Origin of the sequence: Aerosakkonema sp. BLCC-F183 (assembly GCF_041929145.1) — a bacterium.
In the GTDB taxonomy this organism is placed as follows: domain Bacteria; phylum Cyanobacteriota; class Cyanobacteriia; order Cyanobacteriales; family Aerosakkonemataceae; genus Aerosakkonema.
Genome location: NZ_JBHFNU010000068.1, coordinates 57672 through 115342, shown reverse-complemented (window position 1 = coordinate 115342; position 57671 = coordinate 57672). Strand labels below are relative to the sequence as shown.

The 57671-nt window shown below is 41.6% G+C and carries 52 protein-coding genes (2 of these 52 cut by a window edge); 20 read left to right on the top strand and 32 right to left on the bottom strand.

Annotated elements, in window-relative coordinates; genetic code table 11:
• Positions 1–1238 carry the 3' portion of a TniB family NTP-binding protein gene (locus ACE1CD_RS20555; protein ID WP_374794746.1) on the top strand. The gene continues 205 nt to the left of window position 1, outside the view, so only the last 1238 of its 1443 coding nucleotides appear in the window; its start codon lies beyond the left edge, outside the window; its stop codon occupies positions 1236–1238.
• On the opposite strand, the gene ACE1CD_RS20550 is transcribed toward ACE1CD_RS20555, so the two are convergent.
• The 6 genes from ACE1CD_RS20550 to ACE1CD_RS20525 all read right to left on the bottom strand — a co-directional run bounded on the left by ACE1CD_RS20550 (position 1195) and on the right by ACE1CD_RS20525 (position 9090).
• Positions 1195–1782 carry a hypothetical protein gene (locus ACE1CD_RS20550; protein WP_374826089.1) on the bottom strand — a complete coding sequence of 196 codons (588 nt, stop codon included), beginning with the start codon at positions 1780–1782 and terminating at the stop codon, positions 1195–1197. The two genes, ACE1CD_RS20555 and ACE1CD_RS20550, sit on opposite strands and share 44 nt — an antisense overlap.
• Positions 1782–6617, bottom strand: coding sequence for a CHAT domain-containing protein (locus ACE1CD_RS20545; RefSeq protein ID WP_374794744.1), 4836 nt, complete (start codon positions 6615–6617; stop codon positions 1782–1784). The genes ACE1CD_RS20550 and ACE1CD_RS20545 overlap by 1 nt, the downstream gene beginning before the upstream one ends.
• Positions 6618–6671: 54 nt before the next feature.
• Positions 6672–7433 carry a DUF1822 family protein gene (locus ACE1CD_RS20540; protein ID WP_374794743.1) on the bottom strand — a complete coding sequence of 254 codons (762 nt, stop codon included), beginning with the start codon at positions 7431–7433 and terminating at the stop codon, positions 6672–6674.
• Positions 7433–8125 carry a hypothetical protein gene (locus ACE1CD_RS20535; protein ID WP_374826088.1) on the bottom strand — a complete coding sequence of 231 codons (693 nt, stop codon included), beginning with the start codon at positions 8123–8125 and terminating at the stop codon, positions 7433–7435. The genes ACE1CD_RS20540 and ACE1CD_RS20535 overlap by 1 nt, the downstream gene beginning before the upstream one ends.
• Before the next feature lie 135 nt (positions 8126–8260).
• Positions 8261–8506 (bottom strand): HNH endonuclease, encoded by a 246-nt coding sequence (locus ACE1CD_RS20530; protein WP_374794762.1) that lies wholly within the window; start codon positions 8504–8506, stop codon positions 8261–8263.
• A 266-nt stretch (positions 8507–8772) separates the two neighbouring features.
• Positions 8773–9090, bottom strand: coding sequence for a hypothetical protein (locus ACE1CD_RS20525; RefSeq protein WP_374794740.1), 318 nt, complete (start codon positions 9088–9090; stop codon positions 8773–8775).
• 287 nt (positions 9091–9377) lie between these two features.
• Here ACE1CD_RS20525 and ACE1CD_RS20520 point away from each other — a divergent pair, with 287 nt between their 5' ends.
• The 3 genes from ACE1CD_RS20520 (at position 9378) to ACE1CD_RS20510 (ending at position 10684) form a co-directional block, all read left to right on the top strand.
• Positions 9378–9605, top strand: coding sequence for a hypothetical protein (locus tag ACE1CD_RS20520; protein ID WP_374794739.1), 228 nt, complete (start codon positions 9378–9380; stop codon positions 9603–9605).
• Between the two features lie 100 nt (positions 9606–9705).
• On the top strand, positions 9706–10479 hold the full coding sequence (locus ACE1CD_RS20515) for an NADAR family protein (protein WP_374794738.1): 774 nt from the start codon (positions 9706–9708) through the stop codon (positions 10477–10479).
• Entirely contained in the window at positions 10448–10684 is a 237-nt protein-coding gene (locus ACE1CD_RS20510) for a hypothetical protein (protein WP_374794737.1), read from the top strand. Before ACE1CD_RS20515 ends, ACE1CD_RS20510 begins: the two co-directional genes overlap by 32 nt.
• Positions 10685–10738: 54 nt before the next feature.
• On the opposite strand, the gene ACE1CD_RS20505 is transcribed toward ACE1CD_RS20510, so the two are convergent.
• Positions 10739–15517 carry a hypothetical protein gene (locus ACE1CD_RS20505; RefSeq protein WP_374794736.1) on the bottom strand — a complete coding sequence of 1593 codons (4779 nt, stop codon included), beginning with the start codon at positions 15515–15517 and terminating at the stop codon, positions 10739–10741.
• A gap of 16 nt (positions 15518–15533) precedes the next feature.
• Here ACE1CD_RS20505 and ACE1CD_RS20500 point away from each other — a divergent pair, with 16 nt between their 5' ends.
• The 5 genes from ACE1CD_RS20500 (at position 15534) to ACE1CD_RS20480 (ending at position 22176) form a co-directional block, all read left to right on the top strand.
• On the top strand, positions 15534–15860 hold the full coding sequence (locus ACE1CD_RS20500; RefSeq protein ID WP_374794735.1) for a hypothetical protein: 327 nt from the start codon (positions 15534–15536) through the stop codon (positions 15858–15860).
• Between the two features lie 637 nt (positions 15861–16497).
• On the top strand, positions 16498–17202 hold the full coding sequence (locus ACE1CD_RS20495; protein WP_374794734.1) for a hypothetical protein: 705 nt from the start codon (positions 16498–16500) through the stop codon (positions 17200–17202).
• Positions 17203–17469: 267 nt separating this feature from the next.
• Entirely contained in the window at positions 17470–19179 is a 1710-nt protein-coding gene (locus tag ACE1CD_RS20490; protein WP_374794733.1) for a DEAD/DEAH box helicase, read from the top strand.
• A gap of 32 nt (positions 19180–19211) precedes the next feature.
• Positions 19212–20255: a hypothetical protein gene (locus ACE1CD_RS20485; protein ID WP_374794732.1), complete on the top strand. Its 1044-nt coding sequence runs from the start codon at positions 19212–19214 to the stop codon at positions 20253–20255.
• A 145-nt stretch (positions 20256–20400) separates the two neighbouring features.
• The gene (locus ACE1CD_RS20480; protein WP_374794731.1) at positions 20401–22176 is read left to right on the top strand and encodes a Rieske (2Fe-2S) protein; all 1776 of its coding nucleotides are present in this window, start codon (positions 20401–20403) and stop codon (positions 22174–22176) included.
• 227 nt (positions 22177–22403) lie between these two features.
• On the opposite strand, the gene ACE1CD_RS20475 is transcribed toward ACE1CD_RS20480, so the two are convergent.
• Positions 22404–22535 (bottom strand): hypothetical protein, encoded by a 132-nt coding sequence (locus ACE1CD_RS20475; protein WP_374794730.1) that lies wholly within the window; start codon positions 22533–22535, stop codon positions 22404–22406.
• A gap of 168 nt (positions 22536–22703) precedes the next feature.
• Between ACE1CD_RS20475 and ACE1CD_RS20470 the strand changes: the two genes are divergently transcribed.
• Positions 22704–23342, top strand: a complete 639-nt coding sequence (locus ACE1CD_RS20470; protein ID WP_374794729.1) for a hypothetical protein — start codon at positions 22704–22706, stop codon at positions 23340–23342.
• A 413-nt stretch (positions 23343–23755) separates the two neighbouring features.
• Here ACE1CD_RS20470 and ACE1CD_RS20465 read toward each other — a convergent pair whose 3' ends face one another.
• Together ACE1CD_RS20465 and ACE1CD_RS20460 are read right to left on the bottom strand one after the other, a co-directional pair.
• Positions 23756–24976: a hypothetical protein gene (locus tag ACE1CD_RS20465; RefSeq protein WP_374794727.1), complete on the bottom strand. Its 1221-nt coding sequence runs from the start codon at positions 24974–24976 to the stop codon at positions 23756–23758.
• Between the two features lie 113 nt (positions 24977–25089).
• Complete coding sequence (locus tag ACE1CD_RS20460; RefSeq protein WP_374794726.1) at positions 25090–25518, bottom strand: hypothetical protein; 429 nt, start codon at positions 25516–25518, stop codon at positions 25090–25092.
• Between the two features lie 293 nt (positions 25519–25811).
• On the opposite strand from ACE1CD_RS20460, the gene mobV reads away from it, so the two are divergent.
• Genes mobV through ACE1CD_RS20440 form a run of 4 tightly spaced genes read left to right on the top strand, consistent with a single transcriptional unit; the run spans position 25812 to position 29754 of the window.
• A complete protein-coding gene (gene mobV, locus ACE1CD_RS20455; protein ID WP_374794725.1) occupies positions 25812–27566 on the top strand; it encodes a MobV family relaxase in 1755 nt (584 codons plus the stop codon).
• A 6-nt stretch (positions 27567–27572) separates the two neighbouring features.
• Complete coding sequence (locus ACE1CD_RS20450; protein ID WP_374794724.1) at positions 27573–28058, top strand: hypothetical protein; 486 nt, start codon at positions 27573–27575, stop codon at positions 28056–28058.
• Positions 28059–28063: 5 nt separating this feature from the next.
• Positions 28064–28930 carry a hypothetical protein gene (locus tag ACE1CD_RS20445; RefSeq protein ID WP_374794723.1) on the top strand — a complete coding sequence of 289 codons (867 nt, stop codon included), beginning with the start codon at positions 28064–28066 and terminating at the stop codon, positions 28928–28930.
• The gene (locus ACE1CD_RS20440; protein WP_374794722.1) at positions 28927–29754 is read left to right on the top strand and encodes a glycosyltransferase family 2 protein; all 828 of its coding nucleotides are present in this window, start codon (positions 28927–28929) and stop codon (positions 29752–29754) included. The genes ACE1CD_RS20445 and ACE1CD_RS20440 overlap by 4 nt, the downstream gene beginning before the upstream one ends.
• Before the next feature lie 113 nt (positions 29755–29867).
• Here ACE1CD_RS20440 and ACE1CD_RS20435 read toward each other — a convergent pair whose 3' ends face one another.
• The 17 genes from ACE1CD_RS20435 to ACE1CD_RS20355 form a co-directional block, all read right to left on the bottom strand.
• Positions 29868–30599, bottom strand: coding sequence for a nuclease-related domain-containing protein (locus ACE1CD_RS20435; RefSeq protein WP_374794721.1), 732 nt, complete (start codon positions 30597–30599; stop codon positions 29868–29870).
• A gap of 63 nt (positions 30600–30662) precedes the next feature.
• Positions 30663–31568 carry a ParB/RepB/Spo0J family partition protein gene (locus ACE1CD_RS20430; protein ID WP_374794720.1) on the bottom strand — a complete coding sequence of 302 codons (906 nt, stop codon included), beginning with the start codon at positions 31566–31568 and terminating at the stop codon, positions 30663–30665.
• Complete coding sequence (locus ACE1CD_RS20425; RefSeq protein WP_374794719.1) at positions 31565–32335, bottom strand: ParA family protein; 771 nt, start codon at positions 32333–32335, stop codon at positions 31565–31567. Before ACE1CD_RS20425 ends, ACE1CD_RS20430 begins: the two co-directional genes overlap by 4 nt.
• Positions 32336–32659: 324 nt before the next feature.
• A complete protein-coding gene (gene iscB, locus ACE1CD_RS20420) occupies positions 32660–33946 on the bottom strand; it encodes an RNA-guided endonuclease IscB (RefSeq protein ID WP_374794718.1) in 1287 nt (428 codons plus the stop codon).
• Positions 33947–34451: 505 nt separating this feature from the next.
• Positions 34452–37601 (bottom strand): type I restriction endonuclease subunit R, encoded by a 3150-nt coding sequence (locus ACE1CD_RS20415; protein WP_374794717.1) that lies wholly within the window; start codon positions 37599–37601, stop codon positions 34452–34454.
• A 40-nt stretch (positions 37602–37641) separates the two neighbouring features.
• Entirely contained in the window at positions 37642–38142 is a 501-nt protein-coding gene (locus ACE1CD_RS20410; protein WP_374794716.1) for a DUF3368 domain-containing protein, read from the bottom strand.
• Complete coding sequence (locus ACE1CD_RS20405; RefSeq protein WP_374794715.1) at positions 38135–38389, bottom strand: UPF0175 family protein; 255 nt, start codon at positions 38387–38389, stop codon at positions 38135–38137. The genes ACE1CD_RS20410 and ACE1CD_RS20405 overlap by 8 nt, the downstream gene beginning before the upstream one ends.
• Before the next feature lie 72 nt (positions 38390–38461).
• Entirely contained in the window at positions 38462–39109 is a 648-nt protein-coding gene (locus ACE1CD_RS20400; RefSeq protein WP_374794714.1) for a restriction endonuclease subunit R, read from the bottom strand.
• A gap of 66 nt (positions 39110–39175) precedes the next feature.
• Positions 39176–40474, bottom strand: coding sequence for a restriction endonuclease subunit S (locus tag ACE1CD_RS20395; RefSeq protein WP_374794713.1), 1299 nt, complete (start codon positions 40472–40474; stop codon positions 39176–39178).
• A gap of 79 nt (positions 40475–40553) precedes the next feature.
• Complete coding sequence (locus tag ACE1CD_RS20390; RefSeq protein ID WP_374794712.1) at positions 40554–40844, bottom strand: type II toxin-antitoxin system ParD family antitoxin; 291 nt, start codon at positions 40842–40844, stop codon at positions 40554–40556.
• A 10-nt stretch (positions 40845–40854) separates the two neighbouring features.
• Entirely contained in the window at positions 40855–41088 is a 234-nt protein-coding gene (locus ACE1CD_RS20385; RefSeq protein ID WP_374794711.1) for a DUF4926 domain-containing protein, read from the bottom strand.
• A 17-nt stretch (positions 41089–41105) separates the two neighbouring features.
• Positions 41106–41438 (bottom strand): DUF6883 domain-containing protein, encoded by a 333-nt coding sequence (locus tag ACE1CD_RS20380; protein ID WP_374794710.1) that lies wholly within the window; start codon positions 41436–41438, stop codon positions 41106–41108.
• 19 nt (positions 41439–41457) lie between these two features.
• A complete protein-coding gene (locus ACE1CD_RS20375; RefSeq protein ID WP_374794709.1) occupies positions 41458–43017 on the bottom strand; it encodes an N-6 DNA methylase in 1560 nt (519 codons plus the stop codon).
• A gap of 190 nt (positions 43018–43207) precedes the next feature.
• Positions 43208–45046 carry a hypothetical protein gene (locus ACE1CD_RS20370; RefSeq protein WP_374794708.1) on the bottom strand — a complete coding sequence of 613 codons (1839 nt, stop codon included), beginning with the start codon at positions 45044–45046 and terminating at the stop codon, positions 43208–43210.
• Positions 45037–45273, bottom strand: coding sequence for a hypothetical protein (locus ACE1CD_RS20365; protein ID WP_374794707.1), 237 nt, complete (start codon positions 45271–45273; stop codon positions 45037–45039). Before ACE1CD_RS20365 ends, ACE1CD_RS20370 begins: the two co-directional genes overlap by 10 nt.
• A 6-nt stretch (positions 45274–45279) precedes the next feature.
• Positions 45280–45693: a hypothetical protein gene (locus ACE1CD_RS20360; RefSeq protein WP_374794706.1), complete on the bottom strand. Its 414-nt coding sequence runs from the start codon at positions 45691–45693 to the stop codon at positions 45280–45282.
• A 44-nt stretch (positions 45694–45737) separates the two neighbouring features.
• Entirely contained in the window at positions 45738–45965 is a 228-nt protein-coding gene (locus ACE1CD_RS20355) for a hypothetical protein (RefSeq protein WP_374794705.1), read from the bottom strand.
• 27 nt (positions 45966–45992) lie between these two features.
• On the opposite strand from ACE1CD_RS20355, the gene ACE1CD_RS20350 reads away from it, so the two are divergent.
• On the top strand, positions 45993–46193 hold the full coding sequence (locus ACE1CD_RS20350; RefSeq protein WP_374794704.1) for a hypothetical protein: 201 nt from the start codon (positions 45993–45995) through the stop codon (positions 46191–46193).
• A gap of 13 nt (positions 46194–46206) precedes the next feature.
• On the opposite strand, the gene ACE1CD_RS20345 is transcribed toward ACE1CD_RS20350, so the two are convergent.
• Positions 46207–46683, bottom strand: coding sequence for a hypothetical protein (locus ACE1CD_RS20345; RefSeq protein ID WP_374794703.1), 477 nt, complete (start codon positions 46681–46683; stop codon positions 46207–46209).
• Between the two features lies 1 nt (position 46684).
• Positions 46685–46933, bottom strand: coding sequence for a hypothetical protein (locus tag ACE1CD_RS20340; RefSeq protein WP_374794702.1), 249 nt, complete (start codon positions 46931–46933; stop codon positions 46685–46687).
• A 181-nt stretch (positions 46934–47114) separates the two neighbouring features.
• Between ACE1CD_RS20340 and ACE1CD_RS20335 the strand changes: the two genes are divergently transcribed.
• Positions 47115–47336 (top strand): hypothetical protein, encoded by a 222-nt coding sequence (locus tag ACE1CD_RS20335; RefSeq protein ID WP_374794701.1) that lies wholly within the window; start codon positions 47115–47117, stop codon positions 47334–47336.
• Positions 47337–47348: 12 nt separating this feature from the next.
• Entirely contained in the window at positions 47349–47504 is a 156-nt protein-coding gene (locus ACE1CD_RS20330; RefSeq protein WP_374794700.1) for a hypothetical protein, read from the top strand.
• Positions 47505–47657: 153 nt separating this feature from the next.
• Here the strand turns inward: ACE1CD_RS20330 and ACE1CD_RS20325 are convergent, their stop codons facing one another.
• Positions 47658–48074 (bottom strand): hypothetical protein, encoded by a 417-nt coding sequence (locus tag ACE1CD_RS20325; protein ID WP_374794699.1) that lies wholly within the window; start codon positions 48072–48074, stop codon positions 47658–47660.
• A 297-nt stretch (positions 48075–48371) separates the two neighbouring features.
• Between ACE1CD_RS20325 and ACE1CD_RS20320 the strand changes: the two genes are divergently transcribed.
• The 3 genes from ACE1CD_RS20320 to ACE1CD_RS20310 all read left to right on the top strand — a co-directional run bounded on the left by ACE1CD_RS20320 (position 48372) and on the right by ACE1CD_RS20310 (position 55512).
• Positions 48372–49970, top strand: a complete 1599-nt coding sequence (locus ACE1CD_RS20320) for a helix-turn-helix domain-containing protein (RefSeq protein WP_374794698.1) — start codon at positions 48372–48374, stop codon at positions 49968–49970.
• A 421-nt stretch (positions 49971–50391) separates the two neighbouring features.
• Positions 50392–54912 (top strand): plasmid replication protein, CyRepA1 family, encoded by a 4521-nt coding sequence (locus tag ACE1CD_RS20315; protein ID WP_374794697.1) that lies wholly within the window; start codon positions 50392–50394, stop codon positions 54910–54912.
• A gap of 114 nt (positions 54913–55026) precedes the next feature.
• Complete coding sequence (locus ACE1CD_RS20310; RefSeq protein ID WP_374794696.1) at positions 55027–55512, top strand: hypothetical protein; 486 nt, start codon at positions 55027–55029, stop codon at positions 55510–55512.
• Positions 55513–55639: 127 nt separating this feature from the next.
• Here the strand turns inward: ACE1CD_RS20310 and ACE1CD_RS20305 are convergent, their stop codons facing one another.
• Together ACE1CD_RS20305 and ACE1CD_RS20300 are read right to left on the bottom strand one after the other, a co-directional pair.
• A complete protein-coding gene (locus tag ACE1CD_RS20305; protein ID WP_374794695.1) occupies positions 55640–56998 on the bottom strand; it encodes a PAS domain-containing protein in 1359 nt (452 codons plus the stop codon).
• Between the two features lie 326 nt (positions 56999–57324).
• Positions 57325–57671, bottom strand: the 3' portion of a protein-coding gene (locus ACE1CD_RS20300; protein ID WP_374794694.1) for a DUF6753 family protein. 337 nt of this gene lie beyond the right edge of the window; 347 of the gene's 684 nt are visible here — the last part of the coding sequence; its start codon lies beyond the right edge, outside the window; the stop codon is at positions 57325–57327.

Here is a 57671-nt window from a genome sequence, read left to right as displayed (position 1 = left end):
AAAGAAAGGCGATGCAGGCTGTTCCAGTGATTTACCACCACCCGTGGCCAGCAGGAACTTACAAGTTCAGCTTGCAACAGATGGCTTTTGATATCTTTCCGTGGGTTAATAATGTAGGTTCGATCTGTAAGCGCTTCAACGGCAATACGACCTATTGGGAAAAGAAGCTCGTAGAATTGCTATTAGCTGCCTCTACTCGTTTAATCGTGATAGATGAGGTGAGCCATTACTCACAAAAAGTAATGGAAAGGCTGTTGGGATTTTTAACAGAAACAGTTCCCCATATCGGGATTGTGATTATCGATTACATACCAAAAATTCAATGGCGGATGTCGCGGGAACCGCTTTTGACGCGATGGTGCGATCGCTTCCTATTTCCTAAGCTAGAATTAATAGAAGCAGTGCAAGTTTGTCAACAATGGGAAGAAGAAGAATTGGGTTCTAATTACCTAGATTGGGACAGTGAATGGGGACAGCAAGTAGCGGCTGCTTGTGAAGGACATATTGGTACTTTGCTTCACATATTAAATAGTGCTTACCGAGATTTTCTTTTCCAAAAAGCTGAAACCAGAGTAGAAATCGAGCAAGGTAATAGTGAAGAAGAGGAACGCAATACTTTAATGAGTTGGGATGAATATGAAACCCAACGAGAAAAAGTATACGAGGCGCGTGGTAGTGTAACTTTTAATGGGGAAATCGATATTCCATCTCTTTCAAAAGCATTATTATCAAAGGCTTCTGAAACTTTAGCGCGTTTCCGAGAACCAGTATTTGCACCTCATGTTTCTCAAGAATTAGTATCAGAACTCGACGGAGATACTGAGGCAGCAATTATCGTTCATACGATTCGATCAATGGATTTAGACGTAATTCTAAGCGTCCCCAAAGAATATCAACCAAACGATGAATATGCTTTAGCAGAGCAGCTTCCCATTTTACTATTTGATGTTGACAATTATATTCATCCAGTTTATTATCACGAAACTGTAGCCAAGCTGGGAATTACTGCTAAGGAGATCGCTTCTTTAATGAACTGGTTTGTGGCTGACAAGTATACGCGGGATGGGCGGCGCTATCTCGATACTGCTAGAGCTAAAAAGAAACTGCGAAAATTGGAATCTATGGGCTATATAGCAGTTAAGCCTGGTTCATCTCCGGCTGCTTACATTAGTTCTGAAGTTTTTCAGGCTATTGTTAAACGAACCAGGCTAGATTTAGATTCAACAATTGGAAATTAATTAGAATTCTTTCTTCTTGGGAAAGACCTGGATAACCAAACTCGGCTGTCTGTGAGGTACTAACATTTTGATTTCCTGCATTCAAAATATTTTGACACGGTGCCCAGATTACGAGCGGAAACCAAGCTTCTTCCCAAGCATCATCTCTGGTTAGCCAGGGGGATTTTGGTTCTCCTAATTTAGCTTTTTCTAGAGCATCTAAAAACAGTTGTTCAGTTCTATATTTTTTGATTTCTTTGCTGGCTTCATAGAAAATAAAATACTCGTTTTTAGTTTCGCCAATAACGTACCCATTATAAAAGCGCCAGCGCTTAAGATCGGTCACAAAAACCAGTCTTTCTGAGTTCAAATCAGAGGTATCCCCTCTCAAGCAATCCCCATCGCCACACAAGTCCTGCCAAGCATCTGAATGGCTGATAACGTTACCACCGGGAGTATAAACTTCCCATTCAGCCAAGCCGATCGTAGCTACTCCTTGGTTTGGCACTAAGCAAAAACCAATAATCAAAGTTATAGGTAGAGAAAATTTATGTAGGATTTTCATTAGCCCCGACCAGTACAAATAAAAGCTGCCCAGAAAAAAGGATGTGAAAAAGGATTTAATTGCTGGCAAAAATATTTCAAGTTTGTCAGGGATTCGTAAATCACTTTACCAAGGCGATCGCATCGCTTATACTCTTCATCCCATTGTTGATATAATTCAGAGCTAGGTAAATAGCCATCCCGTTGTTTTTTAATCTCTTTACGCTGGATTTCAGATATTTTTAATTTCTGCCTTAAAAGTAATTCTAACTGTAGTTTGTAAACATTATTCAGTTGTTCACCAGTAAGATTACGCAGACTAACTTGAGCTTGCCTGAGAGCTTCAATTCGATTTAAACCTTGTTGTCGATACTGATAGTAAAATATAGAAAACAGTGCCGTTGCTAAATCATCAACTGACCAGAGTGTACTAATAACACTTCTAGCGCCAGCAGACAAAAATCCTGTTGAGAAAGTCAAGATATCGTCAGTTATTTCAGTTATACCTAAACCAGTTTCGCAGCAAGATAAAAATACATCTGATAACTGAGGCAACCGCCACCCAGGAGTCATTAACTGACCCAAAGTAATACAGCCATCTCCTAAAATCAACATAGATTCTAACGGATTATCGAGACGCGAACTAGCATGATGGCTAGAGTGAAGAACTTCAACCCTTTGCGCCAGTTTTTGATACTTACTCACCGTAGCTTCTTGACGACCTTTTAAGCGTCGATTATCTGGTATATTGTACAAAGCCGCTAGTTTTTCACCTTCAAAACTAGCATAAGGTAAATCTCCTGTAGCATCTTCCACAAGCCCGTATTTTAAATTATTTCCTAAAGAAGGACGCTGCTGACAAAATTCCAAAACTTGGCAGCTTGGAGTATAGCGAATCAGGAACTTATCTCCTAAATATTCACCGTCTGCAATGGGTAAGGCAGCGAAAGGAATCTGGTGAAGTCCCAAATGAGGAACAATAATTAGTTCGGAAATCTCATCTAAATGCTGCGCTATCAAGTCTTTAAACTTTAGAAATTCGGCTAATTCAGCTAACATAGAGCTAAATTTTTCTTTCCAAATCTCTTTATTTTCAATATATGGTATCAACCAGTCTGCTAAAACTTTTCTCCCCAAAGCATTGAAGGTTAATTCCTTGCAACCATGCAAACTAATCTGGTTTTGTTTGATAACGAAGATATGAGTAGCGTTGATAGTAGTATAAAAGCTCAGAATTGCAGTATTAGGCTGGTCAATGAGTTGCTGTATAGATGATAAGTTCAGGGAGTTAACTTGGATTTGACCAGCCAGCACTGGATCGAGGCGGCGAATCTGTTCCCATACCAACTGTTTTTCAGCTTCTAGAGAAGCTATAGTTTCGTTATAAGCTTGTATTGCCGCACGTTTTTGTTGATTATAGCCGATTTGATTTCCCTCAAAATTGCTGCTAACATAATGACGCTCTCTTTGGTTGTCAATCTGCTGTTGTAGTGCTTCAAACTTTTGCAAGTATTGTTGGATTTCAATAGGAATTTCTCCAGATGAGTAAAGATCATTACTAGCTATCAAATCAACAAGTCGTTTAGAGCGAGAACGCTCTACATATTCAATGGCTTTATCTAATTGTTTATTATTAATACAGGCTTGGACTATGTTTTGGTAAATGTCGATCGCATCTGTCAAAATCTCTTGACGACGAAATTCGGAAGTAGCCCAAGTACGGCTGGTTTCTACAGCTTCAATAGCGATACTGTATCCTTCGATCGCTTCTGTCCATTTCCTCAATGAAAATGCCAAGCTGCCCAGATTTCGTCCCGTGATGAGACATTGTTCGGGAAAAGCAGTGGGTGTAAAAACTTTTAAAGCTGACTGATAACAAGCGATCGCCTTTTCCTCTTGCCCTTGAAAACGATAAGTATTTCCTAAATTCATCTGGGTAGTAGCCCATTCTTGGGGAAATTCATCGAAGGTAAGGATTTCTAAAGCAGCTTGGTGGGCAAGTAGAGAGTTTTTTAGATTCTCAACTGCATTTCCTTTCTTCCGATGAAGATAAGCATTGCCCAAATTCATTTGAACGCCAGCCCAATCTCTGGGAAAAGCTTCTTTAGTGTAAACTTGTAAGGCGGCGAAGTTGGCAGCGATCGCTAGTTCCAAATTTTCTACCTCATCGCCTTTTAGCCGCTGTCGATAGGCAGATCCCAAATTCATGTGAGTTTGTGCCCATAGTTCGGGAAAATCTTCACGAGTACGGATTAACAAAGCATTTTGATAACAAGCGATCGCTAATTCCAAGTTTTCCGCCTTATCGCCATCAAGTCGATCGCGATAAACAATACCCAAATTGTTTTGAATTTTTCCCCATCCTTCCGGGAATGCTTCACGGGTGTACACTTCCATTGCTGCCATACCAGCAGCAATTGCCAATTCTGCATTTTCTAATCGATCGCCACGAATCCGATAGCCATAAGCAATTACCAGATTACTTTGAATCTCTGCCCAAAGTTCTGGAAATGCTTCGCGGGTACGACTCTGTAAGGCGTTCTGCAAATGCGCGATCGCTTTTTCTAAGTTTTCTGCTGTATCGCCTTTAACTCGACGGTGGTAAGCATTACCTAGAAAAATTTGGCATACAGCCCATTGTTCTGGAAATACTTCATGAGTTAACACCGTAGAGGCTACCTCGTATCCTGTAATGGCAATCTCTAAATTATTTGCCTCTTTACCTTGGGTTAATTCCTGAATAATAGCACTTAAAGCTACAAGAATTGCAGCAAAACCTTTTGCATCCTCTGGTGGCATCTCAGACAGCATATCTGTTGTCTTCAATCGCAATATAGTAGCAAAGCGTTCATCTAGCTTGTGTTTGTTTTCTTCTAGTAAAGGGTATAAACCTTCAGGATTTTTTTGATTTTCTAATATTGCTTCAAATAGCTGCATTTGAAATATTCCTCGCAGCGCATTCTGAACGTTTTCCCATTGTTCGGGAAAAGCTTCTTTAGTAAAAACAGTAGCAGCTATTTCATAACCTGTAATAGCAATTCTAAAATTAATTGCCCGTTTGCCTTGTGGAAAATGCCAAATCAGATTACTAAAATTAAAAATATTTGCAGCAACGTTAATAGCTTGGAATGATGCCATCCCTCCTAAATTTTTTTCAAAGTTCCGCAATTCCTGAACGAATTCATCGTTTAATTTATTGATGTTACTTTCTAAAATTTGATAGAGTACTTCTGGTTTTGAGTCATTTTCAGCAGTTGCTTGCAATATCTGTCCGATAAATTCTAACTTTGAGTAAATCTGTTGAATTTCATCAGTATCTAAAAGTTTTAAAAGTTGTGGAGAAGCAGAGCGTTCAGCATATTCTCTGGCTTTATCTCTCTCTCCATTGAGAATACAAAAAACTACCATGTTTGTGTAGACAAACACCTCTTCGGGAATTTCTTGCTTGTGGACAACAGTACCAGCCCAACGGCGGCTTTGTTCAACAGCTTCAATTGCAATTGCATAACCTTCAAAAGCTTCTGCTTTCATGTCAGCAGCCAAGGCTACTTTGCCTAAATTCAATCCAGTTTTTATGCAATCTCTGGGAAAATTGGTGGGAGTAAAGACTTGCAAAGCAGAGCGGAGACAGTCAACTGGCTCAGTAATTTGACCTGTTTCATAATAGGCATTTCCCAGACTGCTTTTTGTGCCTGCCCATCGTTCAGGATAATCAGAAATGGTATAAACTTCTAAGGCGTTAATATATGCTGAAATCGCTTTTTCTAGATTCTGTTGTTTATTACCTAAAATCCTTTGAGTGTAGGCACTACCAAGGTTAAACTGGCTGCTAGCCCAATAATAGGGAGATGCAGATCGAGTACGCACTTGTAGGGCAACTTGATAGCAAGCGATCGCCTTCTCTATATTCTCTGTTTTATTACCCTGAATTCTGGAAAGATAGGCATTCCCCAGATTATTTTGAAGCATACCCCAAAGTTCAGGAAGTTGAGAGCGGTTAACAACTTGTAATGCTGTTTCATAGCAAGCGATCGCCTTTTCTACATTATCCCTTTTTTCTCCAACAATCCTGTCATTATAAATTAGACCTAAATTGTTTTGTATTCTCGCCCATTCTTCCGGGAAACTATTACGGGTATATACTTGCAAAGCTTGCTCACAAGCCGATTTTGCTTTTTCCAAATTATCAGCACGATTTCCTCGAATCCTATGGCGGTAAATAGGGGCTTGATTTAATTGGTTTTTTGCCCATTCTTCGGGAAATTCATCCGGGCTAAAAACCAATTCAAAAAACTCGCATCCTATAAGAGCAACTTCTAAGTTGAGCGTTCTATTCCCAAAAGGACACTGCCAAAGGTGATTGCTAAAGTCGCCTATTAGTATTGCTAGGTTATGTAAAACTTCAGAGGATTGAGAATGTTTTATAGAAAATATCCAGTGACGAAACTGCTCAACAAAATTATCATCCAGTTTATCTAAATAGGGAGATAATAGTTTGTAAAGTCTTTGCGTATCCCCCCTGTTTTCCGCGAAAATTTGAAATATTTCTCCTAAATAAGATGGGATTTCTATGGGGTTTGCTTTTAGGGATGGTTCCTTAATAGTATTTTCTTGGTTAGTAACACTTCTCTCAAAAAAAGGTTCTAAAGGCAGGCGATCGGCAACGTAGTTTAAATAATCAGCGTATTGTTGATTACCTTGCTGTGCCATCATAGTAGCTATTTCTTTCAGAGCTTGCACTAACCCATCATCGATTAAATTTAGGTTAGCCATCATAATTTTTGACGGTTCTCCATTCCGACAGGTTAATAGCTGGTAAATCAACTGGTGATAATCTTCGCGTCGTTTTGAATTCATTGTTGTGTTTTTTTTGAGAGAGCGTTATATATAAGTCAGCGTACCGAGGAAAAATTACGCAGAATTACCCCAAATCTCTGCTAATTTTTCTAGTAGCATCTCGGCTAAATCTTGTAATTCGCTATCATCTTGTTGCATTGTTTCGCGAGTAGCATCAACAGCGATCGCATCTCCAGCTAATATTTCTCCCCCGGCGTACCGCCATTCATACTCGTCGCGAGTTCGATAAATGCGTTCTAACTGAGTAACAATATCACTCCAAGATTGCGTTTCTATCTGAGAACGCACCTGCACTGCTACTGGATCGTCTGTTTCTAGAAAAGCGATCGCATTTTCCAAGCGAGTAATTTGTTCGCTCAGAGCATCGATAGGCATAAGTTCTGCTACTGCTAATAACTGGGGAAGATTTAACGGATCTTGACTTGGCGCAAATCCCAATAGTTGTACGGAGTCTAAACTCTCTGTAAATTGCACGGCGACATAGCCTATAGGATTTTCTATTACATCTGATGATAAAGAGATAGTTGTTTCGCCTGGTAAAACTGGACAACACTCTAATTTACCTATCTCAGGAATCACTAAATCAGCTACATTTGATAAAGCAGTTTTTACTGGATTCCAGCTATCTGAACTATTCAGATCGGTTTCAATTTGCAACCATTTTAAGTAGGTATAAACTGCGTAAACAGATAAAGTATTCAAATAAACTCGCTTTCCTTTATTAACTGTTGTTTGTACAGCCGCCAATTGTCGTGCTATTTCGTGTACTTCAGGTTCTAGCATCACCCTTAGCAAAGGTGTTTCTGTACTGTTCATTATTGTTGCTCCTGTTGGTATCCCAAATTTTTAGCAATTTCTTGTAGCAGCGGTTGGCATTTTCTCTGCCAATGAGAATTAACTGTAGTGTATTTAATATTGAGTTCTCTGGCGACATCTGCAAATTTATCTGGAGGTTCTTTTAGTACTCGTCTCTGGCTGAGAAATTGACAGTTACATTCAGGGTAAGAGCGAGGATAGCTATTTTTAAGTTTTCCTTCTGGATCTTGCTCGATGTATAACTCTAATTCTAACCCTATACGTTGAGTCGTTTCTTTTTGGGCATTTTCAATTAAACTATCCAAACCGCTGAGTGTAAAAGCAGGTATTTGATCGAGTAGAGTTTTTTCACCAGTGTCTTCTTGAATCGGAGCATCTAAGCTAATTTCAGCATCTTTATCTGGAGAATACAAATCTTTTATTCGCCAACGGAGGTAGCCGTTAATCCAGTTTTCTAAACTCTTTGAAACTGAAGAAGAACGTGGCTGAAAATTAGCAATATCACGGCTGACCCACTCTAAGGTAAGGTTTAGTGCAGCCGGATAGTTTGGGTGAGAAGATCTGACTAATCCAGGGAGTTGCTGAATTTCCCGCAGTAAATGATTCATAGCCGATCGCCATTCCCTCGTTCGTGGTGGAGATTGCTGTAACTGAGTAATTAAATCAGTCAGCCGTTTATCCAAGTCACTCATACCATTGTTCTATTGTTTTAAGACATTTGGAGACTATTTAATTTTTCATTTTATCATCATGGTATAGAAAATTGACAAACATCCCCCAGCCCACATCAGAAATTGCTTTCGCTAGGAAGTGGTGAGCTATTGAACTTAGCTCAACTTCCTGTTGCATAAGTTTTTTCTAGGTGGAGGTAGAAGGCTGTTGCCTCGCAAGTTATTACAACTAAAACAGGCCAAACGTAGGTTCGATAGTGCATTGGAACCTCCCAAGCTTTTGGGAATTAGATGTTCGATGGTTCTTTCAGATATTGTCATCTGCTTACCGCACCAGCAACAATAGTTTCCATAGAGGGAAAGTAGCTGCCGTATCTTGCTGCGTTTGGAAGAGGGTGACATATTAGCCATAGTTACACTGGCCGAATTTGAGTATTTTTAAGGTGTTCGTTTACGTATCAGACCAGTGCAAAAAAATTACGCAGAAATTTTCGAGGTCAAGAAATCTTTGTCAAGGAGAACTCATATTTGCAAGTGTGGGTTCGCCTAAGACCGAGACTGGAATGTTGCTATCGTAATTCTGAAATGACGCTGTGTGGTCAAAAGTAGTTGGTTGCATCTGAGGTGGAGACGCTTCGACAAAAGGATGAGGAGAAATTTTCTGGGTATCACCAACGGGTTTTGACCACACCCCTCGCGGGGCATTGCGGTTGAATTGGGTGCAGCAGGGGCAACGGTTTATGTGACTGGGCGTACCACCCGGACTCAGCGCTCGGAATACAACCGTCCTGAAACGATTGAAGAAACCGCTCTTCAATTGGCAATCCGAGTGCCTGCACCCGCGCTAATATCCGCTGCCCCCATGCTTCATCCAGAACAGAGGGGGTGAACACAACGCGCGAGGGTATCCACAAACGCGGCTTGGGCTGGGTTGTCGATCCAGTAGCAAGGGAGTGGGTCGCTTCCGCAGAAGTCGATCGAGTCAAAATCGATTCTCCACACTAGGTCTACCTTCCATTGTGATTTCATCTCGAATGAAAAAATATCTCCACTTTGGAGATATTTTACTCTATCTAAAGCAGTGTTTTACATATTTCTTGTAACTAAAAATTAGTGATAAATTTTGGATTCGTTACTATTACGGCTCATTTAATTTCAATCAAATAAAACTGGATTTATCTAAGCAAAAATTTGAATCAATTACCAATTTTAAATAGAATCAGCACTTTTGGCTCTGACGAGCTTTTAACTGTGATGAATTGGGGAAAATCCCATGATTACTATTACGGTTTCTCACCATGCTGCTAACGTAGTTGGAATCCTTTCGCAACGTGCTATTAAGACTCTCAAACAAGCCGAGTTTTGTGTAGTCAAGCAAGAGGGCGATTATGGATTCACGGGAAGCTTGACGATTCCATTATTACCTGAAGAAGGCTTGACTTGGCAAGGTGTGAAAAGCTGTTTAGAAAATTCTGGATATCAAGTGTTAATAGTTTGTTAGTTTTCACAAGTCTATCCTGGCATGGCGTAAGAGCCTGCCGGGATTATTTTTTTATTAGGCTGTCGCCCATTCAATAAGAACAGTTCAATTGAGCAAAACTATGACTGAGTGGATAAAAAACTGGTTTAGCAACATGGAAAGGTTAGACAATCCTATCATTGTTGATGGGATTCAGTACCCAACAGTGGAAAACTTCTACGCCGCCTCCAAAACTTTGGATGTTCAACAAAAGCGTAAAATTGCCACGCTTACACCATCAGTCGCTAAAAAATATGCTCATACTATCCCATTACGTTCTGATTGGGAAGAAGTTAAGTTTGCCATCATGCTTATTGGATTAATGCAGAAGTTTTATCCTGGCACTAATTGGCACAAAGAATTGATGGAAACAAGAGGAGAAGAGTTGCTGGAATTAAACAACTGGCACGATACTATTTGGGGCGTACCAGCTAATATTGCTCCGGGGGGTCAAGGAAAAGCTATTCCAACTGGGCTACATGGAAAAAATTGGTTAGGGAGATTACTAATGTTTATTCGCGATGAACCATTGCTCTGGCAAAACTTTGCTAATAATTTAGCTTACGGGGATAACCAAGAATATTTGGCGAAAATTCAGGTATCGTTAGTGACTAATCCTAATTTTCCTCCCGTACCTAATATGTCTAGGCTGACGGGAAAAATCATCGATAATGCTACTCTACCTAGCCAGCGCTTGAAAGTAGTTATTAGTGGTTCTCGTAGGGTCACACAATTACCCGCAGAAGCGATTACCCGCATTGAGAAAATTATGGAACTCGGTGCTAAAATTTTGATTGGTGATTGCTTTGGGGCAGATTGGAGGAGTGCAAACTTTTCTCAAACAAGCTGGGTATAGCCGAGTAACTGTTTACCACACAGGCGCTTTACCTAGAAACAACGCTGGATTTGTTAGCGTGGGGGTTAATGGTTCTTATATAGACCGAGATCGCATAATGTGTTCTATTGCAGATTATGGTTTAGCGATTCTCAAGAATAACTCTCCAGGTACGCTCAAAAATATCCAAAGAATGCCTGGGAAAGTTCGAGTTATTCGAGTTTAGAGCATCACCAAACAATATTAGCCTAAGCAACAAGCTTAGGTTATTTTTTGGATTTTATCTGTCAATTTCTAGATTCTTAGCAGAGATTTTACCCAAGTTCAGTTGATTAAGTCTGGCATCGACTAAAGGCTTAACTTTAGAAACAAAGTGTTCGACTTCTTCGGACTTAAGACCATGTTTTTGTAGTTCCTCTAGGCTCGACGCGATCGGCAATGGCGTATAGCTACCACCCTCATATCTTACCCGCATTTTGGGAACCTCTGAGTCAGTAGAACCATTGTCATAAAGTGTCAGTTCAGATTTAGCTTTATCCCAAACAGCTGTGTTAGATTTGCCAATAGCTTGAGCGCCAGTGGGAGTGGGTTTACCTTCCAGGTAAAGGAAGCTGTGGACAATTTCTGCGATCGCCTCTGTGCGCCGTGCTTGTAACGCCTGAGCTTTGTTATACTCCATTTGTAGAGCCACACCAGGCGGTATAGGAACCACGCTAGCAGCATCATAACCATTGCTTTGGGAGACTTGTGGCATTGCTTGGTGGTTGTCAGGTGTCACCGGGGGGTGGGAAGACTGTGTATATTGTTCTTCTTGTTGTGCGTAAGCAGACTCAACTGACTGCACTCGGTCATCTACATCTACTTGTCTATGTTGTGGTTCCAACTCTACTGTTGAATCAGTAGCAGAACTATACAAGAGAGTTTCCGGTAATTTAGGCATCGATTCAAGGCGTTCTAGATAAGTATTAGATTCTCCTGAAGCCTGAAGTAGTTCGCCACATCGCTCAATTAGCTGTTGGTAAACCTCTGGTTTTACTGAATCTGGTTTAATGAATAGAACATCGTAACCCCGTTGAGTTTCTGACCAAACTAGAGCCTCGTCAGAAGCTTGTTGCCATTCTACTCCCTGTGCAGAAAGCCAACGTGAAGTGACATCACTCAATCTTTGGTCTACTGATAATCCTAAAGCAGGTTGTTCTTGTAGTTCCCCACTGGGGGTTTTCCACTCGTGGTCTTCTTTAGTAAAGAGTAACGTTGGTAATTGAGTTAACTTAGTGCGAAATCCACGAGAAATTTCGAGAAGCTCTGAAGGAATTTGTGATTTTTGTTCCGTTTGAATTAGCTTTGTCCAAGTCTCTGGGTATTCCACACTCTCTGGGTCAACAGTGATAGTTGCCGTGGTAGAATTACTGGTCAATATAGCATTCTGAAAAGTTTGTCCCTCAACCAATAATCCAGCTTTTGAGAGAGCTTCTTTGCTTTCTTTTTGGGTCAGGACACCCAAAATTTTCCCATCTACTAGGATAGCAGGTTCAGGCTTAAGCTCTTTAAACCCCACAGTCACAGTGGCTTTTTGGTTATTGAAGGCGCTTGACCAGAAAGACTTTCCAACTTTATTAATGCGGAAGGAGTTACCATTAGCAGTAGTAGCAATAACGTGGGAACCAAAGCCTTTTCCCCGACTATTAAGTGTGACATCAATAGTTTTTCCATCTACCAACCGACCTGCTTTTTCTATGATATTGATAGAAGCTTTATCCAATTCTCCCAAAACTTGATTCTCTACTTTAATTACTGGGATTGGTTCGGGTTTAATCAAAGCAATTGTCAATGATACTTGTTCACCCCTCCAGGCTCTGTCGGCAAAGCTATGCTGTTGAATTTTACCGATTTGAATGGGTGTGTTAATTCTCGGATGATTTAATTGAACTTGAATAGTATGGCCGGGGTCAGGATTAACAGTGGCTAGTGCTTTTGTTCCTATGGGTAAATGGGCGCTTCGAGACTCTATGGGAGCAAATTCTTTTTCTTCAATAAATACTAAGGGACGATTGTAACGAGGATGTTCTACTGGTAAATCCTGACGCACTTGGATTTGTACTGGTAACAAATTATCCTGGTTCCATTCTCTACCAAAATGTTGATTAGATTCGGCAGCATTAATTCCGGTGACGGTGAGTTTGGTGAATTGAAGTTGAGCTAGTTTTTCGATTACTTGTTCGGGGAAAGCTGCAAAGGAAAAGTTGGATATTTTATATTCTTGACGAGAGGTAGCTTCTGATTGCTCATTAGGCTTTTCTTCAAAACCTCTGCTTGTTCCTAAATGCCAGCAGGCAGATGCCATTGCCAATTTTTGCTCTTCGGGAATACTATTGTTAAATTCGTTTAGGAAATCATAGGCTTTTTTAAACATCAGCTTTACCTGTCTTTGTGATAAAGGTGATGCTACTTCTACTTTTACGTTGGGACTAAGCAATCCTTCACCTGACTGAATTTTTTTTAGAGCAGCTTCGTTCAAAGTTTCTTTGAGTATTTGGCGTGAATGTTCGCATAAATTTCCTAATAATACAAATTTTGGGCTACCATCTTTGTTTTTTTCACCTTCTACTTCTGCCAAAACATTCCAACGATGATGCTTATGACAATTTCTAGCTTGATTTTCGACTAACTTGATATTTAAATTCTCCAGTCGTTCACCTATTTTTCTCAAATCCCCCTTCTCCCCAAACAAGGCTGGGTGCTTGTATTGAGTTAAGTTACTAACTTCAATTTCCATACCTTTTTGAGTGAGGACTTTCAGCACTGGGCCTTTTTCGGTTTTTAAGCGTTTGTTTTGAATTGAGGCGGCGTTAAATAGTTCGTCGAACTTGACTTTATTAGCCTCAGCTTGTTTGAGTTGTTCTTCTGTATAAGTAGAGGGAAATAAGTCTCGGAACTGGACTGTGGGACGTGATTCTAAAGGGTTGGCTTCATAGATTTCATTCACAAGCTGTATCATTAGTTCTCTGGGACTTAAGCCGTTAGTCGAGATTCCTGATTCTCGAAAAACATCATGTTGTTTTTTGGATTTAATGTATTCGACATTTCGATGCAGAAGTCGGGAATTTTCCTTAACTACATCTAAATCGGGAGCGCGGTTACTTTTGAAAATATCTACTGCTATCTGATTTTGATATCCTGCTTCGCCAACCATTTCGTGGTACATTTGACGATTCAGCAGTAGCGCTTGGTTAATCAGTTCTGGGGTTAATTTTGTTTGATTGGCTATCTGGGCAAATTGAATAATATAATCTCGGTATTGAGGTTTAACGGGGATAAGGTTTTGGCGATTGTTCTCTTGGCTAATCAATTGGTTGTAGTGGTCACCGACTGTTTTTACATAGTCGATTTTTTGGGAAAGATTTCCGTATTCTTGTAGGAGGTCTATTTCTGATTCTAAAGCTTCTATGGCTGTGGCATGGTTGTTAATTACGCCGACGGATATTCCATCTGACATGAAGATTGCAATTTCTTCAAAGGTTTTATCTGGGGGGAATGATGCTTTTTCTTCTTTTTTGATGGGTGCGTAAGCGTTTTCTGGTAGATTTCGCTTTTTCACTTCTTGAGTGAAGTTGGGGTATTTAGTGGCTATTTCTGTGCCAATTGTGTCACCATCAAAGTCTCTGCCTTGCCGTTCTGATTCGGTTTCTGCTGGCACAATTTCATCTGTTTCGATACCTTTGGCTTGCAATGCTGCAAGTCTTTGGGCGATTCGTTCTCTGGTTTCGTCATTGACTACTACAACACCGACTAGGGGTTTACCGTTGGGGTCTAGTGCGTCGGGAACGTATTTATTTTTTGAAATGCACATCCCGTTGGAGTTAAGATATGGTGAGCGAAAGTTTAATATTTCTTCGCCTTCTGGAAATCTCATATCACAGATTTCGCCATTGATTAAGTCTTTGCTGGGGATTATCATGGCGCGATTGAACTTGATGGTTTTTCCTAATGCTAAATCTCGCCATTGATTTTGCATGAAGCGTTCTAGTTCGTCTACTATTTTTTGGGATGATAGTAGTTGGCAGTGACTTTCTAGGTCGGCTTTAATTAGACGGTACATTATGGGGTCTTGTTGTGAGGCTGTTTCTGATTCCGAAATGTCGTTTTCTTCGGAATTTTCTTCTAGTTGTCGATTTTTTTGGAATTTTTCGTAGGCTTCACAGTAACGTTGTGCTACTTTTCTGGGGTCTTTTTGAATGGCTGCTAATTCTAAAGCTTCTTGTTCGATTTGGCGGAGGAAGTCTTTGATGCCAAATGGCGCACAGTCTAGGGTTTGGGAGATGGCAACTAAGGAAGGTTGGGAACGGTCTTTTTCTCCTATGAATACCATTTGGTTGGTGTATAGTCCAGGTCGAATTGGGTGTTTTTTTTTGTCTCCTCCTTTGAAGGATGATGTGGGTATGATTAAGTCTATCTTGGTGTTTAGTTTTTCTTTTATTGGTAGTTCGTTAAGGCTCAATGGTGCTACTGTTCCTTTGCCAAAGCGATGGTCTAGTTCTCCGCCAAAGCATCCTAGTCGATGTTGAATTACATGGGATACAGTTCCACTGAGTTCTGTTGCTAGTTCTGGTGATATTTTGCCGTGACAGTCTCCTACTAATCGCCAAGCTATGTCGTTAGGGAGTATGTCTCCGTTTTCGCCTGTGATATCGTCTACAATTAAAATATTGATCGGATGTTTTATAGCGTTTTGGCAAGCGCCGATGAAGATGCTGCCATAAGCACCTCGGTCTTTTTGGTCTGGACAAATTGCTTGTATTGTTTCTAAGTATTGGGGAGGGCCATATACTAATCGACCGCCACTAGAGAGTAGTAGAATGTGGTTTTCTGGATGGTTATATAAATCTTCTGGCGCACTGTTTTCATCTATGTGACCGAAGGAGAAGTCGTTTTTTGCGTCTGGGAAGAATGCTTCTAGTAGGGTATTTTGGAGTTCTTCTGTTAAAATACCACTGGGGTCTGATGGATTTTCTATCCATTGGTTTAATCTGGTATCGAAGTGTTTAAATTGTAGTGTCATGGTGGTAAATAGATTTATGAATTCTGATTTTTTGGGACGGTTTGATAGGGAGTTTGCTTTGGATGAAAAGCTGGGTGAGGATTATGTTGAGGGTTTGGTTGTTCAGGGGTATTCTGATGACCAAATTGTTCGGCAGGCTGAAGCTTTGCGTAATGGCACTCCGTTGGATGAGTTGCCTTTAGGTATGGATGCTGAAGATTATTATGACTATCTCACTGGTGGTTTTGATTCCTTAGAAGACGCCTATGACAAGGAATATGTAGACCAACTTAACCGGGAAATAAACGATCCTAATTCGCCAAACTATGTACCACATAACCCCGATGCAACCATAGATTTTTGAGTTTGAGAGCGGCCTAGAAAGGCCGCTTTATTTTTACGATATTGCTGTGGTGGTTGCGAGAACAGGGTGCTGACTTTGATATAAGTGGGTTCAACTGCCAACTGGGTATCGAAAATTGACTGATGTTTTTCGAGATTTTCTGGATGTGCCTTCATGGAAAAATATGAAAACTAGAACTTATTTCAAACTGACACTAGAGCTTTAGTTTCCTCATCTTGCACCAGATGGATATCTTTTGCGACTTTCGACGCAGTTGAAATTTTGCTATAGCTAAGCTAATTAGATTAATCAATAAGTGGTTTTAATTGATTATTTCCGTTATCAAACACATCGCTAAACCAGGCCAGCTTCCTGTAGTAGGATACCTTCTATGCCTCTAGGCATAGCCTATAATACTTATTTCAATTGCTTTCTAAACCACTAGATGTATAGCCATAATCTTCGTTTTAGTTCAAATCGTTTTCATTTAAAAATTAACTATTAATAAAACTTGCTTGTAATTCTTATGGCATAGTTGATTTATATCTGTCGAGATAAAGAAAAGGTATAGAATTATTCTAAATTATTCCATCTAACGAAACATGGTTAAATTTAGAAATAAATGAGATAACTAAATAAAGTGAATGAGGAATATATCATGGGCATCAAAACCACAGAAGAACTCTTGGCCTTATTGGAATCCAAATTGTTTAGTGGCATAAAAGACGAAAAACCAGAAATCGAAATTTCATATACTGCCTATAAATTAGCAGTAGATTTTTATGAATTAGTAAATGCAATCTGGGAAGGCGAACACACCAACCAAACTATTAGTTATGAAGAACTTAAGGAAATTGTGTGGGAATACCAGAGGCAACATAAAATCAGCGGAGTCATCATAGAAACCGTACAGTTGGGAAATAAAACTTACCGATTTCCAGTTGCACTAAAGGAACTATTGGTTCTCGAAAGCGACTTAGATATACTAAAAGCGGCAGTACCGCGAGTAATAGAAGCTTTTACCGAGTACGTTAATAGCTGTCCTATCTACTTATGCTACACCGCCTATGACAAGTGGGATGCTGAACACCACATTGAAACAACTCTTGAATATATTAAACACGAAGCGACATACGCAGACTGGGCAGAAATTAGAGTTGACGACAATACAAATGTATCCTTATCTTTGGGATGGGGCAATCCAAATTCATTAGTAGATTTAGATGATTTAGAAGGAGACGAAATCGCCTTTAAAGCTATTACTGCGTGCGATTGGAGTATTCACCTAAAAATCAAAGGAATCTCTGAAATTAAAGGAGAAATAATTACTATTTCCCAAGAAGAAGATTTTGACTTTTTCTGATTTAGCCCTACTCGATCGCAATCCCCTAAAAATAGACCTTGAAAATGTTGAATTGTAAAGGGTTAGTGGAAGTTGTATTATAAATCTGTGTAACCTCCACTACCCTGGCATAACAAGCGTCTACTGCCGCTATACAGAATCAAACCCAAAAATCCCTAAAAAATTTTTTGGGTTATTATTATTTATTGTTTTCCGCCTCCGAAAATATGAGATAATCCATATTTATAAATCTCTATCTAAATAATTCTACCCACTCTATACATCCAGATGGACAACCTGTACACCTTCAAATTCAACCGCACCTCAACCTTAACCTCTCTTTGTGAAGGATTAATTGACCCAATTGAATATTATGAAGCCCGAAAAGAACTATTTTCCCTATCATTAATGGCAGATTACGACCAACTGGTATGTCTACCTGCACTCACCAAAATCGACAAACACTGGTATCAAATAGAAACTGCCAGAAAAGTCCTCAGACAACTAGGAGGACGCGCCTTACTTGCCGATGAAGTAGGATTGGGGAAAACCATCGAAGCAGGACTCATTTGTTGCGAATACCTCGCCAGAGGAATGATTCAGTCTCTATTAGTTCTTACTCCAGCTTCTCTCGTCTCGCAATGGCAATCGGAATTATTAGAAAAATTTAATATAGATACCGTCACCACCGACGACACCGGACGCCAATTTCCCCCAGAAGAATTCTGGGCTTCACATCACCGGATTATCGCCTCCCTCCACACCGCCAAATCTCCCAAACATTATGCCCACGTTACTCAAAGAAATTGGGATTTGGTCATCGTTGATGAAGCTCACCACTTAAAAAATCGTACCACGCTCAATTGGAAACTTGTCAACGCCCTGAATAAAAGATTTATTTTAATGCTTACCGCTACCCCCGTTCAAAACTCTTTAGTAGAACTGTTTAACCTTCTCACCCTCCTGAAACCGGGCTTATTAAAAACTGAAGCTGCATTTAAAAAAGAATACGTTGATTCTAAAAACGGACGAGTTCCTAAAAATTCCGAAAAGCTGCGCCAGCTAATGCGAGAAGTAATGGTACGGAATACTCGCTCTTTGGTAGACGTGAAATTACCTAAACGGTTCGCTACTACCATCACAGTTACTCCTTCTGCTGGCGAACAGAAACTCTATCAAGATCTCACCGAATTTTTACGCTCTTGTGAGCCAAAATTAGACAAATTATCGACTAATAATCTTTTAATGAGAGCGGGTTCTTCCAGTCGCGCCTTAGCCGAAACCTTGAAAAACTTATCTCAAAGATTACCTGACGAAGAATGGAAAACTTTTACCAGACGCGCCGCCCAAATCAAACAAGTAGAAAAAGCCAAACGATTGGTAGAATTATTAAAACAATCTAACACCAAAACTATCGTTTTTACTACCTTTAAAGCCACCAGTAGTTACTTAGCGGAAACTTTCCAAGCGGCGGGGATTGCTTTTGCTGAGTTCTTAGGAAGTATGTCTCTTAAAGAAAAAGATGCTGCCATAGACGCTTTTAGAGATAACGTTCCTGTTTTGTTGGCATCCGAAACTGGTGGAGAAGGACGTAATATACAGTTTGCTTCGGCAATTGTCAACTACGATTTACCTTGGAATCCAATGAAAATAGAACAGCGTATCGGCAGGATTCACCGCATCGGACAAACTCAGGATGTGTTTATCTTCAACTTTTGTCAAAAAAATAGCATAGAAGAATATATCTTGCGGATTCTCCATGATAAAATTAATATGTTTGAATTAGTAGTGGGAGAAATAGAGACTATTCTAGGTAATGTAGATGAGGAATTTGATTTTAGTGAAGCTATTGTCGATATTTGGTTAAAGCATCAAGCTCCATCAGCCCTAAATACAGCTTTTGAACAGTTGGCTGATGAGTTAATTAAAGCGAAAGATAAATATCGAGAAACCAGTGAATTAGAGTCTCAAATATTTGGGGAAGATTTTGAAGCTTGAACAGTTAGGAGCGATTCGAGAGGTTAGGTGCAATGAGTTCAGATCCAATTCTTAAAACTTTAGCAAAGCTTGTGGAATTACATGAGGGAGTAGCAGAACTTACTGAGTCACAAACTCTGAATGTATTGCTAACAGATAACATCGCCAAAGCTTTGTCGGTTGAGCCAGAAACTACTTTCAGTACGAAAGCAGATATTGCCGATACCTATTTTGTTAGCTATCATTCAGAACTACTGAATAAGTTTGCTTCCCTGTTGGGATGTAGAGGAAGTATTACTGCTTTAGGGGTAAAGTACGATGGCTATTTGAAAACTACTGGTTTTGAAAAAATAGTAGATTCTAAGATAGTACCGCAAAATGGGCTAATTCGTTATCTGTCAGCTACTCCATCAATTACTCGTTATATTTGGTGTCACGTCGCTTATACGGCTAATGCTGATGAAAAAAGAGTTGGTATGGTTGATTTTATAATTAACGAGTTAACGGGGGTAACGCCTGTAGAAATTGGTAATGCTTTATTATGGACAAGCGATAGAGTTCCGGTTGATAGTGATACTGTTAAACCAGAAATGTCGCCAGATGAGTTATATAATCTGATTGAAAATACGGCGGCTAAATTGATTAAAACTGAATTGACTAACTGGTGTAATAAGTTAAGTAGAGCTTGGCAACGTGATGAAGAAAGGCTGAATAGTTATTATGGCTCGATTAGTCAAGAGATTCGACGTAAAATTGAGTCTAAGGGTTTAGAAGGTGAGGATAAGGAAAAAGAATTAGCACGGATTGAAGCTACTAATAGAGAATTGTCCAGAAAAAAAGCTGATGTAAGGGAGCGTTACGCTATGCAAATAGAAGCTTATTTGCATAGTGCGATGATTATCCATTTACCAACGGTACATATTAAATGTGAATTGGTTAGGAAGAAGTCTAAACGAACTGTAACGTTGGTGTGGAATCCTTTTACTAAAAATATCGAACCTCTACGTTGTGAGATAACGGGAGAACCTGTTTATAACTTTTATTTAGACGATCGCGATGCTAAAATTATTTCGCCAACAGTTTGGGCAACTTTGTAGTGCATCCGAACAAAAATTTGCTACCAGCAGATAAGATAATGTAACGGTTTCAACGGTTTGGCCGATACGAGAAAGTAAAAAATTTACTTTACAAACTTGCTCTCACTTGCTTAGGATAGTTTCTAAAAGAATTTCTTTATAAATTATGACGTATACTTCAGACAGACCAAATTCTCTGCTGCGAGCTGCTTCTTTGGCAGAACTTCAGGAGAAAGGGCAATTACTCATCCGCCTTAACCAACAAACTATTGCGCTGTTTTACAGCCACGATCGCGTTTATGCGATCGACAACCGCTGTCCGCACATGGGCTTTCCGTTGCACGGTAGCGTGTGCAAAGATGGCATCGTCACTTGTCCGTGGCATTACGCACGCTTCGACTTAGCCAGCGGTGGCACTTTCGATTCCTGGGCAGATGATGTGCGATCGTTCCCCGTACAGGTTCAAGATGGAGAGATCTGGATCGATCTCGCACCGCAAATAAACCCAAAAGCCCATCAGCAACAACGATTACAGGATGGTTTGTCACAAGGTATTTCACTGGTAATTGCTAAGTCAGCGATCGCTCTTTTAGATTTGGGCGTAGAACCAACAGAACCGTTTCAGGTCGGTTTAGCCTTTGGTACTCGTTACAACAAAGCTGGATGGGATACCGGACTGACTATGCTTACCTGCATGATGAATATCATGCCTTATTTAGATGAGAGCGATCGCCCCCGTGCTTTGTATCAAGGACTGTCTGCCGTTGCAAGAGACTCTACCGAAGCACCTCCGCATTTTCGAGTGCATCCTTTACCTACTGCTAATCTTGACTTTCCTACCCTAAAAGCTTGGTTTCGTCAGTTTATCGAACAGCGCGACCGGGAAGCGGCAGAACGCTGTTTGATGACAGCCGTACAATCGGGAATGAGCCGAATTCAGATTGCCGAAATGTTATTTGCGGCTGCAACTGACCATCGCTATCTCGACGTGGGTCATGTGCTAGATTTTATCAACAAAGCTCTGGAAGCATTGGATGCGATCGATTGGCAAGAAGCAGAACCCGTGCTGGCAAGTTTGGTAGCTCCTTTAGCAAATGCAACGCGGATGGAGGAATCAAGTTCTTGGCGTTATCCAGTGGATTTGGTTGCTATTGTTTTAGCTGCATTTGAACAATTACCAGCTGCGTTGGAATCTGGACAATTGCAACTAGGAAATTGGACTCAACCGACAGAGTTGGTATCTGTTTTGTTAGGCGATAATCCCCAAGTGATCGCAGATAGTTTGTTGAATGCGCTGCGATCGGGTTGTACGGAGGTACAATTAGCCCAAGTTGTTGCTTATGCTGCTGCTCTAAGAGTCGCTCGCTTCAATACCAATAACGACCACGGAGATTGGAACAGCGCCCATCATCCTTTTACCTTTGCTAATGCGGTACACCAAGGTATCCGACGAGTACCAACAGTCGAACTATTGCGCGGTGTATTCGATGCGGCAATGAGCGTATATCTGAATCGATTTCTCAATGTACCACCTGCTCGATTACCGGAACCAAAAGATACTATTGTCGATCCAGAATCGTTACTCTCTAGCTTACCAGAACTGCTCGATCGCCAGCAGCAAGTTAACGAAACGGGACGATTGGTAGCACAATATCTCTACAGTGGTGGTAAGCCAGAACGTTTGATGGCGATGCTGGCCAAACTGATGTTACGAGAAAACCGGGATTTTCACGTAATTCAGTCAATTGAAGCTGCTTTCCGACTGTATACTCAGTTGGCAGATCCATTAGAAGGTGTGCTTGTGTTGGTGGCAACGGCGCGGTATTTGGCGGCTCATGCACCAACGATGCGATCGCAGGAACAAACTTATCAGATGGCGTATCGGTTGCATCGAGGCGATCGGTTGTTTGAAGAAACAGATGAGTCAGTTGGCGACGGCTAACGTTGACCGATCTGATAAGCACAGCGTTGTTCTCCGGCTATAATATGCTCAACACGCTGAATGTTGACCTCATCTCCCAGCACTGATTGAAAGGTTTCTAGTTCCTTGGCGCACAGTCCAGTACAAGCTGTTGCTGCGGCGCAAATGGGACAGTGATTTTCTACTAATAAAAACGATCCCTCTGCAATAGTTTGGACTTGTGCTATGTAACCTTCATTGGTGCGAATTTATGCTAACTTATTTAAACGTTGATTGAGCGATCGCTTCCCTTTGAGTTGCTGCTTGTAAGCTTCAATCTGTTGCTGAGCGCGAATTAAGAGCAAACGGTCTAACCCTGCTTCACCAAAGGCTTCTTTCACTGAATTAAGTAGGTGTTGAATCACCTGCAAGCTTGTCACGCTTAAAGCGATATAGTCGTAATATAATTCGTCAATTTAATGCGGCTGGCTGTACTGCTTCAAGACCAGGTAGGCAATAATCAAATAGTATTCAGATGAGATTTATTTTATATGGATTCGGAGAAAAAAATGAAATGTAGATTTCTATTTCGCTTGATGTTAAGCTTGACAGTTTTTAGTATAGTGCCTTTACCAATTTTAGCACAGTCTGAAGTATATCTGACACAGCGATCGCAAAATCAAGCGCAACTACCAGCTAATGCTAGATTAACTCAGGCACAAATTCGACAACTTCGCTCTCTTGGTATTAGAATAGTTGTTCCTAGCTATGTACCAAGGGGATTTCGGATAGCCAGTGTCCGGGCAGAATTGCAACCATCTTGTCCTCCCAGATTCAGAAGTCAGTGTACTCAGTACGCCATTATTTACAGAAATTCAGCTAATTATTGCTTTGCTATTGAGAGCGTAGGCGACGGTATTGGTGACGCTGTTGAGCGGGAAAATCACATTACAGTTGATACTCGGATTTTGGGTCGTACCACTTTGTATTATGGACGGTATCAAGATCCAGAAATGCGGCAAACATTTCCCGAATCCGATTTGTATATGGAATGGGTAGGAAGTGGCCCTTTCTACCGATTTACCGGGGCTGGTCTTGTCCGCCAGACTTATTATGGTGAGAGACTTTCCCAACCTGTCGCTCAATGTCGGCATAACATCAGTCCTCAAGAAGCAGCCAAAGTTATTAGATCTTTTTCCTTTTTATAATCCTACAAACTAGATAAAACTATGAGCTTATAAAGAGGTGATAATATTCTAATTAGAAATAATTTTAATAAAATTTTTAGATTAGGTTGCCAACTGTTTATGCTAGTACCATCATTTTAGGATAAAGCAAAGTCAATGAAAGCTCTTGCACTATTTATTTTTACGGTAAGCTTGGCAAGATTGGGAATTAGTCAAATTACTTTCGCACAACAGTCTCAGCGATACCCAAACAATACAGAAATACAGCGATTGATTTTCAAATAAGTTTGCGTTTGAACAAGTATAGCAGATCCGCCAACCATAAATCACCTGGCTATATAGTTGTAATACAGTCACTCGTCTTCTAGCACGTAACTATGCAAAAATACATCATGGTTGTGGATGCTTTCACATACAGTCCTTGCGCTGAAAATTTAAACTGTTACTTTATCAACAGATGAATTATACATCTGAGACACTCGCTTGAATACGCCGTAAGCATCTACCAACCGATTTACCATTGGATCGCTTAATTTTAAACCAAAAGTTTGTGCAATTTCCCGCTTGATACCACCTCCCCAAATCACTTTGGCATTACCAAACAATTTTTCTATTTCTTCCTTAAACGCCACAGATGCGCCTCCTCCAACCAGAACTTCGTCTAGTGTTACTAAATTCGGCCCCAACATTGTTTTTAGCCAGTTAGCTGTGGAATTCCAGTAAGATTTGAATCCATCCTCAACCGCTCTAACCATTTCTTCGGTGAGTTGTTGAATATGTTCTTCCTTCTCAACTTTGCCGATTAACAATGCTTGCAGTAAGCTCCGATCGTCACGTCCATAATAGATAGCCTCTGTTAGTTGAGCGCGACGAATTATGGAAGCATCTAAGGCCGTTTTATCCAAAACATAATTAACCAGATTGTGGAAACCGAGTGCGGGACTCTCTATTTTGACACACTGCCCTCGCTGATAGAGCATTGCTGTCACGTTGTACTGACCCATCACCAACACCAAAATATTTTTTCTGGCAAATTCAGCCTCAGAGAGTTGAGTTCCTCTTAATGCTAATTGTCCGGCTCCTTCAGCTAAAATGTTTAACTTAAAATAATCCGGTACTGTCAGATGGGTATAGTCTTGTCCGCGAAAATTGAATTGAATAGGTTTAGGCGCAACTCCTGCTAGTTCGCTCCGCAAAGAACTGGCATTTGGCATTTCCACATGGGGTAATAAAAGAGTGGCGTGAATTCGCAGATATTTGGCAGCATTATCTGTGCCTTTGGAAGCGAATCCTTTATACTCCATAAGGGCTTCTTTTTCTCGTTGTGCGATCGCACCAATTGCCGTCAGATATCTTACTGCTCCCGATACGATTTTGTATTTGGCTTCTTTGGTGTCACATCGAGGAGCAAACCGCGTTTCGGCCAAAAAACCGACAGCCAGCGGCTGAGTGGAAGGCAGCATCAACCAAGCATCATCTTCTGGCGCAGCAGTTCGGCTTGGCTGAAGGTGGCCCACTTCTTCTGGGGATAGCTCTGCTATTCCTGGTTCTATAAATAGTGCTTTGACTTTACCTTCTCTCGGAATTTGGTAAATTATTTTGAGGCGTGATTTCCCTAAGTCTAACACTACAATCAGGTCGGGTTGCAAGTTCATAAGCTGTTTGAAAACTCTACAAATACAAGCATTTTTGCTCTATCGTCGGTGATTTTTGGGGTGGCTACCCTCTTTCAAAAGAGCGAAACATAGAAGGTGGTTTTTTTCATTATTTAAGCTTCTAGTTCTGTCGGGAGTTTGATAAACTCTCTGACTTGAGGCATATCTGAAAAGTCGTCTTCCTCTTCTTCCAATTCATCTGGTTCTATAGTGGATGGCTGATTTTTTAATTCCAACTTCTCTTGTGGTTGGAGGATAGTTTCCCGATCCCAGGTCATATTTGGCTCAAGTACAAACAATTGGGTGATAAATTCGGCTTGCTTGAGCAGTTCTAATTTCGCTTCTATTGCTGCTGCCTTTATAGTTTCTTCATCGTAGATACCAAGCCGTCGCAACGCTAGTGGCATCCAAAAGGCACGGCACGCTGTTAGTACCATTTCGTCGGTTGACTTAGAGGGATAATTTTTGAGGAATTCCAACAAATTTCCTTCTGGGGTTCCTTCTGCTCGACTCATTCTTATTTCAACTGGTTTTTTAGGCATAATTACTTACTGCGGATTTTTGCTAAAATTAGCGGATTTTCGCAGATATTAGATTTTTACCGCGAAAGTTAAATCAACTTTGTCATAAACTGATAGGTTTACACTTGCTCCCTTTTGCGGATTTTCGCGAATTTTCGCGGATTTTCGCGCAGTTAAATTTGCCTAATTCCAAATGTGTACTCATTACACATTTTTATGCACGAGGTATTAGAAGCATTCTTTCCGTCGGTTGAATCTATTTTTAGAGTCGCGATCGCACGATCGAAAAAGAGAAACTTTCTACTAACTCTCAGATGGCTTTTGGAATTCTCAAGATCCAAAAAATCAAATCATGGGGAAATCTAGTTGGCAGTTCCGCGCACACTAGCAGAGACCGGGAAACACCTAATGCTAACCCTGATGTCAAAAATATCAGGGTGATTGGAAACAGCGATGACCCTACCCTAGAAACCTTAGTTAGAAACAAAATCGGTAATCAAAAAATTCGCACCAATGCAGTGTTAGCCATTGAGATGCTGCTTGGAGCTTCTCCTGACTACTTCCGACCAGATAACCCGGAGTCGGGAGGGAGGTACGACTTAGAACGCTTAGAGAGGTGGAAGCTTGCTTCGGTCAACTGGTTAGAGTCACAATATGGCGATCTCGTTGTCAGAGCCGAATTGCACTTAGATGAAATAACACCGCATATCCACGCTTATTTAGTCCCTTTGGATGAGCAAGGTAAACTTAATTGTCGGGCGCTATTCGGTAACAGGTATAAACTATCGTCGTTGCAAGATAGTTACGCAGCTGCGCTTTCACCCATCGGGATAGAACGAGGTATTAAGGGGAGTCACGCTAAGTACACGAAAATCAAGGAGTATTATTGGTACGTCAACCAAGAAGCTCCAGAACTGGACTGTTTTCGCTCTCTTCCCTCACCGCGTTCAACTGAATCTGCCGTTGGGTACAAGCAGCGGGTCGAGCTATTATTGCAACCTAGTGTGGATGTCATCGATCGCCAATTGAGCGATCGCACTCTCGCACTCAAGCAAAAACGCGATGCCCAGCAAAAAGCTTTGGCTTCTGAACGGGAAAGGCAGAAGCTAGAACAACGTCTCAAGGAACTAGAAGCACAAAATCGACTTTTAAAAGCCCAAACCGACCAATTACACGACTTATCTCTTTTAGATGTGGCTTATGAGTTGGGGCTTGACTGTGCCGAGAGCGATATTGCTAACGCAACGCTACGCGAACGCATTTGGCGAGGACACGGATACCAATTCAATATCACTGACTCTCAATTCTATGACCTTGCAGGCAGTAAGCACGGCAATAGTGCGATCGATCTGGTAATGCAGGTTAATCAATGCAGGTTAGAACAGGCTCAAGCTTGGCTGGCTGACCGCTTCGGCTTGTCAGGGATGCTTCGAGCCGTAACTCATTATGCTAGAGAACAAGCCCAACAGATTATTGCTGTTGAACCTACCCCCTCTTTTGTGCCGCCGGAGTCGGTAGAAAGTCGGTGGACTGCGGTTGAGAATTACCTGATACGGGAAAGACACCTGCCTAAGAATTTGGTCAATGCTTTGCACCAGCGCGGTCTTATCTACGCTGATGGTTCTGGTAATGCGGTGTTCGTGATGCGTGAGCTTCAGGGGCAAGTAACTGGGGCAATTGTTTGGGGAACTGAGAGTCAACGTTTAGCTCCTGGTAGTAAACGCTCTGCGGGTTGGTTTTGGGTGGGACTGGGTGGCAGCGAAGATTCATCGATACAAAGAGTGGCTCTAGCCGCTTCTCCAATGATGGCTCTCGAACTGCTTGCGGCTGAGTACCCGTCCGACTCTAATACAATCTATATGGCTGTTGATAGCGATCGTACTCTCCCGATTGATTTTCTTTCCACTGTGCCAGAGGTAGTTCTAGTAGATGACAACAATCCAGATAATCGGCAGTTAGTACGAAAAATTCAGAAGCTTTTGCCCCAGGCTACTCGTATCAAGCCAAAAACTATAAGAACAGTACACAAGCGTAATAGCCGGGAATTAAACTTAAATCAACTAGGATAACTTTATATGCAAACCAACACTTTACTTACCAGCACAAAAGATAACGTTAAAGTCATCAAAACAATATTTTATTGGCAGTCAAAACAAGGACTTTCCTGCCATTGTTTGCTCCGTATCTACATTGATGAAGTCCATGAGCGAGCCATAGTTATTGCCTCAGAATTAGATAGTAATAGGCACAACACCGCAATTACCCACGATATCAAAGGACTTGCCAGCGCCGTTGTGCAAACATTTGGCTCGCAGATAGGTGTACCTCTAGAACAGATTGTCTGGATTGTGCATTACGGTGACTTCTCACAACCTCGTTCATACGAAAATATAGGTTTCTCCGATGAGTTTTCCAGAGTAGATTTGCCTTGGCAGGGAATAAGCTTGGGCGAGGGTGAAGGTTTCTGGACTGTGTTGAGAGCCGCGCCAAGAAAAGAGATACTTGGCTGGATAAACTTAGAACCTGTCGATCTGGTTCTAACAGAACTCGCAAGTCATTGAGCAATATGGTTCAAATCAGAGGGAGAGAAATCCTGCAAGCAGTCAAAGCTAAATGCGAGCCGTTTCAGGGTAGCTTTTTCGGTAAAAGTATTACCATTCTCAAGTTCTCACCGCCTCTAGAAGCTTCAGAGATTGAACTTGCCAAATATCGTGCAGCGGAAATCTCGGCGGCTGAAAAAGTGAAGGCTTTTAGCTTTATGAAGTGCGAGGTAGATTATCGTCTCCTGTCTGAAAATACAACTCCGTTAGAGTTTAGGGACATTATCATTTCTGCTAACTCAGATATCGATACGGTTGGAGTAATTGTGCAGAACCCTGTACCCAGGCTACTGCTCCCTGAGTTAGAGTTATTGTTGCCAGAGAAAGACCTTGATGCACTCGTGGAGAACCATCCCTTGTTTGGTGCTTCTGCTACAAGTGATGCGATCGCTCGTCTAGTTCAGCCATTTACAAATGCAAATACTAAAGTAGTAGTGGTAGGCGGTCGGGGCTTCGTTGGCCAAGGTGTTGTTCGATTACTGGAACAAAACGGTATCAACTGTTTGATTTTAGATGTAGGAGACGACCTTCTCAGAATCACACAAGCAGATATTGTCGTCTCAGCTACAGGAGTTCCTGAATTGCTAGATGAAAGGCATTTAAGACCTTACCATCGGCTGGTAGTTGATGCCGGATTTGTCCCGATTGGAAATAACCTTTTTGGGGATGTCAAACGCTCAGCTTATGAAATTCCGCAAAATATTACGCCAGTTCCTGGTGGTGTAGGCCCACTACAAATGGCTACTTTACTGGAGAGGCTGATAACAGTAGCAACGGGGAGAGACATTGAAAAATGGGTCTATCAGTATGAGGCTTCGGGAGATGAAGTATGAGGCTTTCTTTAATTACTGCAACCCACAACCGGATAGAGAAATTAGCTAATATTGCATATCCTAGTGTTTTGGGTCAAACATCCCGAAACTTTGAATGGGTAATTATTAACGATGGCCCCGATCTAGCTACGCGAAATTTTGTGGCTCAAATTGAAGCAGATTTGGCGATCGCTTATTTGGAGATGGAGCATCGGTCAGAAGGATTTAGCTTATGTCATGCCCGCAATCTCGGTCTTGACAGGGCTAAAGGTTTTCTTGTGGCTTATTTAGATGATGACAATGCTTTGTTGCCTCAATTTGTTGAGTCAACCATCAGGTTTTTTCAAGTCAATCCGCAAATTCTATGTAGCATGGTTCGACAGCACCGCAGAAGAGATATGGTCAGAAATAGTCAGATTGTAAGGCAGGGAAAACCTTTTATCGCTCCAGCCCCATCAGCTAATAGTGAGTCGTTGCTCGTACAAAAGGATATTTTTGATAGTAACGGTTTCTCCCACCGTCGGGATAATTCACCCCGATGGAATCCAAACACCCGTGTCTTTGCTGATTATGAATATTTTCTTCAATGCTTAAGTCGTTGGGGCAAAGAGAGTTTTTTACTTAATCCTCTGGTTTTGGTTAATTACGTTCAAACATCGGAGGGAACGATCGGAAAATCAACCTATCAAGAGTGGGCATCCGATCTAAAAAAGATTTGGGAACACCGAGAGCAGTACAGTGTTTTGTCAGATTGGGATGTGAAATCCTGGTTGCCATTATTAATTAGCACCTATGAGGATAAGTATAAAAATGGGATGAATGTGCCGGGATTCAGCGAGAGTTGACATTCTGCTGAATGCAAGAATTACTATTACTACAAGTTTTGGTTCCGGTAAGCCAAAGTAAAAAAAGTCTGTATTTACCCAACTAAAGCTGTACTACCAACTGTTTTCATTATTTAATTCTGGGGTTTAGAAGGTTTAGGTTTCTTCAAAATCGGTGCTGGTGAGGGTTCTGTTGGCAAGGGCAAACTTAAATTTTCCACAGCTTGGGCGATCGCTAAAACTTGACTGCTTTCCAAAGAATTTGGCGATTCACCAATCATCTGTAACAAAGCAGTTGCCCCATGCAAAACTGGCACTGAACATTGGTTGGTTCCCAACCATTTCGCTACTGGAAATACCACTGGAGCTATGATGCAGTTGTTAGGTAAATTGGGAACCACAGCGTTTATCCATTGCTGAAACATCTTTTGATGGTAGGCGCTTTGAGAACTCGGACTGTTGGATAAAGCCACCCAATCATTACCTTCTCGTCGCTTCCAATTATCTTTGTAAGCACTAAATGACCCTTTCCAAGTTTTTACCTCAATTAAAAATATTCCGCCTGGGCCAATAATGAGATGATCGATTTCGGTAAATCTGCCTGAACGCATGGTAGGGATAACAGCATTGTTAAACATCACCCAAGTGTCTGGCAAAGATTTCAACAGCAGTGAGATTCCCCATTCTCCCACGCTGCCTTTAAACTGATTGGTAACTTGCTTGAACTCAAACATTGCCGCACCGATCGCTCCCAAAAAACCACCCCCTAATGCTTCTTCGGTAGCTTGACGATTTTCGGCTTTTTTCTGGCTTACTTGAGCAAGGAAACTATCTTTAAGTGCGGGTGATTGGTGGAGGATTTTCATAAGGCTGAAGATTTGTGACCGCAAATTTCAAGAAGATTTACTCTTAAAGTTCCCAACATCAGCCTATTCTTCACCAATCAATGCTTCCATTTCTGCTAGAAGTGCTTCCAACCGTTCCCACTTTTGGGCATCTTCCCAAATCTTGGCTTGCTTAACTCGGCGCACGATCGCTTCTACTCGCTCTTTTCGCTCTGTTGGTTCTGACTGCTGAGTGTAAGCTTTTAGTCGGGATTGAATTTGACTCAGGGAAAGATTTTCGGCTACAGCGGCATCCAGCAGTTCTGTTCTGAGCTTTTCATCTTTGAGACGTGCGATCGCTTTTGCCTTTGTATATGCAATCTGTCCCATCCGCAAAGCGCCTAAAACATCTTCTGGCAAATTCAGTAGGGGCAAGCGATTTTTAACAAAGGATTCCCAGGTCATTAACCCTAAACTTTGAAAAACCTCCTGCACTGCTTCAGATTCGGGTTTAACCATAACGTTATGGTTAACTCCTTTGAGCGTCTCATTATTCATTCGATAAAGCAGCGATGGCATCTCATCCACTGATGACCCCAGACGCAGTGCCAATAGTTGCAAAATACCTTCCGTTTCCTCTACTGGATTCAAATCTTCACGACAAAGATTCTCGATCAGGGAAAGTTGCATGGCTTCTTCATCGCTCAGTTCCCGAATAACGACTGGTACTTCAGTTAGCTGGACTTGCTTGGCTGCTCGGTATCGTCGCTCTCCAGCCACTAATTCGTACAAGTTATCTTTGCCTTTCCGTACCAAGAGCGGTTGGAGAATGCCATGCTGTCGCACCGACTCCACCAACTCTTGCATCGCTTGGGGGTCAAAGTAGCGGCGAGGCTGCTGTTGGGGAAGGTAGATCGTTTCTAAGGCAACCATTTCCGCCACTGTTTGAGCATCCCCAAACAGGACATCCAACGATTTCATTTGTTGATAAGGGCGATCGCGTCTACTCATGTTAATTTCTCCAAGCTAGTCGCAATCTTTTTCAGGATCGGTACGGCGGGGCTTTTGCGGTTATAAAGTGCTAATGGTACGTGGTCTTCCGAAGCATCGGCAAAGGCGGTGGAACGAGGAATGGGTGGGTAAACTACACCAACTTTTTGCAATTGCTCTTGGATCGCTTCCAGAGTGCGAGCATCTTGAATATTACGACCATCGTACATCGTGGGAATAAACCCAGCAATTTGTAGCTGGCGATTAGGACGCGATCGCACCCGCGCCACTGTACTCAATAACAACTCAGTTCCACAGAAGGCTTTGTATTGGGTTTGAATGGGGACAAGTACGTGGGTAGACGCGACAAGGCTGATGTAGCTCAACAGTCCCAGACTGGGCGGACAGTCAATCAAGATAAAATCATATTGCTCAAGAACTGGTTCCAAAGCTTCTTTGAGCCTACCATCCCGCATATCTGCCACTACCAATTCCAATTCAGCAGCACTCAAGCTGATATTGGCTGGTGTCAGATCTATACCGTGAATGTTAGAGTGGATGGGCAAAGGTTTGCCTTGCAAAATCGATTCGTAAACAGTTTGTTTGAGTTCGGTTGGGTCTAGGCCCATGAAGGTAGTGAGAGAACCTTGGGGGTCCATATCAACCAAAAGTACCCGATGCTTGCGCTCTTGGATATGGTAAGCAATGTTCATTGCTAAACTGGTCTTCCCTACGCCCCCGGACTGATTGAATAGGGCAATGACTCGGCTCAACTTTTTTGTGGTCATAATAAAGTCTTGAAGTGAATAATAAAGTTCTGGAGTGAATAATAAAGTCCTAGAGTAACTGGCACAGCGAGATCCTAGATGGTTAGTTGCATGAGGAGAAGGTTACTAGCTGTTACGAGTGCGGTTAAAAATACCATTTTTTTGCAGCAAGATCCAGGCTATCGATCGATTCTGCTAAAGCTTCGCTTGTAGAACGAGCTTGGGCCAGCTATTGAGGCAGCTTTGAAATCTTTGTCTCCAAAAACACCTCATCTTTCTTCCCCCTTGGAGACCCCCACCATATCTGTACCCAGATTGGTGGTGGGAGGAAAAGGGGGGCAGGGTCTATGTAGCATAGGCGTAGCCATCCTTTCTGTGAATAGGCGTGCAATATTTGTGACTGATTCCTTGAACCAGCCCATCAGTTGTTGAGATATTGAAACTACCAGTAGCACGAGTAGCTACTCGACCAACATAAGTCCCAACCTTTTTTCCCGAAGTGACAACAGCTTTAACAATGTCACCCGTCTGAAAACCTTTGTGAAATTTGGTCTTAGAGCAATAACGAATCGGAAATCCCCATTTATCAGTGCGGCACTGTTGACGAGTTCCATGACCTTTGGCTGCTATCAGTAATGGCTTAACGCCTACTGTGATTAACTGCTCAGGTGTTGATTCTCCAACGCAAGCAGCATCCCAATAGTGAGTCTTGTCTAAACCTCGAAGGGTGCGGTTGTACTTGGTACGACCTCCTGTTCCAACTTCAACAGGTAAGCCTGTTTGTTTCAGGTTCTCGTACAAATTCCATCGAGTGACATTCACCGCTGCTGTATCAGCCAGAGGTCTTTTAGCTTGTGCCTTGATTCGTTTGAGCAGTACGGGTTTACCTTTGAGGAAATCCTTGATGTCTTGATTTCCTTTTTTCTGATTACAGGGAACACAGGCTAAACATAGGTTGCTGATGCGGTTAGAGCCACCTTTAGAACGAGGGTTGATATGCTCAATCTCAAGCTTGGTATTTTTTGCTCCACAGTAAGCACAAGTCCTGTCCCACTTTTCAAGCAGAAATTCACGAATCTCGTAGCCAGCTAATGTTCCTTGTTGATAGCCAACTCCATTGATTTGGGCGTCTTCCATCTGCTGTGTATCAAACCTAACCAATTCTTGAGAAATGGTGGTAATTTGACACAGTACGGACAGTCGTTTAACCCAAGTCAGGATGTTAGCAACTCGGCTCTTTAATGAGGTCGGTAACCATCCTTTGAAACGAGTACGGTTAAGGAATCGAGGCTTTCGATAACGAGTCTTGCGGTTACGACGTGACCGACGCAACTGGCGACGTGAGGTTAAAGCATCCCGAATTTGGAACCCACGATGCTGTAACTGTGCCACCCAAACAACTTCCCCTGTAGCATCGTTGACTATTGCTAATCCCGTTGTTTTAGCGCCTGGGTCAATCTTGACCCGAAGGGGTTCAACTTTATTATTTAACATCTCCTCTTTTAGTATTAGTGTGAAAGGATAGCGGCGAAAAACAGCAGCTTTCCCTTGTGATAACAGCATTCTTGCCCTACCAGGATGAATAGGATTAAGAGGCTGTTTGTTGGCGTCTAAAACGAAAACTTTGCTCACGAGTGAGCCTCCTTGCGGGTAATGTTAGCCTGGACAATGTTTTAAAAGTTTGTTGTGCTAACGACACTGACTTCGACCCGATATGTCTGTTTAATCGTTAGCCACAGAGCTACAGACTGGCTTCGTATCTGTAGGTGTGATGGCTTTCAAAACGTAGTACATAAAGTACTTAGTCGGGTAAACTTTGGGCTTCTCTTAAAAGCCCCCGCTATATTCGGTACTCCGAATTAGCGGCGGGTAGTTTACTCTGTGTGACGGTTTAGAACTTTATTGTTTCAGTATCAGCATTATTGTACGACCTATGGAAGCTTACTCAAGAACTTTACAAGTGTGCTGTGAGTGTTTACCGAACGTAGTTACTTGGGTTTCAGGCACTGGGACTTCAGAACTTTATTATTTTTGTAGAGGTGTTGCACTGGGCAGAATAAAATAGGGATTTGGAATAACCCAGGTATAAAGGGTTGAGAGTGTTTGCGATCGCATATCCATCTCCCCAGTTTCACCCTCAAGCCGCACTGCTATAAATACTCCTTCCCTGCCCAAAATAAGAATCGTAAACGTGCTGATACACCTCTTGGCACTTCTGCTCGTACAATTCGGCAGAATAACTCGGCGGTAACTTATCCAAAATTTCCTCAACTGTCACCTGTACCGCAGCGCGAGTTCGCTGTCGCTTGCGCCAATCCAGCACCAGTTTCTCCCGCTTGAGGGTTTCTAATAACTCTTGCGCGACTTTCTTAACTTCCAGTTTTTCCTTTTCAGTTAAATTAATATCTGGTTTAGTCAGTAAATCCAAAATCGCTAATTCTTCCTCTGCCAGATTTTCAGAGATTGCCCGTTTATCTTCTAGATTTAATTCTTGGGCAAACTCCACCAAGTCTTGAAAGAAAGTTTCAATATTGCGACAGCCAGCATTATATTCATCAATCATCTGCTGGAACTTGTTTAAATAATTCATCCGGCTTTTATTTAGCTTTACCATCTGGGTTAGCTTCGTGCTAATTGCACCTTTAATTTTTTCCGCTTCCGTGCGTTTATAACCAGAGGCAAACTGAGCTTTCAATGCTTCAAAATCAACCTGACTTAAATCGATGATTGGTTCCGATTCCGGGATAATATATTCTAGAGTGCCAATCGACTGGTCTAAAATCTCCTCAACCGTTGCTTTTACTTCCGAGATGTCCACTTCTGGGGTCAAAGAACGAATCCGATCGCCAATTACTGTAAATAGAGACTGCACCAAGGTAAAATCATCAGCAGCCGGATCTGGCAGAATAGCTTTGTAGAGTTTGGTTACGTTCCGAACAAGTGCCAAATACCGCTGCTTGGATTCGTCATTAACCAGAATCGCTTCCACCGCATCCGAGATTAACTTGATGCGTTCAAATCCCACCGCTGGTTGCAGCTTCTCTAAATCAATTCCCCGTTCCGTACAGAAAGCAGTCGTTTCTAATATCGCTTTCCGCAACTCCTCCACTAGCGCCGCCTTCGCCTGCACCGGGGTATCCCCTTCTTCCACTCCACCCCCAGAAGCAGAACCGTAAATTGCTAACGCTTTCTGCAAGTCGCGGAACACGCCAATATAATCAACAATTAGCCCATTGACTTTCTCCCCAAACACCCGATTCGCCCTCGCAATGGTTTGCATCAGGGTGTGGTTCCGCATCGGTTTATCTAAGTAGATTGTCGAACAACTCGGAACATCAAATCCCGTCATCCACATTGCACAGACAAATACAATTCGCAGCGGGTTATCTGCATCTTTGAATTTCTCGTCTAAATCTTCACTGACTAATCGTTTCCGGTGGAATTGAATCTCTAAACCTTTTTTCCGAAAAGCTTCTACTTCATTCTGAGACTGGGAAATTATCACCGCCATATCGGTGGCTTGCATATATTGAATGACAGCTTGCAGGCGTTCTCGGTCTGTGGCTTCTGCGGTGTCTAACTGACCTTGCAAGGTGGTTAAATGTTGCTGCCAGTATCCCCGTACTTTGTCGTACATTTTAACAGCAGTAAAGCGGTCAATCGAGATAACCATTGCTTTACCTTGGTGTCCACGTCCCAGAAAGTGAGTGACGATATCTTGGGCAATTGCTTCTAACCGTTCCTCACGGGTAATTAAATGATATTCCCGTGCAAATTCGCGTTCTAGTTTATTTTCTTCTTCCTCATCCAAATCGGCAGATTCAATGGCATTTGTAATATTTTCATTCAGTTCTGTATTAGTTAGTTGTAATTGCGGGATGCGGTTTTCGTAAAATAGCGGAACTGTGGCGTTATCTTCGATGGATTGTTTGAAATTGTAGATACTGATATAATCGCCAAACTCTCGTTTAGTGGCTTCTTCTCCAATGATTAAAGGCGTACCCGTAAAGCCGATAAATCCGGCATTGGGTAATGCCTGTCTCATATTTTTAGCAAAGATATCATATTGACTGCGGTGCGCTTCATCGGCGATGACAATCACATCATGGCGGTCGGAAAGTTGAGGATATTTTTCATCTTTTTTCGTGCGGAATTTTTGAATTAAAGTAAAAATATAACGGTGGTCTTCTTGTAAAAGTTGTTTCAAATGTTCGCCACTTTTCGCCCTCACTTCTTTTTCCGGTTCCGTAACTGCACCAGTTTTAGCGAAATTCTTATAAATTTGGTCGTCTAAATCATCTCTATCGGTGATGATGACAAAAGTCCAGTTACCGGGAATTTGGCGGTGAACTTTTTGGGAAAAGAACTGCATGGAGAAGCTTTTCCCGCTACCTTGGGTATGCCAGAATACGCCTAAACGTCCTTGATTTTCACGAATTTGTTTAACGGCTGCAATGGCATTATTGACACCGAGATACTGGTGATTTTTAGCAACCAGTTTGATGATTTGCCCTTTTTCTTCACTAAATAAAGTGAAGTTTTCGATGATATCTAATAATTTAGTTTTCTCGCAGGTTCCCCGAATGATGGTATCGAGGGAAATAATCCCTTCTTCACCTTCCGAGTTGATTTTCTTCCATTCCGCGAAGTGTTCCCAATTGGCGGTGACGCTACTGATGCGGCTATCTGTACCGTTGGAGAGGATGACAATTCCGTTGTACCAGAAGAGTTGGGGAATGGTGTTTCGATAATCGCAGAAGTTGTTACGATAGGCTAAATCTAAGCGTTTGTGATGGGCTTTTAATTCGATAAATAATAAAGGAATCCCGTTTACAAAGCCGATTAAATCAGCGCGGCGGGTGTACATTTCCCCGGATATCCAGAATTGAGAGGCGAGAAAAAAGTTGTTTTCTGTTGGGGTTTTCCAGTTGATGATTTGGACTGTTTCGGTGATTTCTTCGTTGTCGCTGTTGCGGTAGGTGACGTTTACGCCATCTTTGAGGAGTTTGTAAGTTTCGCGGTTGGCGTTGGCGAGACTTAAGGCGCTTCTGTCGCGAGTGAGTTCTTCTATGGCGAGGTTAATTGCTTCGGTGGGGAGGGTGGGGTTGAGTTTTTCTAGGGAGGGGCGAAGTTGGGAAATGAGGACGACTTCGGCTTTAGTTTCTCGTCCTAATGTGCTGTTTGTACCGATTTTTTCGTAGTAGCAATTAGCGGTAGTATAGCCGAGTTGTGAAAATAGGGCGAGGGTATCGAGTTCGAGAGCTTCTTCTGAGTCGGGGTGAGGCATAGCGATTTTAGATTAAAAGATAGGTTAATTTTTAGCTTGATTAATTATTTTCTCCGGCTTGTTTGAGGGCGAATTCAATTACGGTTGTACTTAACCGGATACCTTGGTTAATCATTTTTTGAATAGATTGTTTGATTGATAAAGGGTAGCCTTCTTGTTTGGCACGTAATAAAATCCCAATGGAACCTGTAACGGAAAGACCGCTTAATCTAGCAATGCGCCGTCCGACAGTTTCATCTATACAAACGGTTTGGATATTTTCATTTAAGGCTAATTGAATAACCGATGCTTCGCCGATGTCTAATGAGTTGAGGAGTAGAGGAGAAATATTCAGAGGGTCAGGCTGTTTTTGTAACCAATTGGCAGCAATAAATTCGGCAATCGCAAAGTTACTAGAACCGCCGCTAAGAATTTCTTGGCAGACTTCAAAAGGAACTAATATTTCTGTATAAAGAGATTGCAAAATAGTTAAGTCACCCAAGGCGGCGACGAGGGCAATTAGCGGGGAAGTGTTAATAACGATTCTTTCGGAATTAGGCATTCTCTAAATCAGATAGTAGTTCTTCTTCTGTCAGGTCAATCATGGGGATACCGTAATCTTTTAATTTGAGGAGAAATGTAACTCTATCTACGCCAATTAAGGCTGCTGCCATTCCAGAAGAAAGGCGTTTAAGTTCAAACAGTTTAACTGCCATTGCCCATTTAGCCTCTTGTTCAAATTGTTCTTTTGTTTGTTGTAGGGCATCGGGGAAGGTTTCGGGATAGTCAATTTTAAGTTGATAAGACATAGGGGAATAATGAGGTTTGTAATTTTAGATTTTAGATGAACTCATAAAAAATCAATTTTACTGACTTTGATATTATTTAACAGGGATTTCAATCATGATTTGTCTAATTTGTTTGAGGATTCGCATGATGTCATAAAGTTGATTGCGATGGGGGAGTAGCAGGGAGAATATATTAGATAAATCGTATTGAGGGTTAGGTTGACTTAAAAGTTTAATAAATTGGAATTCATCACCGTTTGTGATTAATCCATAAACGGGGCGTTCTGGGTTGGGGTTGGCTATCAAGTAGGTGAGGGCTTGGGGTAGGGCTACAGAAAAGGCAATTGTTGATTTAGATTCTACAACTAATACCCAGAGTTGCTGTTGAATAATCAGAGTGTCGATGCGTCCTTTGAGTATTTCGTCTCTGTCTTCTAGGGAGAGTTCAACTTCGGGTTCTGTGGTGACAAAAAAGGGTTCATCGTATAAACCAGCTAGGGTTAATAAGGGAGAAATGACTAAGTGATTGATGGTTCCTTCGGCTAATGAACCGCGTTCTCGATGGCGCAAAAATCGGTTTCTGATTTGGTCTAGGGCTGCTATTTCTGAGTCGGTGAGTTCGGGTAAGTCTTGGGTAAATTCTGGAGAAAATCGATCGTTGCTTGTTGGAGTAAGATTAAATCTTTCTCTCAGGTTAAGCAAACTGGTGATGGTTTTGGAAATTGGTTTAGTTTGAACCATAGCTAATTTTTCGAGGGTGGGTTATTGGTAGAGTGTGTCGGTGGAATCTATCTATATTATATGAGGTTAGGCAGCGATTTCTCCGGTGTTGATGTCAAGGTTTTCTACGTCTATTTCACCGGAGATGAGTTTGGGGAGGAGTAGGTCGCGGGTATGGCGGAGGTTGTTGTTTTTAATAGTTAAGTTTTTGATTTGTAAAAAAAGTGGTTCTGTATGCTGATTGAAAAGATCGAATATATTTTTAGCAGGAACTAAAAAATCAAAAACTTCTAGCTTATCTAAACTCAGGTTATCTTGAGCCGTTCCTCTTGAAAAGTTCTGCATTTTTTGTTTAAGTTCATCAATCTGATATTTGATAAGTTCAGGAGTAACTTGATTAAAATCGGCAACAAAACCTACAATACTATCTGGGAAGCAAGCAGACATCGTAATTATAGCTGTTTCAGCAATGTTAGCTGCTATGGTAATTAACAGCGTTCTAGGTTCCCAAAGTTTACTTTGAGCTAGCCCTTTCTCATTATAGGTTTGCTCATAATTAGTAATATATAGTAAAGCACTTTTGACTTCACCAGTTTGAATAAATGGATACTTACCTCCATAAAGAGAGGGGTCATTTCTGGGGCGATGCTTTGATTTACCTCTCTTAAGAAGACCAAGTTCAGTTAATTTTTTAAACTCCCACCCTTCAGGAATTAGACCCAATTCTGAATCAATCATTTTGACTTGTTGGTGTCCGGGGAAGCGGAAGTTGACGAACCACTCGCGGTAGAGCGATCGGGCCATCTCTTCCAATATCTTTATCCGTCGCGTATTGTTTTCAATTAAATCATCATAAGCTGAAAGAATAGCAGCAATTTTTCGCTGAATGGCGAGACGCGGTAGGAGAACTTGAAAATTTCTAAGTATGTCTAAGTTGATATGTGGAACACCAGAAGATATAGCTAAGTTGTGAATAGTTTTAATTGTACTAGGTGTGCGAAAATAGCAATACAAAAAATATGGTACAGCCTTAGCTTCATCAACCGTTAGTTTCATTTGGCTTTGGGAAACTACGAATCGCTTATAAGAACAATTTTTAGGAATAATTCCTACTTGGCCTAGAGTGCCTCGTTGAGTGAAAATTAGATCGCCTGGGTGTGCATTGTTAGGCATTAATTCATTGGCTTTTTCTTCAGATACAAAGACAAAGTTATCGAAGGAAAAACAAGAGTCTCCAGTAAGATTCGTGCCGCGAATTACTGGAACACCATCAGCTATGTAGTCACGAGAAACAAGTTTTGAGCCAAATGGCCCACAATTTAATGCGTATTTTTTTTGTGCTTTAATATCATCAAGGCGTACTATAGGCCAGTATTTAGCTTTCATCTAATAAAATTACCACCTTTTTAATAATCTGTTCTAACAAAATAAGTGCCTGACGTTTACTGATAAATCTATCACCTATTCATCCATCACCTACTTTAAATTGTTCTAGCTTTGAAAACAATTTTATAAATACTTCTTCACCATCCAGCTTTTCTCCTTGTTCAAGTTGTGCAATACCCACTGCTACCTTTTGACGAGTTTCTGCTAACCATTTTTCATAACGCTGTCTATTACCACTATCCTCCAAATAAATGCTTTCTTTTAACAACTCCAGTGCTAAAGCAATCATTTCATCAGCAGAAGGATATCTGCCATTTTGAATTTGTTCTTGAATAAACTTTTCATGCCTGCTAGATAGTTTGATGTCCATTTAATAAACCTCAACTTTTAACTAACATTTCCTCAGACAATCTCTGATAATGCAAAAGCATCAATTGATTAGCATTCAAAGTCTCTATAGCATAAGCCCGACCGTTTAAATCACTAAATTCTACCTCAAAAACACCCGGTTCGTACACTTCCACAATTGTCCCCACCTGACCCCGATATAAACCTAATTCTGGCATATCTTCAATTAACGCTACCACATCTAATAATTTCATTTGTGAATTCATCTTTCCATACCTCCTAATTACAGAACAAAACAAGTTATCAACCGAGGAAAATCTTCATCATCCCGCACAATCCAAACACTGCGTACCATTGCCTGCTTTTCTCCTCTCACCATCAGAAAATCTACTCTATATTTCTGCCCGTATGGACTGCGTTTATCCAGAACGGCATCAGTAGTTTGGATAGCTTGCATCAGTGCAACTCTTAACTCTGGGGAATCATCTATTCCCATACCTAAAGCCGATTCAAACACCCGTGCTTTGTGTTGACCATCTGAATGTCTGGGATTCAGACAATAACCAGATAGTTTTTCTTCATCAATGATACTTCTTTCAGGATTGGGGAGTCTCATATAACAGTTAACTCATTAATCAAGTTCCCAAAATCTGGGCGACATTCTCAGAAATCCGTTCCTCCAACTCCCTCGCCTCCGCATTTAAAATTTCCAATTCCTCATTTAATTCTTCCAACTTCTCCGCAAAATCAAAATCCTCTACCGGACGTTCTGCCACTCCCACATAACGCCCAGGATTCAAACTCCAACCCTGCGCTTCTATTTCCGCCGTTGTCGCCACCCGACACAACCCCGCCACATCTTTATAAGCACCCTCTGGAAAATTAGTATCCAGTAAAATTTGACTGCCATTTTTCGTTTCCGGTGCTTCCCCTCGGTACAATCTAACGATATTAGAAATAAACTCCACCTGTTCGTCGGTAAACTCCCGGTGGGCGCGGTCAATTTGTCGGTAAATATGCCGCGCATCGATAAATAACACCTTTTCCTTCCGCAGTGTTTTCGCCTTTCCCTTATCCAAAAACCACAAAGTACAAGGCAACGTTACCGTATAAAAGAAATTAGAACTAATCGCAATCATCACATCTACCGCCCCAGTTTTAATCAACCGCTGGCGCACCTCCAATTCGGAACCTCGCGCATCCGAGGCAGAATTCGCCATTACAAATCCCGCCCGTCCCGTATTATTTAAAGCGCTATAAAATAACTGAATCCAGAGATAATTCGCATTGTCTACCTTCGGTTTAGCAAAGGGAAACCTGGGGTCATTTTCTAACCGTTCCTTATCCACTCCATCCACATTAAAGGGTGGATTCGCCATCACGAAATCAAACTGCCCCGCGCAATTGTGGATATCCTCATAATAAGTATTCCCCTGGCGGATATTCCGCAAACCAGAAACCCCGTGAACCGCCAAGTTCATCTGACAAAGTTTAACGGTTCCTTCCGTCTTTTCTTGACCGTAAACGCTAATCGCCGTATTCGGGTCGCACCCTAACTTTTCCCTCACCCGCATCGCACTTTGCACGAACATTCCCCCCGCCCCACAAGCCGGGTCGAGAATCAATCCATGATACGGTTCGATGACTTCTACAATTAACTTAACCACAGAAATCGGGGTAAAAAACTCTCCGCCTTTCTGTCCTTCCTTCTGGGCAAAGTTACCCAAAAAATACTGATAAATTTCTCCAAACGCATCCTCGCCAATTTCTGATAATTTAATCCGATTAAAAGTTTTGAGTAACTCCCGCAGCGTCGGTTTTTCTAAACGGTTATAATCTTTCAGTAAAATTCCCTTCAATTCTTCATTTTCATCTTCAATCGCTTTCATCGCCTGATTAATTGCCGTGCCAATATCTTCTGCTTCTGGCAAATTCAGCAAATAATCAAACCGTGCTTTTTCGGTTAAATACAACGCCCCTTTTGCCTGGTAGTCCAACTTGCCCACACTGCGGCGGCGGGTACTCACCCCGGCTAACTCCCGTTCCACCAGACTGAATTTATAATCGGCGTAGCGCAAGAATATCAGCCCCAGTACGGGGACGGAGTATTCCGAGGGCTTGAGTTTGGAGTTAGCCCGGAGTTCGTCTGCTGCTTCCCAGAGGCGCTTTTCCAGTTCGGTATAGTTTGCTGGCATTTATAGACGTTAGTAGTCCAATTACTATATTGATTTCCTCTGCCGAGCCTGAAGGGAACAGCGAAGGCGCAATTTATTATGGTAGCACGATGCACTTGATCTATCCCTAGTGAGCGATCGACTGACATCTGTTTTGACGACTTCAATGATAAATAGCTGGGGTAAGCAATCATTAGAGGAAACAATTACACTAATCCAAATATGCCCCAGGAAAAGGAAGCAACGCTAAATATCCTGCTTTATCCATCGGTCTAACGTAGCAATAATAATCCTTGGAACTATCTACCGATGCTCGTTTCCGCCACAGTTCCAAATCTCCCAAAATTCTATTTTTCTCTTCCTTAGTCGGTGCATAATCGCTGGCTGCTTGTGGTATATTCGCACTCATAAAAATAGTAATGTATTGGTAAAGGTCATTTTTATTCCACCCATAAACACTCACATTTGGCAATTGCCCTAACGCCAACACTGTAATCCCCAACGACCGACCCAAACTAATAGCATCCCTGATAATTTTACCGACGAATGTCTGCCCATTTCTCAACTTTTCAGATTTGATGACATCCGGCTCAATAAACTCCCTTTCCCTCGACACTAGCAATTGCAATTCATCAATCAAAAAGAAAACTCGATTGAACTTCGGACAAGGCTTATTATCGGCAAAGCATTGTTGGTTGATACTGTTTCTTTCCGAGTACAACTTCCTCAGATAAAGGATGCCATCATAAGCACTTGGGATAGTTACTCCGTTACTAGCAGTTACCGATTCAAACCCAATATAATCAGGTTCAAACAGTTTACCGTTGATGGTAAAAGTAGCGTAATCATCTACTTTTGGCTGAATGTAAATTACTTCGCAATCTGGTTCGTTCCTAACAACTAAACCACAATAATTTTTTGCCATTTCTGTTTTCCCTTTTCCTCTAGCGCCAAGTATGGCTAAATTCTTCCCATCTTTGGCAGCATCTTTGTATAATATTTCTAACCAATTATCAGGCGCATCTTTAATTCTATCCAGTTCATCCCTCCTATCGATTTTTACCTCGATTCTTCCATTTTTAGCTTGGATTGTCGGCTGAGGAATGTCAACCATTCCAGGTAGAATCTTAGCTACTATCTCTAATTTAGATGGTTCCCAGTAATTAGTTGGTTTGAGGTAAATCCTTTCTACTCCCTCTATCACTCTTTTTGAAATGAATTCCGACTGGATTCCTTGTTGAGCTAATGCTGTCTGAATCTGCGTAACTAGCTCATCAGCATCCGGCTTTTTAGCGGTGTATAGTTCGTTGAATAGCTGCTCGTTCTGCTCTTTTAAACTGACGATTTCTGATTGGAGTTTTTGGATAATCACATTCTGAGCTTGGATTTCTAATTGGGCATTTTTGAGCAATTCTTTAGTTTGTCCGCGTTCGTCGCGTACATCTAATCGAATCCGCTTTTCTTCTAACCTGAGCGCTTTTTCTTCTAACTTCAATTGTTCGGAAAATTTCTTTAAATCGGATTCTAACTTAAGCACATTATCTCGCCACTGATTTGTAGCTGCTAAATCAGCATCCAATTGGGCAATTTTGGCAGCGAAAGCCAGTTCTAATTCGGCTTTTTCAGTCTCTAGCTGTTGTTGCAGTTCTGAGAGCTTATAAGCCTCGCTTTCTTTCAAGAGAGCGATTTCCTTATTTTTGGATTCTGAAAGGTCTTGTAAAGCTTTTTGGTCAGCACTGAGGCGAGATTCATAGGACTCTCGTAAAACTTGTATTTCCTCTAGTTTCTTGGCCTCGGAAGATTCTAGTAATTGCTGCTGCCAAGTGTGGATAGTTTGCAGTTCGTTGAGTTTGGTTTCTAGTTCGATGATTCTGGCTTGATTCAGTTGTTCGGTTTCTTGTTTAGAAGGAACTTTGGCTACCAAATAACTGCTAATTCCCAAGCCAGTAACGACGGACGGAATAGCTATGGCATAGTGACCGCTAGCGCTGGAGGCAATAGAGATAAGAAAAGCGGCTAAGTCAGCCGCGTAGAGAGGTTTTAAATCCATAGTCCGGTGATAGCTAAACCGCTAATTATTGTTAGTTCTTCGGCGGGAGATTTCCGTTTCAGGTAAGCTGCTGTTAGCAGTAATCCGACTAATAAAAATGCTTTCCCTATCAGGTAAATCAGGTATGGGAGATAGTGAGAGCGGTAGAGAAAGCTGATGATTTGAGAAAATGTGGCGGCGAGGAAATAACAGAATAATGCCTCTACTGCCAGTCTGTTGATGTCCATTGTTTCTCATTCTGTTGGGAGTGCTGATAAATCGGGGACTTGGCGATATTTAAGCTCGAACAATGAGGCGTTATCTTCTAAGTCTTTTTGAGCTTGTTGTAAAGCTAATAACGCGCTTTGACCCGCAGTAAGCAGGGATTGCTTATTGAGCAATTTCATCGCTCTTTCATAGCTCAATTGGTCTTGTAGTTGCTCGTTTTTCTGTTCGGTGATGTCGTTGGCAGTTCGGGCTGATTCGTAGCCAAGCTTGGCTTTTCTGATGCCTTCTTTACTGGTTTCTAAATCCCAGGTAGCTGCTTCTAATTGATTGGATTTGATATCGCGCTTAACTTCTAGGATTGAAATATCTAGCCCTCTGATATCTTGCTCGATACTCTCTTTTTGGTATTCGTACTCGAATTTGGTGAGTTTTTGACTCATTTTTCATGCTCCGCTCTTCAGTAGATTTTGTATCTGTGAGGATTTCATTTTTTCCATTGTTTGTAAAATTCCTCTACTTTTTGATTTTGTTTGGTGACGATGATTTGGACTGTTTTGAGTTGTTTGTCTTTTTCGGCCAGTTGTTTTTCTAGGTTGGCTATTCGGTTATTCAAATTGTTGATTTCTAATGTCTGTCTGCCTTCTACGAATAGCGTCCCGATGCCAAAGGCAATTATTCCAACGAAGATGATTTTGATAGCTTCTATTGGCATTTGAGCCTCCAATAAGCCAGTGGAGCGATGCCACTGGCTGAATGTGAGAGGATTTATTTAACTCCCTTTTGTTTCTTTGGGAGTGGAGCCAATGGTCTGTTCTTGGTTGGACTTGGGCCATTGGCTCTTTGGATTTGGGTGGGGGTGGATAAATTCGATCGCATCACGTTGGCCAAATTTACTGCTGTGAGTGCGGATAGAACAAATAAGACTCCCATCGCCGCATAAGTAGAGGGTCGGTTTAGCTCTCTGTCAATCCGACGTTTAAGAGCAACTTTGACCCGTTCGACGACAAGAGATACTTGGGGTCTAGGTCTGATACCTCCAAAACTGAGAATTCGGCATCAATCAAATCTTTCAATTCCTCAACTGCAAGGTCGTCTAAACTTCCGTAATCCCCTGACTCCAAATCGCGGACTAGCCCGACTACGGCAGCACTAACGACCTGCTTTTTCATGGAGTCTTTGAGGTTTCCTGCCAATTTGCCCAAATCATCTTTAATGGAGCCAGAAGGCTTATTGGTTGTGGTTTTGGTGTGATTGGTTGGCTGCTGGTTTTGGGCGTACCGCTTGCAGGCACTTTTGAGGGTGGCACGCCGATTCGATTTGAGGATGGACACTACGGCGGCCAAAGCCTCGTCTGTGGGGTCGATGCCGAGTTTGGTTAGCTCATCGGATATTTGTTGCTTGCGGCTGGCTGAGATTGAAATGGTGGTCATTTTAGTCAACTCCATTAATTCTTAGCGTTTCAATAGCTTTTTTGCGTCCCATAAGAGCGGCTAGTTCTCGAAATCGCCTTAAGGCTGCAAAAGATTTAGCGTCTAACCCCGGTTCGTAACGTGAGTTGTCAAACTCCGACTTGCCGAGCTTTTTTCTGAGCAGCGCTCGATCGCGTCTTAAGGTTTCCTCTGAAATCCCAAGTTCAGATGCAGCAAGCGCTAGCGGCACGTAATCCACTGTGGACTTCATGTTGGTTCATTGACTCAGTTGTGCTGACTTACTGAGGGCAAAGCGATCGCGATCTGGTTGTCCCCCGAAGGTGGTTGCCGTTCGGTCACAGTTCCCTTATGGGTGTTATCATAGCAAAACTTCATGCAATCGTGAATTCATGAATTAATACAAAATATCAACTTTAGAGTCTCGTGAGAAAATGAATTCAAGAAATCAAGAGAAGAAAGGAACTTTGGTAACCAGACGTGACGATCCAGGCTACTCTCAAGTGAGCGGCTACATTCCTAAAGAGCTTGCACTTCGATTCAAGGTTGCTTGTACCGAAGACGAAACCACTCAAAGTGAAGGATTGGAAGAAGCCGTTCAGCTTTGGCTGGAAAAAAGAGAACGGACAAAGCGCAATAGGTCAGGTGGGAGCTGAGTCCAAGTAAACATGGCGAAAATTAACCCTGTTGGCTTGCGACGATCGCCAGTGGCAACAGCGATCGCTGTTGCTTCCTCTCTATCCCTACAACAAACCCAAGCGATCAGAACTGCCCCGCCATGCGGCAATTACTTTGTCATGCAAAGCGATCGTGCCTGGACATAGGCAGATCGATCGACCTTGCACAGCAATGGGCAACCCATAATAGACTCAAACAAAGAAAACCCGCTGTCGGCGGCAACTGAGTTTTCAACTGGCAGCCGTGCTTATAGGCGAACCATTCTCAAATAGTACCTTCAAGTCAAGCTGGTAATTTAATCAAGACCCTTTAGCGGTCATCGTCTCTAATGCCACTTGAGCCACTTTAGCCGCTGCCTCAAACGGCAATGCCCTCACCTCTGCTATCAAATCGTCAATAGACCAGCACAACGCTTTGCTGGAATGTCCATTCCTTGCATTCTCCAACCAAATTGAGTCACCAGTACCATCCACTATCGCCTTATTGCGTATTTCTGACCCCTGCAAGTAGATTTGCAGTTGCAATAGCGTCCAACCTTTCAAGTCAGCTAGTTTTTGTAGATTCTTTTCATCCGGTAAAGCTGCCTGCTTCTCCCAACTCTGAACGGCATAGTAGCTCACACCCAACAGCTTGGCAAAGTTGCGCTGACTTTTGTCGCCCCGGAGATCTTTAACTAAATTAGCCAACCTTAGTTTAGGTGTTGTACCTGCCAGCATCTCTTATACTCCGTACTTCCCAAAAACTCTAGCTCGCCAGAGGGAGTACTCGGCGCTTGCCAAAATTTTTCGCCACAATTGACATTGACATCTGTTAAATGTCATCTTTAGAAGGTTATAAATGTCAGGATGTCACAGTAAAATGTCACCTTTACATTTTGCTACAGAGCAGATGTACCCCCTCATTTTACCTCTTATGCTCACAGGCACAAGGGGAAAAGGAAAGGACAACCGTACAGTTAGAACTGATTTTAGAGCAGAAAGAAGCGAACAGCCATCTAAAGGAGGATAAGATTGATGGCTGAAAAGGAAACCGATCGAGGGAATACAAACTCTATACAAGGTGCATCTAAATTAGAATTTAGAGGGTTGGAATTTTCGCACTTGGACAACACTCCCAAGCAAGTTTGCCAACTCAAAAATCTACCTCTAACCCAAGCACCACTGTTTGGAAGTAAATCCTACGAGATGACAGCAACAGGAGCACCTATTATTAGCGCCAGTCAAGCGTTCCTTAAATCTCCAAATTGGAGTGAGTACGCTCCAGGTCGTCTTTACTTCCAAAAACCTTTCGGAAAAGGGCGCTTCATAGAATTTTATATACTCAATAAACAAGCGGATCAACCTGAATCAATAGCATCTCAAGCTGAGGATGAAATTCTTGACCGATATGGTGTAATGGCAGCAAGACTTCATGTTGTATTTGCTACATACGCAGCCCGACAAACAGAACCTTGGAAAGAGCCTTTTGTTCTGCGAGGGTCTGAGTTGATCGAAACATTACAAGTTTATAAAAGCAAACAACTAACCAAATCGCAAAAACTGAAGGCGATCGCAGAGTTAGCCTTGGTGGTAGGAACGTTGGGTACTGTTATCCATTGGTACGAGGGAAATTTAAATCTATGTATCAAAGAACGCACTTTACTCTGGATAGTAAGCGTCCAAGAGTATAATCAACTCAACTTGTTCGGGCTTCCCGAAGAAACTTTAGAAGTTATTATTACAGTGCAGCCAGGACTGTGGACTCGTAACTTCCTCAACGTTGAAGGAGAAAAGAAAAGAACAGCGCTACATCAGTATAGCTTTATTCCCAAGCGATTCTTCGATTTAGATCCACATCGGCAAAAGCTTGCAACCAGTTTAGCTTTATACATAATACAGAACAGTCGCGCTCATAAAAGCGGCGTTTATACAATTTCAAAGCTATTAAATAGTGTTTTGCCTCAAAGTCAAATTGAACAAGCAGTAAATGACTATCGGTATGGCTGGAAACTCAAAGAAAAAGTAGATGAAGCATTACTGATTTTAAAAGATAAAGTTGGGTTCAATATCGATTTTGACGATGAGCGCTATCCAGTTTGGCTAAGACCTTTGTGGGCTATGCCGTCAGAGCTAAGTTGTCTTCCTACAAGCAAAAGAAATCAATGCCTGCTTAGAATGAAAAAATTTCCGAATAATTATATACAAAACTATTTTTTACCTGCATTATTAAAGTTTTCACTTCCGCTGGAAATTCAAAAAGATTTGGATTGCTCCAAATCTGGGAAATCTCATAAAGTTAAAAAACTTTCTCAGAAACACCCTCAAATTACATCTGAGGACACAGAAATCAGTGCTTTGGAAAGAGCCAATATAACACCATCAGCACTACTACCAGAAACGAAAAGCTCCAGTTCGCCAACCACAGAGTTATCCTCTTCAGAAAAGCTAACAGGAGCCATCGTAAAGCTGACAAGAATAGCCCTTGGTATGAATCAAAGACAGTTAGCTAAGGCAATCGGGATGAGTCAAAGCTGGGTGAGGGATCTAGAAAAAGTTAATCCAGATAAGCCGATTCACTCAAAACACCTGCCTAAACTCAAAGAAGTTCTGGGATTAAACTATCCCTGTCCCTAAAAAGTTGTTCAAAGATATTCAACTTAGGAAACTTTACATTCCTCAACAATACTGTCAGACCGCTGTATGTGAGATAACCGTCCCAACACCCCTCTCCCAAAGCCAACCATTGGTGCAAACCCATACTGGGCAAAGGTTTTAGCTCAACAAGCGTGCCATTCCACTCATAGCCCCCTCGCGGGGAGATAATGCCCCCTCGCGTGATGATTATTTTTTTGAAACTCTTATCTAGTAAGACTTTTAGCCTTGAGTAGTTTTCTGATCATATTGATCGGCGAGTAGTTTTTTGAGTGGAAAAAACCAGGACGGTAATCTAGGAAGGCTGAATTTTTTAGCTTTGGAAGCCAATAGCTTATGCGTCTATGCGTCCATAAAATACCAGTTCACTTATCTTGGTGCAGCGGGCAAGGGGGGAGCAATCGTGAGTAAGGGATTTACCCCCACCAGGCGCAGCGCTGCTTGCTCAATTTGCGGTGACTTCAAAGGAGACTGCCGGACAGGACAAATCACTCTCAGTAGCATCCCGGTGACTCTGCACTTGTGCATGAAGCAGCCAGATGGAGGTGATACCCCAAGCCACAAATATTTTGGGTTGACTAAAGATGGACTGTGGGGAAAGTATGTAGTATGGCAAGAACTGCCCCAAAAGCCATCTCCTTGGACAGAAGAGGAAAAACAGCGCTATCTCCAAGAAAAAGAAAGACACAAGCAGGAAAGAGAAAAAATAGAACGGCACAAGCTAGCCAACTGCCTGTCCGTAGAACAGCGAGATCGAATTATTCGCCGATTGCATAAGCATTGGGGACTATCAACCGCAGACCGCCAACGGATTCGCGATCGTGGATTGAGCGATCGACAAATTGACGAAGGCTGCTACTTTTCCCTCAGCGCCTTTCCAGAACTACCACCGGGTATTCCCTTCAACTTTCCCGGTGTTAGCGGAGATAAACTTTGGCTAAAACCAGGTGACGAAGGAATAGCTTGTCCGATTTCCGATCACCTTGGGCGGTCGATCGGATTCCAAATCCGCCGCAACGCCAACGACGATCGCGAACGCTATAAATGGGCAGGATGGGATGGTGCTTCCAAACTACCTAACGGCGAATATCCCTTAGCCTACTACCGTCCCGACAATGGGGTAATTCTCAGACCAGCCATTGGACTAGCTGAAGGGACAAACTTCAAACCCAAGATAGCGGCTAATCTGCTAGGACAAATATTCGTCGGTGCTTCTGGTGGACAATTCTACAATTCCCCAGAACAACTGCGAAACTATATTAAAGACAACAAAGAAGTTGAAGTATACCCAGACGCGGGAGATGTAAGCAACCGTCACGTCATATTAAGATGGCGCAGAATTAAAGACCTACTCGTAGAATGGGGCATCTCAATTAAATTTGCTTGGTGGGGACAGGTTAACAAAGACAATGACTCAGACATTGATGAAGGTGTTAATCCAGAAGAAATTAAGTATTTATCCTGGGAACAATTTGAAGCGATCGCTATCCAACATTGCCCGAATTATAAACCAGAACCAACTTCTGTAAACGAGACACCACAACAAAAAACCGAACCACAGTCACGTTATTCTCACCAAAAACAACAGAAAATTGATAAAGCGTGGTTAGATTGGCGAAATAAAAGGAAACTTTCCCCAACTTTAACTATCAATCAACGATATCTTTCGGTTCCCTTACCCGAACCTAGAAGTTTAAACTTCTTTAAGTCGGGATTAGGAACTGGAAAAACACATCAAGTTATTGAATATGTTAAAACTTTAAAAGACGAAGGATGGCTAGCTATCAGCTATCGCAACTCAATTCTACTACAGTTTTGTGCTAAATGCCCAGAATTCTACCATCTCCAAACCGAAATGAAAGGTCAACCAGAACAGATTCTTCTGCGAGATACTCAATCAAACATTGCTTTGTGTATAGATAGCCTGATTTATTTCGATCCAGAAGATTTTGATGGAAAAAACGTCATCATAGATGAATTAGAATCAGTAATTCTATCCTTATTTCAAGCTAATACATCTATTAATTATTATCGGCAAAAAGTTAAAGACCTTCTAGGAGAACTTCTCAATCGCGCCAATCGCATATTTTGTTTGGACGGACACCTTTCAGATTTAACAATTAATTATATTAAATCTTTGCTGAAGGAACCAAGGAAATTACTAATAGTTGAAAACCACTATCAAGGAAATAGAGGTAAAGTTGAATTTTATGAAGGTTCGGAAGATGGTAATGGGAAATTGCGGCTAAGCGACACTTCTTGCGTAATCTCAGCTATATTAAATAATCCAAATTGTTTGGCTGTTGGCTCAGATTCACAAAACGCAATCGAAACTTTGGACAAACTTTTAAAAGATAAAGATGCCAAAGGTTTTCGGTTAGACAGTACCACCATTAATCAAAGTTGGGCTAAAGAATTTTTTAAAGACCCTAAAGCTTTTATTCTCAAGTACAAACCGAAGTATTTTTTATATTCTCCCTCAGCAGAAGCAGGTCTTGATATAAATATCCAAAATTACTTCAGCGATATTTACTATCTCTTCTTTGGAGTAATTTTAACCAATCAGCAGCTACAAATAATGGGGCGGATCAGAGATGCAGAAGCTTCTCTCCATGTATTCTGCGCTTTCAGAGGGATGGAAGCTAATCATATTTCTAAATCTTCTAATACTCAAAAAGTAATAGAAGAAATAATAGAATATGTTGTAGATGACGCTAACGCTACATTGAGCGAATTAGACACAGAACAAAAAATATTAGGAATAGCTAAACAGCTTATAACTCTTTCCCAAGATCCTCACTTTAAACATGAATGCGAGTTAATTTCTCAAGCCAATCACGAGAAAAATTATTTAAGAGATTGTTTGAAAGAAGCTTTGGTAGTAAGTGGATATAATGTAAAATGTGTAAAAGGATTTAAAGTATCAGTACCTAATTATAAGGATGGTAAAAATACAGTTATTGATAGAGTTTCTTTTGATATTTATAAGTCCCAAGATATTTCTACTTCGGAAGCAAATAAAAAGTCTTCCAATTTTGCATCTAGCTGGCAAGATAAATGTGAAATTGCACGTCGCCGATTGTTAGAAAGGTTGCCAGGGATTGAAAAAGCTGTGGTTAAAACTATCATCCGCGAACCTGCTAAAAGCTCTAATTACCTAGAATCAAACCAATCAAATCAGCAACAACCTAATCTTTTTCCTCCATCTATTTTGGCAGATTCGGCTCAAATATCACAGTCGTTTAAATTAAAACCATTACAGCTATCACCTTCCAAAAATTTATCATTATTAACATCATTTATCCAACCTATGTTACAAAAACTATCGTCTATTAAGACATTTTTATATCAACCATTACAGCTTTTATTACTTTCATACTCAGCTTCAGAAAAAACTTCATCAATCCAATTATTTCCTTTTAAAAAGCCAAGAAATACACTATTTTTATACCAACTGCAAACAATTACAAACTTTTCATATACTTCAGCACCAGCAACTTCATTGCAATTAGCTGCGCTTCAAGAACCTTTGCATTCATTAACTAATTATCAAAACCAAAGAGAAATGAAACCAATTGTTCTAGATAGTCAAAGCCTGTCTGGTTTTATATCACAAAATAATGAAACTAAAGAAATTCCTAATTTAACATTGGCTAACAGTGGCAATACGATAATAGAGCGCGAAGTTTACAGTAATATTTTACGTCCTGAATTTATTCGATTAGTTAAATATGAAAAGCGAGGGTTAATTGCCCAAACAGAGATATTGTGGTTGTTAGAGCATCCAGAAATTGCTCAACAATTGCAACAAAGTAAATGGTTTAAACTGCTTAAAATTTTCACCGATCCAAACGAGCCTGATAGTTCTAAAAAAATGAATTTGACTACTCACAGGAGTAGATGGTTGAAAATCAAAACCTTGTTATCGTTGGGAATTCTACAATTTTTTGCACCGGGTAAGACATGGAATAAAGATTCCCCTGAAGTTATCGAACTCTGGGAAGCAGGTAAAAAGCCTTCTCTAGCAAGAGCGATTGGAATAAGAGTTGGAAAGTCTAAACCTACTGAGTATTTGGGACGGATTTTAGCGTCTTTGGGGTTGAAGACTTGCAGTAACCAGATTAATCGGGTCTGGGTGTATCAGTTAGACTCAGCTTGGCTAGAAGACCCAGACCGCTTAGCTATCTATAACTGCATCGGGGTCCGATATGAGGAATTGCTTTCTGGCGAAAAAACGGTGTTAAATTGGAACGAAATTTTGAAGACTCAAGTTCAGACAGAGCAAGGGTTACAGGGCTGCACACCTTCCCCATATTTTATCAATCAAACCAGCGGAAGGTGTGTAGGAAAAGTTGGCGAAGAAGCTGTGGCAAAGCTGCCGGAAAACCAGGTACATAGTGATATTGACCCCCATACAAGTGCTGAAGATTTAATAAAAACTAATGAAAGCTGTACAAATTCTTTAACTTCCCAATCACAGCAGAGCGAAGAATCTCCCATTGAATGGCTGATGCAGCTATTAGCTGATTTAGAGGCAATACCTACACCCCATCCCCGATTTGAATCCAGCGAGCAGCTGGTTGCTCTGTTCTACCAGGCAGAGGAGTTAGGCATCCAGTGTCAAGATCGGCTGCTCTCACATTGTCCGGAATATTGGGAGCGGCTTGCTAAAGGGATTGGCGAGATCTGCCAATTGTTACCAGAAAAAGCCATTCCCGATGATAGCCCGGAGCAATTTGAAGCCTGTGCTTTTCGGGTCATGGCAGCATTAGACTACGGAGTAGATCGGCTTAAGGGCATTCTCAAGCTGTGGTCGATCGAACAGCGCACAAAAGTGGTGCTGGCTATGCAAGAGTTGGCATCAGAGGCGGTCGATCGGTTAGCGGAGTTACTTCCTGATTGGTTAGCGCCTCTTCTAGGCTGATTTGGGAGGCGCTCTTAACTATAAGAATAGTCGTGATTAGCTGATTTTGAGCTTGACGCTTGTTAGCGGAGGTACTAAAATAATAGTAAGTTCTTTAAAATAACTCCGCTAACCATGAACGACCTTTCCAACCGTATCCAATACTTTCGCGCTCAGATCCAAAAAATACAATCAGAGGGATTTGTCGCCCCAGCTAAGGTATGGATATCGGAGTTTAGTGCTAGAAACAGACCCGGAGGCAAGATCTACCATTATTTCAAGCTCATGCAGTTAGCGGAGAATAAAGTTAAGCAGCTATGCTATCTCGGAAAACCCACTAATCCGAAGTATGGGTATTGGCACAAGGCGATCGAGCGGCGAAATCACATTCAAAAGTTAGAACGAATCATAGCAAGACTAGAGCAACAGTTGGTTAGCGGAGAATCAACAAAACAAGAGGAAAAAGTACCAATCCAAAAAAATACCTCCGCTAACAGCCCACTTTTGGCAGCGGCCATAGTACTGCGGCAAAAACTACTACAAAAACTAGGAGGTAAAACTAAGATACGCTTACAGGAGGTAGTGGTGTTGTTGGAACTAATTCAAGAAAACTCAGCTTAGAACTACATTTTTCTGACATCATACTCCTAAGCTGGTCTAGGATCTCTAATCAATTACATAAAAAAATCCCACGGTCTTTTAGGTGTGGGAATGTTAACTAGATTAGATGTCAAAGTTTGTATAACTTTTAGCTGGACAGCGGTAAAACGTAGTTGATCTGTTCTGCTGCGTTACACAAAAGCTGTTTAACCTCAATTTGTAATTGTTGCAAAATTTCTTCTACCCGCTTGCGTTCTGTAATCTCCTCGTAGATACCTAGAACGCCAATAACATTCCCTTTTGAATCGTGCAAAGGAATCTTGTTTGTACTTACATAAGACTGTTTACCATTTGCTTGGAGTTGAGGTTCGATGATATAATATTCTGGAGTATTTGTCTCCATCACGCGAGCATCGCATTCCCTAAACCAGTCAGATTCTTCTTTTTTCCAAGGGAGGTCATAATCGGTTTTCCCTATGATATTTCTTGGAGTTTCTACTCCCGCTACCAACGCAAATCTTCGGTTGCATCCTAAATAAACTGAATCGCGATTTTTCCAAAATATACATTGGGGTATATTGTCAATAACTAACTGGAAAATCTGGCTGAATTGAGCCAAGGTTTCTGAGGCTTTTTCTGCTTTGCTAATCAGTAAATTTGTATAGGAAACTTCGACAGCTAGATTGAGTTTATTTGGCGATAATTTAGCAATTCGACTGTCGAGTGATTCGCTAGCAAGTTCTGCCAGACAAGCGATCGCAACCTTAGCTCTCCGGTCGGCGAAATGCTTGCAGATGGCCAAGTAGTCACTCAGTTCGATTGTCTTACTACTTGCTATGATTTCAGGCTCTCCTTCATCGGTTTGGGTATGGTTATTTCTCGTGGTAATATAGTATGTTTCCTGCACGCTACTAAAGCCTTTTTCCTTCAATTGAGTGCGGGTTTTCGGCCTTAGTTTATCTAGCCAGCTATGAGATACTCCTATCAATTTTAAGGCTGAATCTAGCTCAATTCTATATTCTTCATAATCTTCTCGCTCGCTGAGAAGCAAAACTCGCAGTGCTGGTCTGCTTGGCAAGATACTGACTTCGTACACAGCCTTTAAAGTTTTAGAAGGTTTTGAAGCCGTCGAGCAAGATGCTAGTCGTTCTTGTTCTGCTAAGAATTCTTCAATTGCCTGACAACCAAGAGAAGCAATTTGTTTTTCAACGCCTGATTCATCTAAGTGTTTCCAGTAAGCTAAGACAGCAGTCAAAGGGGCAGCCGTTGCCCAAACGAAATTATTCAATTTAACTTCCATTCTGGGCAAGTTAGCTTTTTCTACAAAATTTTTAGCGTTGTTTTTATCCTGGCTAACCTTTAATGCCATTTGTCTGTACGACATGACATAAGAACCATCTGATAATTGGTAAGCAGTGGCTGAGAAATCTTTCCACTTCCATGTAGTGAGTTGAACCCGGTTATCAGATTTGAATTGGGTTTCTAGGGTGTTGGGTTGAGATAACATAGCTCCACAATTTTTTTAGGAAAACAGGAATTTAAAAACAAGCTAAGCTTTGCTAACCAAACTGTTTTAAAGTTTTGGACAAGTGTTTTTGACCCCTGGTACATTTAGTCCATATTTTTTCCTGAAAGATGGCCAAATTTGCTCAGTCTAGGGATAGAAAATTAAGTATTTATTGGGAAATAAGAAAAACTACGTAACAAAGTAGGAGGATCTTTAAAGATTTAATAAAAATTTTAGCATATTTAAGTATTTATACTTAAATATGCTGATTTTGGATGGAGAAGTTGGCCAAGTTGTCCAACTTCTGGGTAAAGTCACATCAGTGTTCATTGGGTATATTTTCGTTTCTCTGGCGGCTCGATCCACAAAAAACAGTAACCACTCAAGGCAGTCCTAGAGCCGAACTTGAGTTTGGCACCTAATGCTTGAGCATCCTTGGCACAAGCTTGTTCCTTGAGATAGTCTCGGTTCCAGTCCATGAGGTTTCGAGCGAACTTGCCTTCATCTGAGAGCGCCCAACGGAGAGTATTAGCTTCGTTCTGTGTTAGGTTTACTTTGCCTGCCAACCCACCTCCCAAAAATGGGGGAACCGTCAGCCCCATGAAAAACCCCATACCTATTGCACCGAGTAGCACGCCAGCAGCTGGGATAATGGCAGAGAATAACTTTGTGG

Bases quoted from the DNA above. Each gene is read 5' to 3' on its own strand.
- ACE1CD_RS20550 (WP_374826089.1), bottom strand. From the start codon at position 1,782: ATGAAAATCCTACATAAATTTTCTCTACCTATAACTTTGATTATTGGT.
- ACE1CD_RS20545 (WP_374794744.1), bottom strand. From the start codon at position 6,617: ATGAATTCAAAACGACGCGAAGATTATCACCAGTTGATTTACCAGCTA.
- ACE1CD_RS20540 (WP_374794743.1), bottom strand. From the start codon at position 7,433: ATGAACAGTACAGAAACACCTTTGCTAAGGGTGATGCTAGAACCTGAA.
- ACE1CD_RS20535 (WP_374826088.1), bottom strand. From the start codon at position 8,125: ATGAGTGACTTGGATAAACGGCTGACTGATTTAATTACTCAGTTACAG.
- ACE1CD_RS20530 (WP_374794762.1), bottom strand. From the start codon at position 8,506: ATGTCACCCTCTTCCAAACGCAGCAAGATACGGCAGCTACTTTCCCTC.
- ACE1CD_RS20520 (WP_374794739.1), top strand. From the start codon at position 9,378: ATGATTACTATTACGGTTTCTCACCATGCTGCTAACGTAGTTGGAATC.
- ACE1CD_RS20515 (WP_374794738.1), top strand. From the start codon at position 9,706: ATGACTGAGTGGATAAAAAACTGGTTTAGCAACATGGAAAGGTTAGAC.
- ACE1CD_RS20505 (WP_374794736.1), bottom strand. From the start codon at position 15,517: ATGACACTACAATTTAAACACTTCGATACCAGATTAAACCAATGGATA.
- ACE1CD_RS20500 (WP_374794735.1), top strand. From the start codon at position 15,534: ATGAATTCTGATTTTTTGGGACGGTTTGATAGGGAGTTTGCTTTGGAT.
- ACE1CD_RS20495 (WP_374794734.1), top strand. From the start codon at position 16,498: ATGGGCATCAAAACCACAGAAGAACTCTTGGCCTTATTGGAATCCAAA.
- ACE1CD_RS20490 (WP_374794733.1), top strand. From the start codon at position 17,470: ATGGACAACCTGTACACCTTCAAATTCAACCGCACCTCAACCTTAACC.
- ACE1CD_RS20485 (WP_374794732.1), top strand. From the start codon at position 19,212: ATGAGTTCAGATCCAATTCTTAAAACTTTAGCAAAGCTTGTGGAATTA.
- ACE1CD_RS20480 (WP_374794731.1), top strand. From the start codon at position 20,401: ATGACGTATACTTCAGACAGACCAAATTCTCTGCTGCGAGCTGCTTCT.
- ACE1CD_RS20470 (WP_374794729.1), top strand. From the start codon at position 22,704: ATGAAATGTAGATTTCTATTTCGCTTGATGTTAAGCTTGACAGTTTTT.
- ACE1CD_RS20465 (WP_374794727.1), bottom strand. From the start codon at position 24,976: ATGAACTTGCAACCCGACCTGATTGTAGTGTTAGACTTAGGGAAATCA.
- ACE1CD_RS20460 (WP_374794726.1), bottom strand. From the start codon at position 25,518: ATGCCTAAAAAACCAGTTGAAATAAGAATGAGTCGAGCAGAAGGAACC.
- mobV (WP_374794725.1), top strand. From the start codon at position 25,812: ATGGCTTTTGGAATTCTCAAGATCCAAAAAATCAAATCATGGGGAAAT.
- ACE1CD_RS20450 (WP_374794724.1), top strand. From the start codon at position 27,573: ATGCAAACCAACACTTTACTTACCAGCACAAAAGATAACGTTAAAGTC.
- ACE1CD_RS20445 (WP_374794723.1), top strand. From the start codon at position 28,064: ATGGTTCAAATCAGAGGGAGAGAAATCCTGCAAGCAGTCAAAGCTAAA.
- ACE1CD_RS20440 (WP_374794722.1), top strand. From the start codon at position 28,927: ATGAGGCTTTCTTTAATTACTGCAACCCACAACCGGATAGAGAAATTA.
- ACE1CD_RS20435 (WP_374794721.1), bottom strand. From the start codon at position 30,599: ATGAAAATCCTCCACCAATCACCCGCACTTAAAGATAGTTTCCTTGCT.
- ACE1CD_RS20430 (WP_374794720.1), bottom strand. From the start codon at position 31,568: ATGAGTAGACGCGATCGCCCTTATCAACAAATGAAATCGTTGGATGTC.
- ACE1CD_RS20425 (WP_374794719.1), bottom strand. From the start codon at position 32,335: ATGACCACAAAAAAGTTGAGCCGAGTCATTGCCCTATTCAATCAGTCC.
- ACE1CD_RS20415 (WP_374794717.1), bottom strand. From the start codon at position 37,601: ATGCCTCACCCCGACTCAGAAGAAGCTCTCGAACTCGATACCCTCGCC.
- ACE1CD_RS20410 (WP_374794716.1), bottom strand. From the start codon at position 38,142: ATGCCTAATTCCGAAAGAATCGTTATTAACACTTCCCCGCTAATTGCC.
- ACE1CD_RS20405 (WP_374794715.1), bottom strand. From the start codon at position 38,389: ATGTCTTATCAACTTAAAATTGACTATCCCGAAACCTTCCCCGATGCC.
- ACE1CD_RS20400 (WP_374794714.1), bottom strand. From the start codon at position 39,109: ATGGTTCAAACTAAACCAATTTCCAAAACCATCACCAGTTTGCTTAAC.
- ACE1CD_RS20395 (WP_374794713.1), bottom strand. From the start codon at position 40,474: ATGAAAGCTAAATACTGGCCTATAGTACGCCTTGATGATATTAAAGCA.
- ACE1CD_RS20390 (WP_374794712.1), bottom strand. From the start codon at position 40,844: ATGGACATCAAACTATCTAGCAGGCATGAAAAGTTTATTCAAGAACAA.
- ACE1CD_RS20385 (WP_374794711.1), bottom strand. From the start codon at position 41,088: ATGAATTCACAAATGAAATTATTAGATGTGGTAGCGTTAATTGAAGAT.
- ACE1CD_RS20380 (WP_374794710.1), bottom strand. From the start codon at position 41,438: ATGAGACTCCCCAATCCTGAAAGAAGTATCATTGATGAAGAAAAACTA.
- ACE1CD_RS20375 (WP_374794709.1), bottom strand. From the start codon at position 43,017: ATGCCAGCAAACTATACCGAACTGGAAAAGCGCCTCTGGGAAGCAGCA.
- ACE1CD_RS20370 (WP_374794708.1), bottom strand. From the start codon at position 45,046: ATGGATTTAAAACCTCTCTACGCGGCTGACTTAGCCGCTTTTCTTATC.
- ACE1CD_RS20365 (WP_374794707.1), bottom strand. From the start codon at position 45,273: ATGGACATCAACAGACTGGCAGTAGAGGCATTATTCTGTTATTTCCTC.
- ACE1CD_RS20360 (WP_374794706.1), bottom strand. From the start codon at position 45,693: ATGAGTCAAAAACTCACCAAATTCGAGTACGAATACCAAAAAGAGAGT.
- ACE1CD_RS20355 (WP_374794705.1), bottom strand. From the start codon at position 45,965: ATGCCAATAGAAGCTATCAAAATCATCTTCGTTGGAATAATTGCCTTT.
- ACE1CD_RS20350 (WP_374794704.1), top strand. From the start codon at position 45,993: ATGCCACTGGCTGAATGTGAGAGGATTTATTTAACTCCCTTTTGTTTC.
- ACE1CD_RS20345 (WP_374794703.1), bottom strand. From the start codon at position 46,683: ATGACCACCATTTCAATCTCAGCCAGCCGCAAGCAACAAATATCCGAT.
- ACE1CD_RS20340 (WP_374794702.1), bottom strand. From the start codon at position 46,933: ATGAAGTCCACAGTGGATTACGTGCCGCTAGCGCTTGCTGCATCTGAA.
- ACE1CD_RS20335 (WP_374794701.1), top strand. From the start codon at position 47,115: ATGAATTCAAGAAATCAAGAGAAGAAAGGAACTTTGGTAACCAGACGT.
- ACE1CD_RS20330 (WP_374794700.1), top strand. From the start codon at position 47,349: ATGGCGAAAATTAACCCTGTTGGCTTGCGACGATCGCCAGTGGCAACA.
- ACE1CD_RS20325 (WP_374794699.1), bottom strand. From the start codon at position 48,074: ATGCTGGCAGGTACAACACCTAAACTAAGGTTGGCTAATTTAGTTAAA.
- ACE1CD_RS20320 (WP_374794698.1), top strand. From the start codon at position 48,372: ATGGCTGAAAAGGAAACCGATCGAGGGAATACAAACTCTATACAAGGT.
- ACE1CD_RS20310 (WP_374794696.1), top strand. From the start codon at position 55,027: ATGAACGACCTTTCCAACCGTATCCAATACTTTCGCGCTCAGATCCAA.
- ACE1CD_RS20305 (WP_374794695.1), bottom strand. From the start codon at position 56,998: ATGTTATCTCAACCCAACACCCTAGAAACCCAATTCAAATCTGATAAC.